The organism is Salinicola rhizosphaerae, assembly GCF_014652715.1.
GTDB classification, from domain to species: Bacteria; Pseudomonadota; Gammaproteobacteria; order Pseudomonadales; family Halomonadaceae; genus Salinicola; species Salinicola rhizosphaerae.
Map to the genome: position 1 here is coordinate 78,760 of NZ_BMZI01000006.1, position 56,832 is coordinate 135,591.

At 63.1% G+C, this 56,832-nt stretch carries 53 protein-coding genes and 1 riboswitch (1 of these 54 only partly in view); of the genes, 33 read left to right on the forward strand and 20 right to left on the reverse strand.

Features of this window, described 5'->3' with window-relative positions; genetic code table 11:
• Both IE125_RS13755 and IE125_RS13760 read right to left on the reverse strand, forming a co-directional pair.
• On the reverse strand, positions 1-958 hold a 958-nt coding region (locus IE125_RS13755; protein WP_189445254.1), incomplete at its 3' end, for an NADPH:quinone reductase.
• A gap of 126 nt (positions 959-1,084) precedes the next feature.
• The gene (locus tag IE125_RS13760) at positions 1,085-1,654 is read right to left on the reverse strand and encodes a hypothetical protein (protein ID WP_189445255.1); all 570 of its coding nucleotides are present in this window, start codon (positions 1,652-1,654) and stop codon (positions 1,085-1,087) included.
• A gap of 364 nt (positions 1,655-2,018) precedes the next feature.
• Between IE125_RS13760 and IE125_RS13765 the strand changes: the two genes are divergently transcribed.
• From IE125_RS13765 to IE125_RS13805, 8 genes are all read left to right on the forward strand, one after another.
• Positions 2,019-2,861: a glycerophosphoryl diester phosphodiesterase gene (locus tag IE125_RS13765; RefSeq protein WP_189445256.1), complete on the forward strand. Its 843-nt coding sequence runs from the start codon at positions 2,019-2,021 to the stop codon at positions 2,859-2,861.
• Positions 2,862-3,035: 174 nt separating this feature from the next.
• Positions 3,036-3,854, forward strand: a complete 819-nt coding sequence (locus IE125_RS13770) for a motility protein A (protein ID WP_189445257.1) — start codon at positions 3,036-3,038, stop codon at positions 3,852-3,854.
• A 5-nt stretch (positions 3,855-3,859) separates the two neighbouring features.
• Complete coding sequence (locus IE125_RS13780; protein ID WP_229809141.1) at positions 3,860-4,729, forward strand: OmpA family protein; 870 nt, start codon at positions 3,860-3,862, stop codon at positions 4,727-4,729.
• A 180-nt stretch (positions 4,730-4,909) separates the two neighbouring features.
• A riboswitch (cobalamin riboswitch) is annotated at positions 4,910-5,185 on the forward strand.
• A gap of 188 nt (positions 5,186-5,373) precedes the next feature.
• Positions 5,374-7,263: a TonB-dependent receptor domain-containing protein gene (locus IE125_RS13785; protein WP_189445258.1), complete on the forward strand. Its 1,890-nt coding sequence runs from the start codon at positions 5,374-5,376 to the stop codon at positions 7,261-7,263.
• 267 nt (positions 7,264-7,530) lie between these two features.
• On the forward strand, positions 7,531-8,610 hold the full coding sequence (locus tag IE125_RS13790; RefSeq protein WP_189445259.1) for a PA0069 family radical SAM protein: 1,080 nt from the start codon (positions 7,531-7,533) through the stop codon (positions 8,608-8,610).
• Between the two features lie 277 nt (positions 8,611-8,887).
• Positions 8,888-9,652 (forward strand): glycosyltransferase family 2 protein, encoded by a 765-nt coding sequence (locus IE125_RS13795; protein WP_189445260.1) that lies wholly within the window; start codon positions 8,888-8,890, stop codon positions 9,650-9,652.
• Entirely contained in the window at positions 9,649-9,945 is a 297-nt protein-coding gene (locus tag IE125_RS13800; RefSeq protein WP_189445261.1) for a lipid-A-disaccharide synthase N-terminal domain-containing protein, read from the forward strand. Before IE125_RS13795 ends, IE125_RS13800 begins: the two co-directional genes overlap by 4 nt.
• Before the next feature lie 7 nt (positions 9,946-9,952).
• Positions 9,953-11,686: an ArnT family glycosyltransferase gene (locus IE125_RS13805; protein WP_189445262.1), complete on the forward strand. Its 1,734-nt coding sequence runs from the start codon at positions 9,953-9,955 to the stop codon at positions 11,684-11,686.
• 611 nt (positions 11,687-12,297) lie between these two features.
• Here the strand turns inward: IE125_RS13805 and IE125_RS13810 are convergent.
• Together IE125_RS13810 and IE125_RS13815 are read right to left on the reverse strand one after the other, a co-directional pair.
• Positions 12,298-13,725 carry an ATP-binding protein gene (locus IE125_RS13810; RefSeq protein WP_189445263.1) on the reverse strand — a complete coding sequence of 476 codons (1,428 nt, stop codon included), beginning with the start codon at positions 13,723-13,725 and terminating at the stop codon, positions 12,298-12,300.
• Positions 13,722-14,384, reverse strand: a complete 663-nt coding sequence (locus IE125_RS13815; protein WP_189445264.1) for a response regulator — start codon at positions 14,382-14,384, stop codon at positions 13,722-13,724. The genes IE125_RS13810 and IE125_RS13815 overlap by 4 nt, the downstream gene beginning before the upstream one ends.
• Before the next feature lie 201 nt (positions 14,385-14,585).
• Between IE125_RS13815 and IE125_RS13820 the strand changes: the two genes are divergently transcribed.
• The 4 genes from IE125_RS13820 to cobO all read left to right on the forward strand — a co-directional run bounded on the left by IE125_RS13820 (position 14,586) and on the right by cobO (position 18,269).
• A complete protein-coding gene (locus tag IE125_RS13820) occupies positions 14,586-16,202 on the forward strand; it encodes an ArnT family glycosyltransferase (RefSeq protein ID WP_189445265.1) in 1,617 nt (538 codons plus the stop codon).
• A gap of 22 nt (positions 16,203-16,224) precedes the next feature.
• Complete coding sequence (locus tag IE125_RS13825; RefSeq protein WP_189445266.1) at positions 16,225-17,208, forward strand: NAD-dependent epimerase/dehydratase family protein; 984 nt, start codon at positions 16,225-16,227, stop codon at positions 17,206-17,208.
• Between the two features lie 100 nt (positions 17,209-17,308).
• Positions 17,309-17,611, forward strand: a complete 303-nt coding sequence (locus IE125_RS13830) for a winged helix-turn-helix domain-containing protein (RefSeq protein ID WP_189445267.1) — start codon at positions 17,309-17,311, stop codon at positions 17,609-17,611.
• Positions 17,612-17,669: 58 nt separating this feature from the next.
• Positions 17,670-18,269: a cob(I)yrinic acid a,c-diamide adenosyltransferase gene (cobO, locus tag IE125_RS13835; protein ID WP_189445268.1), complete on the forward strand. Its 600-nt coding sequence runs from the start codon at positions 17,670-17,672 to the stop codon at positions 18,267-18,269.
• 126 nt (positions 18,270-18,395) lie between these two features.
• Here cobO and IE125_RS13840 read toward each other — a convergent pair whose 3' ends face one another.
• A complete protein-coding gene (locus IE125_RS13840; RefSeq protein WP_189445269.1) occupies positions 18,396-19,223 on the reverse strand; it encodes a cobalamin-binding protein in 828 nt (275 codons plus the stop codon).
• Positions 19,224-19,450: 227 nt separating this feature from the next.
• On the opposite strand from IE125_RS13840, the gene IE125_RS13845 reads away from it, so the two are divergent.
• From IE125_RS13845 to IE125_RS13855, 3 genes are all read left to right on the forward strand, one after another.
• Positions 19,451-20,266: an SIMPL domain-containing protein gene (locus IE125_RS13845; RefSeq protein ID WP_189445270.1), complete on the forward strand. Its 816-nt coding sequence runs from the start codon at positions 19,451-19,453 to the stop codon at positions 20,264-20,266.
• A 146-nt stretch (positions 20,267-20,412) separates the two neighbouring features.
• Positions 20,413-21,069, forward strand: coding sequence for a potassium channel family protein (locus IE125_RS13850; protein ID WP_189445271.1), 657 nt, complete (start codon positions 20,413-20,415; stop codon positions 21,067-21,069).
• Positions 21,070-21,124: 55 nt separating this feature from the next.
• Positions 21,125-22,492: a TrkH family potassium uptake protein gene (locus tag IE125_RS13855; protein WP_189445272.1), complete on the forward strand. Its 1,368-nt coding sequence runs from the start codon at positions 21,125-21,127 to the stop codon at positions 22,490-22,492.
• A gap of 104 nt (positions 22,493-22,596) precedes the next feature.
• On the opposite strand, the gene IE125_RS13860 is transcribed toward IE125_RS13855, so the two are convergent.
• The gene (locus tag IE125_RS13860; RefSeq protein WP_189445273.1) at positions 22,597-23,199 is read right to left on the reverse strand and encodes a LysE/ArgO family amino acid transporter; all 603 of its coding nucleotides are present in this window, start codon (positions 23,197-23,199) and stop codon (positions 22,597-22,599) included.
• A 120-nt stretch (positions 23,200-23,319) separates the two neighbouring features.
• Here IE125_RS13860 and IE125_RS13865 point away from each other — a divergent pair, with 120 nt between their 5' ends.
• Entirely contained in the window at positions 23,320-24,210 is an 891-nt protein-coding gene (locus IE125_RS13865; protein WP_189445274.1) for a LysR family transcriptional regulator ArgP, read from the forward strand.
• A gap of 200 nt (positions 24,211-24,410) precedes the next feature.
• The gene (locus IE125_RS13870; RefSeq protein WP_189445275.1) at positions 24,411-24,791 is read left to right on the forward strand and encodes a hypothetical protein; all 381 of its coding nucleotides are present in this window, start codon (positions 24,411-24,413) and stop codon (positions 24,789-24,791) included.
• Between the two features lie 18 nt (positions 24,792-24,809).
• Here the strand turns inward: IE125_RS13870 and IE125_RS13875 are convergent, their stop codons facing one another.
• Complete coding sequence (locus IE125_RS13875; RefSeq protein ID WP_189445276.1) at positions 24,810-25,112, reverse strand: MTH1187 family thiamine-binding protein; 303 nt, start codon at positions 25,110-25,112, stop codon at positions 24,810-24,812.
• 513 nt (positions 25,113-25,625) lie between these two features.
• On the opposite strand from IE125_RS13875, the gene cfa reads away from it, so the two are divergent.
• Positions 25,626-26,777, forward strand: coding sequence for a cyclopropane fatty acyl phospholipid synthase (gene cfa, locus IE125_RS13880; protein WP_189445277.1), 1,152 nt, complete (start codon positions 25,626-25,628; stop codon positions 26,775-26,777).
• A 150-nt stretch (positions 26,778-26,927) separates the two neighbouring features.
• Here cfa and IE125_RS13885 read toward each other — a convergent pair whose 3' ends face one another.
• The 3 genes from IE125_RS13885 to IE125_RS13895 all read right to left on the reverse strand — a co-directional run bounded on the left by IE125_RS13885 (position 26,928) and on the right by IE125_RS13895 (position 27,946).
• Positions 26,928-27,119, reverse strand: a complete 192-nt coding sequence (locus IE125_RS13885) for a tautomerase family protein (RefSeq protein WP_189445278.1) — start codon at positions 27,117-27,119, stop codon at positions 26,928-26,930.
• Between the two features lie 178 nt (positions 27,120-27,297).
• Complete coding sequence (locus tag IE125_RS13890) at positions 27,298-27,702, reverse strand: hypothetical protein (RefSeq protein WP_189445279.1); 405 nt, start codon at positions 27,700-27,702, stop codon at positions 27,298-27,300.
• A complete protein-coding gene (locus tag IE125_RS13895; protein WP_189445280.1) occupies positions 27,662-27,946 on the reverse strand; it encodes an FAD assembly factor SdhE in 285 nt (94 codons plus the stop codon). The genes IE125_RS13890 and IE125_RS13895 overlap by 41 nt, the downstream gene beginning before the upstream one ends.
• A gap of 137 nt (positions 27,947-28,083) precedes the next feature.
• On the opposite strand from IE125_RS13895, the gene ihfB reads away from it, so the two are divergent.
• The 3 genes from ihfB (at position 28,084) to lapB (ending at position 30,050) form a co-directional block, all read left to right on the forward strand.
• On the forward strand, positions 28,084-28,437 hold the full coding sequence (gene ihfB / locus IE125_RS13900) for an integration host factor subunit beta (protein WP_268249115.1): 354 nt from the start codon (positions 28,084-28,086) through the stop codon (positions 28,435-28,437).
• Between the two features lie 119 nt (positions 28,438-28,556).
• The gene (locus IE125_RS13905) at positions 28,557-28,862 is read left to right on the forward strand and encodes a LapA family protein (RefSeq protein ID WP_189445282.1); all 306 of its coding nucleotides are present in this window, start codon (positions 28,557-28,559) and stop codon (positions 28,860-28,862) included.
• A complete protein-coding gene (lapB, locus tag IE125_RS13910) occupies positions 28,863-30,050 on the forward strand; it encodes a lipopolysaccharide assembly protein LapB (RefSeq protein ID WP_189445283.1) in 1,188 nt (395 codons plus the stop codon).
• Here the strand turns inward: lapB and pyrF are convergent, their stop codons facing one another.
• Positions 30,051-30,758 (reverse strand): orotidine-5'-phosphate decarboxylase, encoded by a 708-nt coding sequence (gene pyrF / locus IE125_RS13915; protein ID WP_189445284.1) that lies wholly within the window; start codon positions 30,756-30,758, stop codon positions 30,051-30,053.
• A 256-nt stretch (positions 30,759-31,014) separates the two neighbouring features.
• On the opposite strand from pyrF, the gene IE125_RS13920 reads away from it, so the two are divergent.
• From IE125_RS13920 to IE125_RS13945, 6 genes are all read left to right on the forward strand, one after another.
• Positions 31,015-31,281 carry a ComEA family DNA-binding protein gene (locus tag IE125_RS13920; RefSeq protein ID WP_189445285.1) on the forward strand — a complete coding sequence of 89 codons (267 nt, stop codon included), beginning with the start codon at positions 31,015-31,017 and terminating at the stop codon, positions 31,279-31,281.
• 192 nt (positions 31,282-31,473) lie between these two features.
• Positions 31,474-31,980, forward strand: a complete 507-nt coding sequence (locus tag IE125_RS13925; RefSeq protein ID WP_189445286.1) for an FxsA family protein — start codon at positions 31,474-31,476, stop codon at positions 31,978-31,980.
• Between the two features lie 324 nt (positions 31,981-32,304).
• Positions 32,305-32,598 (forward strand): co-chaperone GroES, encoded by a 294-nt coding sequence (locus tag IE125_RS13930; protein ID WP_189445287.1) that lies wholly within the window; start codon positions 32,305-32,307, stop codon positions 32,596-32,598.
• Positions 32,599-32,658: 60 nt separating this feature from the next.
• Positions 32,659-34,302, forward strand: coding sequence for a chaperonin GroEL (gene groL, locus IE125_RS13935; protein ID WP_189445288.1), 1,644 nt, complete (start codon positions 32,659-32,661; stop codon positions 34,300-34,302).
• Between the two features lie 232 nt (positions 34,303-34,534).
• Positions 34,535-35,266, forward strand: coding sequence for an RNA methyltransferase (locus IE125_RS13940; RefSeq protein WP_189445289.1), 732 nt, complete (start codon positions 34,535-34,537; stop codon positions 35,264-35,266).
• A 186-nt stretch (positions 35,267-35,452) separates the two neighbouring features.
• Positions 35,453-35,842: a hypothetical protein gene (locus IE125_RS13945; RefSeq protein WP_189445290.1), complete on the forward strand. Its 390-nt coding sequence runs from the start codon at positions 35,453-35,455 to the stop codon at positions 35,840-35,842.
• Positions 35,843-36,048: 206 nt separating this feature from the next.
• Here IE125_RS13945 and rpsA read toward each other — a convergent pair whose 3' ends face one another.
• From rpsA to IE125_RS13980, 7 genes are all read right to left on the reverse strand, one after another.
• Positions 36,049-37,725 (reverse strand): 30S ribosomal protein S1, encoded by a 1,677-nt coding sequence (rpsA, locus tag IE125_RS13950; RefSeq protein WP_189445291.1) that lies wholly within the window; start codon positions 37,723-37,725, stop codon positions 36,049-36,051.
• Positions 37,726-37,945: 220 nt separating this feature from the next.
• Positions 37,946-38,632, reverse strand: coding sequence for a (d)CMP kinase (cmk, locus tag IE125_RS13955; RefSeq protein WP_189445292.1), 687 nt, complete (start codon positions 38,630-38,632; stop codon positions 37,946-37,948).
• Between the two features lie 155 nt (positions 38,633-38,787).
• Positions 38,788-41,019 (reverse strand): bifunctional prephenate dehydrogenase/3-phosphoshikimate 1-carboxyvinyltransferase, encoded by a 2,232-nt coding sequence (locus tag IE125_RS13960; protein ID WP_189445293.1) that lies wholly within the window; start codon positions 41,017-41,019, stop codon positions 38,788-38,790.
• 2 nt (positions 41,020-41,021) lie between these two features.
• On the reverse strand, positions 41,022-42,122 hold the full coding sequence (gene pheA / locus IE125_RS13965) for a prephenate dehydratase (RefSeq protein WP_189445294.1): 1,101 nt from the start codon (positions 42,120-42,122) through the stop codon (positions 41,022-41,024).
• Positions 42,123-42,298: 176 nt separating this feature from the next.
• Positions 42,299-43,381, reverse strand: coding sequence for a 3-phosphoserine/phosphohydroxythreonine transaminase (gene serC, locus IE125_RS13970; RefSeq protein WP_189445295.1), 1,083 nt, complete (start codon positions 43,379-43,381; stop codon positions 42,299-42,301).
• Positions 43,382-43,597: 216 nt separating this feature from the next.
• A complete protein-coding gene (gyrA, locus tag IE125_RS13975) occupies positions 43,598-46,321 on the reverse strand; it encodes a DNA gyrase subunit A (protein WP_189445296.1) in 2,724 nt (907 codons plus the stop codon).
• A 175-nt stretch (positions 46,322-46,496) separates the two neighbouring features.
• Entirely contained in the window at positions 46,497-46,916 is a 420-nt protein-coding gene (locus tag IE125_RS13980; RefSeq protein ID WP_189445297.1) for an acyl-CoA thioesterase, read from the reverse strand.
• Positions 46,917-47,126: 210 nt separating this feature from the next.
• On the opposite strand from IE125_RS13980, the gene IE125_RS13985 reads away from it, so the two are divergent.
• The 3 genes from IE125_RS13985 (at position 47,127) to IE125_RS13995 (ending at position 50,295) form a co-directional block, all read left to right on the forward strand.
• Positions 47,127-48,053 (forward strand): recombination-associated protein RdgC, encoded by a 927-nt coding sequence (locus tag IE125_RS13985; protein WP_189445298.1) that lies wholly within the window; start codon positions 47,127-47,129, stop codon positions 48,051-48,053.
• On the forward strand, positions 48,050-49,255 hold the full coding sequence (locus tag IE125_RS13990; RefSeq protein ID WP_189445299.1) for a 1-acyl-sn-glycerol-3-phosphate acyltransferase: 1,206 nt from the start codon (positions 48,050-48,052) through the stop codon (positions 49,253-49,255). Before IE125_RS13985 ends, IE125_RS13990 begins: the two co-directional genes overlap by 4 nt.
• 329 nt (positions 49,256-49,584) lie before the next feature.
• Entirely contained in the window at positions 49,585-50,295 is a 711-nt protein-coding gene (locus tag IE125_RS13995; RefSeq protein ID WP_189445300.1) for an RIO1 family regulatory kinase/ATPase domain-containing protein, read from the forward strand.
• Between the two features lie 541 nt (positions 50,296-50,836).
• Here IE125_RS13995 and IE125_RS14000 read toward each other — a convergent pair.
• A complete protein-coding gene (locus IE125_RS14000; RefSeq protein WP_229809121.1) occupies positions 50,837-52,288 on the reverse strand; it encodes a TrkH family potassium uptake protein in 1,452 nt (483 codons plus the stop codon).
• A 417-nt stretch (positions 52,289-52,705) separates the two neighbouring features.
• Between IE125_RS14000 and IE125_RS14005 the strand changes: the two genes are divergently transcribed.
• Complete coding sequence (locus IE125_RS14005) at positions 52,706-52,990, forward strand: hypothetical protein (RefSeq protein WP_189445301.1); 285 nt, start codon at positions 52,706-52,708, stop codon at positions 52,988-52,990.
• 81 nt (positions 52,991-53,071) lie between these two features.
• Here the strand turns inward: IE125_RS14005 and IE125_RS14010 are convergent, their stop codons facing one another.
• Complete coding sequence (locus IE125_RS14010) at positions 53,072-53,572, reverse strand: pilin (RefSeq protein ID WP_189445302.1); 501 nt, start codon at positions 53,570-53,572, stop codon at positions 53,072-53,074.
• A 378-nt stretch (positions 53,573-53,950) separates the two neighbouring features.
• On the opposite strand from IE125_RS14010, the gene pilB reads away from it, so the two are divergent.
• Both pilB and IE125_RS14020 read left to right on the forward strand, forming a co-directional pair.
• Positions 53,951-55,678, forward strand: a complete 1,728-nt coding sequence (gene pilB / locus IE125_RS14015; protein WP_229809122.1) for a type IV-A pilus assembly ATPase PilB — start codon at positions 53,951-53,953, stop codon at positions 55,676-55,678.
• 70 nt (positions 55,679-55,748) lie between these two features.
• A protein-coding gene (locus IE125_RS14020; protein WP_189445303.1) for a type II secretion system F family protein crosses the window boundary here: on the forward strand, positions 55,749-56,832 show its 5' portion. 143 nt of this gene lie beyond the right edge of the window; only the first 1,084 of its 1,227 coding nucleotides appear in the window; it begins with the start codon at positions 55,749-55,751; its stop codon lies off the right edge, out of view.

The following is a 56,832-nucleotide window of genomic DNA, read 5'->3' on the forward strand; positions in this document are numbered from 1 at the left end:
AGCCGGTCGTCTGGCGCGAGGCCAGCGATTCCTGCGCCTTGCCGGCCTCCTCGAGCTTGAAGCGCTGCGCGATATCGATCTTTACCTTGCCGCTTTCGAGCATGTCGAACAGGTCCAGACACATCTCCTCGAGACGTTCACGGGTATCGGCATAGCCGTTGAGGCTCGGGCGAGTCAGGTAGAGCGAGCCCTTCTGGTTGAGGATACCCACGTTCACACCCTCGACCGCGCCCGACGCGTTACCGAAACTGACCATCAATCCGCGTGGCGCCAGACAGTCGAGCGACGTCGCCCAGGTGTCCTTGCCGACCGAATCGTAGACCACCGGCACCATCGCGCCATCGGTCAACTCGCGGACACGCTCCGCCACGTTCTCCTCGCGATAGTTGATCGTCTCCCACACGCCGTTGCGCTTGGCGAGCTGCGCTTTCTCCGCCGAGCCAACCGTGCCGATCACTCTGACGTCGAGCGCCTTGGCCCACTGGCTGGCAATGGAGCCGACGCCGCCCGCCGCGGCATGGAAGAGAATCGTCTCGCCGCCCTCGAGCGGGAACGTCTGGCGCAGCAGATACTGTACCGTCAGCCCCTTGAGCATACCGGCCGCTGCTGTCTCGAACGGAATATCGTCGGGCAGCGCGACGACCTTCTCCGCCGGCAGCACATGAAGCTCCGAGTACGCGCCGAGCGGCCCCTGAGCGTAGGCGACGCGGTCGCCCTCCTTCAGGTAAGAGACGCCCTCGCCGACCGCCTCGACGACACCCGCACCTTCGGTACCCAGGCCCGTGGGCATCGACGGCGCCGGGTATAGTCCGGTGCGGAAGTAGATATCGATGAAGTTGAGGCCGATGGCGTGGTTCTTGACCCGAACCTCGCCCGCCTTGGGGGCAGGCGGCTCGAAGTCGACGGTCTCGAGCACTTCCGGGCCGCCCGTGCGACTCAGTTGAATGCGTTTGGCCATGTCTGAATCCTTATGTCGCTAATCGATGCGATGGTGAACTCATCCAAGCCGCAAACGCGCATCGGGTCAAGGAGTTCGACGACCCGATACCGATACGCCCAAGATACGTTGTCGACGAGCGCGCGATCAGACGACCGCGTCAGGGAAACGTGCAAGCGCTTCGATGAAGCGAGTCTTGTAGGCCTCGAAAGTCTCCGGCTCCTGCTTGAAGGTGCGCACGATGCCCTCGCCGTTGAAGCGCACCGCGCTCGGCAGTCGCCCCGCCTTCGGTGTCGGGTGCAGCGGGCCAAGGCCGATACGGACATCCGCTTCGCCTTCGACCCAGCGCTCGATGCCACAGCTGCGGAAGAACGCTTCTCCTTCGGCGTCATTGGCCATCACGCGCAGCGGCGCTTTGCCCGCGAGCGTGCGGATCAATTCGCGGCTATGACGGGTATCACCATCGATCGTCGAGACCAGGCCGACCTCCATGGTCGCCCCATCGACGTCACTCGTGATCAGCGCCAGGCACTGGACGTGACGTTCGTCATCGGTCAGTGCGAACAGTCGGGCGGCCTCCTGCTCGAACAGCACGCCCAGCGTGCCGGCAAAGGTCACGAGCGGCGCGAGCCCCGCGTCTTGCCCATAGACATTGGCACAGAGCTTGGCGAGGCACGCTTCGCGCGTTTCGGGGTTCTTGACGTGGACGACTTTCATCGGCTCTCCGGCGCGGTCGAAAAAACGTGCAGAGCGTACCATAAACGCCCTCTGACATTTCGGCACGATCAATCATCCCCCGCCATCGCGACCAATGGCCCCCTCGCAGTGGCGTCATCGTTTCGACACCGCTTGCCGGTACGCTGGTCCCGAACTTCACCATTTGCCGAACGGACCCCGTTGTCGCCGGGCCAGGCACGAGGCAAGGTCCATTCGATGAAATGGCTTACAAGAAATGACGCCGCAAGCGCTGGCGTCTTGCCGATGGTCAACGCAAACTACGTTGATTCACCGCAAGGGCGAAACCCGCGTCGCAGCCGAACCGGCACTGGCGCTGCGCCTGCCATCTGGAGATCTTCGACGCATGACGCAAGGCCCGACCTCGCAGCCCGAGACCAGCGACAACGCCGCACCTCGCCGTGACAACAGCGCCGACCCTCGCTGTGACAGTAGCGCCCCCCCTCGCTATATCGCGCATCGCGGCCTCTCGGCCCGTGCTCCGGAAAACACCCTCGCGGCGGTGCAGGCGGCTCACGATGCCGGCTGCGAATGGGTGGAACTCGATGTGCAGCTACTGGGCGATGGCACGCCAGTCATCTGGCACGATGCCGGGATCAAACGCTGCTCCGACGGTCGCGGCAAGCTCTTCAAGCTAGACGCCGCCAGCGCCGCGACGCTTGATGTCGGCAGCTGGTTCGGCGACCAGTACCGGGGGGAGCGTATGGCGACACTGGAGGCGATGCTCACCTTGATCCAGCGACTCGGCATGGGGCTGAATCTCGAGCTCAAGGTGAGCCGTGGCCGCAATGCGATCGAGCTGGTAAAGGCGGCCCTGCCGCCAACGCTGGAAGCCCTGCCCCCCGAGCGACTGATCGTCTCCTCCTTCGATCGCCACGCGCTGACGGCGGCGCGGGCGCTCGAATCCGACCCCGAACGACTGCGTCTGGGCGTCCTCGACGACAAGGCGCCCAAGCGCTGGTGGCAAGAGACCGAGCGCCTCTCCGCCTACAGCCTGCATCTCGACTGGCGCAAGCTGAAGATCAAGCGGGCGCGCGAGATCGCCGATGAGTCGATCAAACTGTTCTGCTATACCGCGAACGACCCGGTCACGTTCGAGAAGCTGTGGGACTGGGGCGTGGACGGCGTGATCAGTGACGATCCGACGCGCTTCGTGATGCACGCCGCGGAACAGCGCTCGCGCGCGTGAGGTGTAAGACGTAAGGCGTGGAAAAGGAGACAGCGCCATCCAGCGGCGGCCTGAGCCGGCTGGTAACCAGGCCGGCTGACAAATAGCGCCCATTAGCCGCGTTATTTACTGCCTTTGGCCGGCGCGCCTCGCGCGTAACATGGCGCCACGCCTTCTTTCGGTTGCGAGCCGCCAATGAATCCCTCCACTCTCATCGGCATCGTTGCCAGCGCACTGCTGCTGGCGACCGTCGTGCTGTTCACCGCGCAGGCTCCCAGCAGTTTCTTCAACCTGCCGGGGCTCGCCATCGTGGTGACCGGCACGCTCGCCGCCAGTTTCATCAGCTACCCGCTGCGCGAGATGAAACGTCTCTGCGGCCAGATTGCCGTGGTCTTCCGCCGCGAAGCGCATGAGCGCGAACTGGATAACGACCTGCAGCAGCTGATCGACATGTCGCGCCACTGGAGCCGGGGCAACATCCGCGCCATCGAGGACGCACTGCAGAACGTGACCAACCCGTTCCTGCGCACCGGCATGCAGATGGTGATCGCCAATACCCGCGAAGAGGAAATCCGCGAGATGCTGCGCTGGCGCATGGTGCGCGTGAAGGCGCGCGAGCGGATCGAAGCGCAGATTCTGCGCACCATGGCAGTCTATGCACCGGCGTTCGGCATGCTCGGCACGCTGGTCGGCCTGATCAATATGCTCGAGGTGATCCAGGCGGGCGATCTCGCCGTGATCGGCCCGCGCCTGGCGGTCGCCTTGATGTCGACTTTCTACGGCATTCTGCTGGCCAATCTGGTATTCAAGCCGATCGCGGTGAAACTGGAGCGTCGCACCGAAGCGCGATTGATGGCGATGGCACTCATCCTCGAGGGCGTGACGATGGTCAGCAAGCGTCGCCTCCCCGCATTCATCGAAGAAGCACTCAACACCTATCGCATCGAACATCGCGACGAGATGCGCGACGCAGCGCCATCCACCTCGAATCAGACGGCGACGGAACTCCAGTGAGCGCGATGGCCGCCGGTGGCGAGGGTCCCTTTGCCGATCTTTTGTTCGACGAGGGGCCTTTCGATACGACGCGCGACGGCGAGAGCGATTCGTGGCTGATGAGTTATCTCGACATGCTCATGCTGCTGATCACTTTCTTCGTGCTGATGCTGGCGCTGTATGGTGGTCAGTTGATGGATCGCAGCGATCCGGCAGCGGCCTCGACCACCGCCCTGCCCGTCATCACCTCGGCCATCGTCGCCCCGAAGCCGACGACACCCGCGATAGAGACGTTCGGCGAGTTCTACCGTCCTCCGCGTCAGCTCCGACCGGCGCCGCCGGCCCTCAGTGTCGGCTTCTACGACCCGCAGCACGCCAGGCAATCAGCGACCGAGCCGGTCACACCAGCGCCTCGCCTGCCAGCGCTGGCTTTCAACGTGCCGCTGTTCGCGCTGCCCAAGCCAGCACCGGCAGCTCCGCCTCCCCCGCAGATCGATGGCGTCGAGGTGACGGCCATCCCGCATGGCTACAACCTGCGTATCCAGGATCATCTGCTGTTCGATTCCAGCGCCGTGGCGCTGACCGATCGGGGCCGCGCCCTGATTTCGCGCCTGATCCCGACGCTGGAAGGCTTCGACGGTACGATCTCGGTCGAGGGCCATACCGACAGCGTGCCGATCTCGACCGCCCGATTTGCCTCCAACTGGGAGCTTTCCGCGGCGCGAGCGTCTGCCGTGGTGCGCGTGCTGCGACTGGCGGGAATCGACGGTGACCGGCTACGGGCCATTGGCTATGCCTCCACCCACCCGCTCGCCGATAACGACACGCCCGCCGGTCGCGCCAGCAACCGACGCGTCGAACTGGTGCTGCAGGAGTCCGGCACCGGCGAGCGCTGACACGCCCGCCGCCGGCGTTCCCTTAGGCAATCGAAACTGCGACAATCCCGCGCGTCGAGAGACGTGTGTCCGGAGAATGCTGAATAAATCGTCGAGCGGTAAAAAGCGCAAGGCGCACGCAGCGCAGAAGCCGGAGCCTATGGGGTATAGGTGAGGACTGCGAGCAGCGCGCAACACAGCGATTTGACCGCGCAGACATTTAGACAGCGTTTTCCTCGGGAATCGGGTGAAAACCCCGAACTGCCCCCGCAACGGTAATCGCCTCAGGAAGTTGGCATTTCCTTCGATACCACCCGGATGCGCCATCAGGCCATCCAGCCACTGTGATCCACCGGACATCGATTCGAGAGAATCTGCGTCAAGGGAACGTTCGGCATCATGGGAAGGCGTGCGTATCGGATGACGCCCCAGTCATCATGCGAGAGTCCGGAGACCGGCACGTCTCTCCGTCAGGCGTCTTTGGCGCCACCACTGGGTGATGCGGAGGGCTCATCCAGCGATGCGTGCCTGTCGGCGACGTTCCTTCCGGGACGCGTTCGCGGGGGCGCGTCGCCGCTGTCCTCCCCATTGCGTTACGGCTTTCGCCGAGCGTCGCCAGCCTGATAAGCCGGCAGGCGACGTGCTGACACGCACAGGGATCAAACATGAACTATCAGAAACGCGCCATCGCCGCCGGCGTCGCGATGGCCGCGGCCGTCGTCGCACTACCCGCTCAGGCACAGTCGGCATTCCAGCCGGCACCGTCTGCTCGCGGGCTGGATGATATCCAGGTCACCGCCAATCGCCTGCCGCAGTCTCAGACCGACGTGCTTGCCAGCACCACCATCATCGACCGCGACGAGATCGAGCGCAGCCAGGCTGACAGCGTGATCGATCTGCTGCAGAATCGCGCCGGCATCGAGCTCACCCAGAGCGGCTCGCCCGGTACGACCTCTAGTCTCTTCCTGCGCGGCTCGGAATCCGACCATACGCTCGTGCTGGTCGACGGCGTGCGCATCAACTCGGCCACCAGTGGCGGTGCCAGCCTCGAGTTCCTCCCGGTCGAGGCGATCGAGCGCATCGAGATCGTGCGCGGCCCTCGCGCTGCCGCCTACGGCGCCGACGCCATCGGCGGCGTGATTCAGATATTCACCCGCCGCGGTGGGCAAGGCACCCACGCCGCGCTCGACCTGCGTGTCGGCGAAGACAGCACGACCAAACAGAATCTGTTCGTCACCACGGGCGATACCGACACGCGCCTCAATGCCAGCCTGTTTCATCGCGACGGCGACGGCTTCAATGCCACCACCGCCGATAACAGCGGCGAGCGGGACGGCTTCGAGCGCAGCGGCGGTCAGATCGGACTGTCGCACCGCTTCACGGACCGCGTCAGCGGCGACTTCCAGGCGCTGCGCCAAAATATCGATACCGAATACGACAACTGTTACCCGGTCAATGCCCTGACGCCCGTCAACGACTGTCGCACCAAGGGCTACCTGCAGACCTTCGGTGGCAAAGTGGATGTCGCGCTGGACAGCGATTGGCAGATGGCCATCACGGCCGGTCACTTCGACGAGCAGCGCGAGGAGCGTTACGCCGGCGATCGCTACAGCACCACCGAATCGCACCGCAACGAGCTCGGCATCCAGCACAATTTCACCCGGGACAACGGCGTGGATACGCTGGGCGTGGACTACCGCCAGGAGAGCCTCGACTTCGACTCCGCCAGCCCCTATGCCGGCGATTATGCCAAGGACAGCCGCGAGAACTACGGAATCTACGGCATGATGCAGCGCCAGTACGGCGCGCATGAATTGACGGGCGCACTGCGCTACGACGACGACTCCCGATTCGGCGACGAAACCACGGGCAGCGTCGGTTACGCCTACCATCTGACGACCTATCAACGGTTGGGCGCGAGTTTTGGTACGGCCTTCAAGGCACCCAACCTCATCGACCTCTACGGTCCCTACGGCAACAACCCGGACCTCGATGCCGAGACGTCGAAGAACGTCGAGCTGTTCTGGTCATTCGATCGCGACGCCTGGAGCGCTCGCGTGTCGGCGTTCGAGAACCGAATCGATGACCTGATCGCCTACGACAGCGTGACCTATCTGCCCTACAACGTCGACGAAGCCAGAATTCGGGGGGTGGAGTTAAGCGGTGGCTGGCAGGGCGAGCGCCTCAGCACGCGGCTCGCCATCACCTTCCAGGACCCGGAAGTTCGCCAGTGGTCGGACGATTACGCTGGCGTCGAGAAAGGTGACCGACTGCTGCAGCGTGCCAACCGCTTCGCGCGCTGGGATGTCGACTACCGCATCCTGCCGGTCTGGAGCGTCGGCACGACGCTGAGCGCCAGCGGCGATCGCACCGCCTATGGCGGCGACACGACCGCCGGTTACGGTGTCGTCGATCTGAGAACCGCCTGGCAGGTCACCTCGGAAGTCGAACTGTCCGCGAAGCTGGAGAATGCCTTCGACAAGGACTACGCACTGGTCGACGGCTACAACACGCAGGACCGCTACGTCGAAGCTGGCGTCAAACTCAGCTTCTGATTCACCTCGCGATATTCACCGATGGGCTCCCAGCCCGGTGGCAGCGGCGCCGACCCGGCGCCGCTTTACTGATGCCGTCTCTCCTCGCCACTTTCTGCTCCCCCCTCTCCTTTCACCACTCTTGGCTCTTGGCTCTTGGCTCTTGGCTCTTGGCTCTTGGCTCTTGGCTCTTGGCTCTTGGCTCATAGCTCGTAGCTCATAGCTCGTAGCTCGTAGCTCGTAGCTCTGATACTGTACATACAAACAGTATCCACAGGAGTCGCGGATATGACGCCTCCCCATCGCTCTTCCGCCCCCATGAAAGGCCGCGGCGCGACCTACAATCCCGATAACCGCTTCCAGCCGACATACAGCACCGTGGAAGACGATGGCTGGTGGCAAGAGGCAACACCACCCTCTCGTGTCGCCACCCAGGTGCAGATCGAAACGCCGCGCACGGCGCTTTCCTGGAACCAGTCGCCGGATCTCGGATTCGACCGCTCGTTGAACCCCTATCGTGGCTGCGAACATGGCTGCATATACTGCTACGCCCGTCCCAGCCACGCCTACTGGGATCTCTCTCCCGGCATCGATTTCGAGACACGGCTGATCGCCAAGAGCGGCATGGCGGATCGACTGCGCGAGGAATTCTGCAAGCCTGGCTACGTCTGCCGACCGATCAACCTGTCCGGTAATACCGACTGCTATCAGCCGATCGAGGCGCAGTATGGCAAGACACGTGAGCTGCTCGGGACGCTGCTCGACTGCCGCCATCCGGTCACGCTGGTGACCAAGAGCGCCTTGATCCTGCGTGATCGCGAGCTGCTGGCGGCCATGGCCAAAGAGCGCCTGGTGCGTGTCTTCGTCAGCGTGACCACCCTCGATAACGAGTTGAAACGCACGCTCGAACCGCGAACGGCCTCGCCGAGTGCCCGGCTCAATGTCATTCGCGAACTGAGCGCCGCCGGCGTTCCCGTCGGCGTGCTGGTGGCGCCGGTCATCCCCGCGATCAACGACCATGAGATCGAAGGGATTCTCACGCGCGCGGCCGAGGCCGGCGCCGCCAGCGCCACCTGGACACTGCTGCGACTGCCCCGAGAGGTGGCACCGCTGTTCGAAGCCTGGCTGGAGGCTCACTACCCCGAGCGCGCCGGTAAGGTGATGAGCCTGATCCGGCAATCTCGCGACGGCCGAGCGAACGACAGCAGATTCGGCCACCGCATGCGCGGCGAAGGCCTGTTCGTCGAGATGATCGGCCAACGCTTTCGCAACGCCGCTCGGCGTTATGGGCTGGAGCGTCGCCCGGAGGCCGGGCTCGATGTCACGCGGTTTCAGCCGCCGCACCGCCAGCAGGACCTGTTCTTCTAGCAAGCCATCATCGACTACGCCTTCTGGGCGAGCGGCGATGACCCGGCGGTAAAATCACCTTCCTTAATGTTTTTTTAAGGCTGGTCGCGGATGATCATCTCCGCGCGCGGCCCCACGATCTCCTCACCAGAACGGGACTTGGCAGCAGCTCTCGCTGCACCGCATGTCGTACCGCGATTTGATTTTTCTGTTTCACGCTTAGATAAAGGGCCGAGTCGCGGCGCTTGAAGATCGTCCCGCTGCGCCCGTCAGTCTCATCGCCAGGAACTCGCCACTGATGCATTCACCTCTGCTTTCGGTTTTGATACCCGCCAAGGACGAAGCCGGCAACCTGCCCAGCCTGCTCGACGAAATCAGCCTCGCGCTTGCCGATATCGACCATGAAGTCATCGTCGTCGATGACGCCTCCACCGATGGAACCTGGGAGTTTCTGACCCGGCGCGCCGCGGAAGATGACCGGCTACGCCCGCTGCGTCATGCTGCCAGCGCCGGGCAGAGCACCTCGGTCTGGCAGGCAGCGTGGGCAGCCAGAGGCGAGTGGCTGGCAACGCTCGACGGCGATGGACAGAACGACCCTGCCGACCTGCCTCAGGCCTTCGAGCGCGCCCGACGAGGCGACGTCACGCTGGTTGCAGGGCATCGCACCAACCGCCGCGACGACTGGCTCAAACGGGTGTCGTCCAAAGTCGCCAACCGGGTGCGCGCCGCGCTGCTCAAGGATGCCACACCGGACACCGGCTGCGGGCTGAAAGTGATCCGGCGCTCGGCGTTTCTGTCACTGCCCTACTTCGACCATATGCATCGCTTTCTGCCGGCGCTGATTCGTGCCCAGGGTGGCGTGTGCGTATCGGTACCGGTCAACCATCGTCCGCGTGGCGCTGGACGTTCGCACTATGGTCTCAACAACCGCCTCTGGGTCGGGCTGGTCGACATGGTTGGTGTCATGTGGCTACGTCGGCGTAGCCGCCTGCCGGCGGCGATCAACGTGCAAACGCCTACGACCGCCGAGCCCGCTTCCGCTGGAGAGGAGTCCCTGCCATGAGCGCGGAGTGGATCTGGCTCGCCATCGGCTTCATCGGACAGGCCTTGTTCTCGGCGCGCTTCATCATTCAGTGGCTCGCCAGTGAGCGCGCCCGCCGCAGCATCGTACCGGTCGCCTTCTGGTTCTTCAGCCTCGGCGGCGGCGCCACGCTGCTGGCCTACGCCATCTATCGGCGAGACCCGGTCTTCATCGCGGGTCAGGGTGCAGGGCTGATCATCTATGTCCGCAACCTGATGCTGATTCGACGCGAGCGGCAACAGATTCAGTCATCGACGCCCTCTTCCAACGGTTGACATCCTTATGCGCCCTCTCCGCATCGGGCCATCGCAGGTGGCCTATCGCCGCGCATGGCTTTTGCTGGCCCTATTCGCGCTGGTATTGATCGGCATTGGCATCGGTCTCAGGGACCCGTGGCCGGCCGATGAACCCCGATTCGCGCTCAACGCCCTCGAGATGCTGCGCACCGGCCAGTTCTGGTTTCCCCACCGAGGTGGAGAGCTCTACCCCGACAAACCCCCGGTCTTCATGTGGGCCTCCGCGTTGACGATTTGGCTGACCGGTTCGGTTCGCCTCGGCTTTCTGATTCCGACTGCGCTCAGCGGTTTCGGCACTTTGCTCCTGGTCGTTGATCTCTGCCGTCGTCTTCACGGTCGACGCATCGCCATTCTCGCCGGTATCGCGCTCATGGCGGCGCTGCAGTTCATGCTGCAGGCAAAGACCGCTCAGATCGACATGATGCTCACCTTCTTTACCACGCTCGGTAGCTATGGGCTGCTTCGCCACGCGCTGCTCGGTCCCTCGAAGCGCTGGTGGCTGATCGGCTGGGCGGCGATGGGCGTCGGCATCATCACCAAAGGCGTCGGCATTCTGCCGCTGACGCTGCTGCCGGCGTGGCTGTGGTTTGCCTGGCGAGGGCGTGTCTCTCGCGTGCGCGTGATCGATCTCCTGCAGGGGTTCGGCGTGCTGGCCTTGTGCATCGCCGCCTGGGGCGTGCCGATGATCCTGATGGCGACGTTCGGCGACGACCCGAGCCTCGCCGCCTACCGCGATAACATCCTGTTCAAGCAGACCGGTCAGCGCTACACCGACTCTTGGGCCCACCTGGAGCCCTGGTGGTATTACGTGGTCAACGTGCTGCCGTGGGCCTGGATGCCGCTCATATTGGCCTTTCCGTGGGCGGTACCGGCCTGGTGGCACCGGCTCAAGCGTGGTGACGCCGACGTTCTGATCCCGCTCAGTGCGGTGATATTGATCGTGCTGTTTTTCTCGCTGTCGCCGGGCAAGCGTGGCGTCTACATGCTGCCGACGCTTCCGCTGCTGGTGTTGGCATTCGCGCCGCTGGTGCCGGGACTAATGAAGCGCAAGCGACTGCATTGGCTGGGATTCGGCCTACTGGCACTGCTCGGGGGGATTCTGCTGCTGGCCGGCGTGCTTGGCCTAATTGGCGTACCCGCACTGGAGAAGATCGCGCAGCGCCACGCTGTCTATCCCTGGGGCTGGTGGATCACCATCGGGGTGATCGCCATGGTGCTGCTGATCTGGCGGCGTCCGCGCCATGGGTTGGAGGCGCTGGGCATCTGGCTGGTGGTGTTTTGGGTCAGCTGGTCGACCTGGGGTTATGCCCTGCAGGATCACGCCCGCTCGCCGCGGGACATGATGACCGAGGTGGCGTCCATCACAGGCGATCAGGCCTGGCTGGCGATGCCCGATTTCGACGAGGAATTCCTGCTGCAGTCCCGTCAGCCGAGTGTCCAGTTCGGCGACCGAACGCCGGTGTCGAAGCAGTTTCCGCGCGCTTTCGCCTGGCTCCAGGCCGACGACAGCCGCTGGATGTTCGCGCTGGGTCGCCAGGCAGAGGACTACGCCTGCATCGATCGCTCTCAGGTCCAGGATCTCGGCGTCCAGAACGGCGACGACTGGTGGCTGATTCCGGCGGCAGCAGTTGCCGACTGCCAGGGCGATCCCAATGCCGGGCCGCTTTTCATCGCACCGACAACGCTCCCCGACCCCAGCGGCAAGGCCCCACACTTGTGAGCCTCTCCCCGGCCCGAGTGCCGGGGAGAGCACCAAAAGAACCCACGAAGGCAGCAGCCACTGAGATAACCCACTACGTCGTTAATTCTCCACCCGTTGGAGCGAGCTTACACGCGAATGACGCCGCGGGCTCGGCCTCGTTAATCTTCGTGAGCAGAGCTCACTCCTACGGCAGATAAATCCAACCAGAGTGAAGAAAGGCGCGGGAAAATCAGTATCCACATCCAATTCGAATAACTCACACGTTGGAGCGAGCTTGCTCGCGAATGACGCCGCGGGCTCGGCAACGTTGATCTTCGTGAGCAGAGCTCACTCCTACGGCAGACAAACCCAACAGGAGTGGAGAAAGGCGCGGAAGACCATTAGTGCCGGCGCCCAATTCGAATAACTCACCTGTTGGAGCGAGCTGCTCGCGAATGACGCCGCGGGCTCGGCGACGTTGATCTTCGTGAGCAGCGCTCATTCCTACAGCAGATAAATCCAACAAGAGTGGAAAAAGAAGGCAGGAAATCAGTACCCAAATCCAATTCGAATAACTCACACGTTGGAGCGAGCTTGCTCGCGAATGACGCCGCAGGCTCGGCAACGTTGATCTTCGTGAGCAGAACCCATCAGACCGCGTCCAGCGCTGGGGTAGCGCTCACCGAGCGGGTCCACACCAGCCGCACTTCCAGGCCGCCTTCGAGCCGGTTGGACAGCGTCAACGTCAAACCCTGGCGTTCGGCTATCTCCGCTGCGATGGCCAGCCCCAACCCGCTGCCGCTGATTCGCTGATCGGATGCGCGCTGGAAACGCTGTGTCACCGCATCCAGCAGGGCATCGGGAATACCGGGGCCTGAATCGCTGATTGCGAGCCACGCGCGACCACGGCCGTCATAACCTTTCTCGACGCTCACACCGCCACCTTCCGGTGTATAGCGAAGAGCATTATCCATGAGGTTGCGAATCAGAATGCCCAGCTCGGTCGGGTTGCCCTCGACGCTGACATCGCCGCTGTCGGCGATCTCGAGCGACTGGTGCTGCGCCTCGGCCAGCGGCCAAAGATCGGCAGCCAGATCGAGAATCAGCGGTTCCAGCTTGAAGGATTCGGGCTCCGCCGGCTGCTGGTGTATGTCCAGACGCGCCAACAGCAACAGTTGCTCCACCACGCGCTGAAGTCGTTCGATGCCGTTATAGGCCTTGTCGAGCGCAGCGGGCTCGCCGAAACGGGCGTTATCGAGGTGAATTTTCATCGCCGCCAGCGGCGTGCGAAGTTCGTGCGCCGCATCGGCGGTGAAACGCCGCTCTCGTTCCAGGGTCTGCTCCAATCGCTCGATGAAGCCATTCAACGCACCCCGCAGCGGCTGAAGCTCTCTCGGCACCGCGACGCGAATGGCGCTCAGATCCTTTTCATCTCGGGTTTCGACCTGACGAGAGAGTTGCCCGATCGGCTTGAGACCACGCCGTATCAGCCTGGCGATCAGCCAGATCAGCAACGGCAGCGCCAGCAGTAATGGCACGAAATTGCCCAGCGCCACCTTATTGGAGAGTTCTGACTGGAACGAGTCGCGTAAACCCACGCTGACCCAGCGGCCGCCGGCGATCGCCATGCTGAAAACGCGCCAGCGGTGGCCGGCGTAGTCGACCCAGCGGTGCCCGGTGGCACTCGGTGCCGGAAATGCGTTCTCGCCTTCGTTCCAGCGCGCTCCCATCAATACTGGCTGCTTCTGGGCGTTCCAGAACCCTAGAGATAGCACGCGCTCTTCGTGGTCGTAGAGCTTGGGTTTCGCGTCATGGGTCGACCGTCCCGCGATTTCGCCATACCAACGCGCAAAATGATCGGGCTGGGAAAGCTGCTCGGCAATCGCCGCGTATTCTTCCGGCGTCGTCTGAACGTCGACCAGCGCGGAGACAACACGCGCCTGCAGGCTCAGCTGCGCGTCGAAGATCTCTTCCATTTCGTGGCGAGTGATGAGATAGGCGGCTGTCACCGCCAACGCCATGACGGCAATCAGCACGCCCGCCAGGGTCAGATTCAGATAGCGCCGAATCGATGTCATGCGGCCGTGCTGTCCAGCCGATAGCCGATGCCTCTCACGGTAGTGATCAGTTGCTTATCGAGCTTGCGCCGCAAATGGTGGATATGGACCTCCAGCGCGTTGGAGCCCACTTCTTCGCCCCAGCCGTACAGCAGGCTTTCCAACTTGGTACGCGACATCACCTTGTCGCGATGGCGGGCAAGCTCCAGCAGCAGTGCAAACTCGCGCCTGCCGAGCCCAACCGGGCTGCCTGCCCACACGACTTCGTGCTGCGCTTCGTCGATCGTCAGTCGACCGATGCAAAGCTCCTGGGTCGAACGACCGGCGGCGCGGCGTGTGATGACGCGCATGCGTGCCAGAAGCTCCTGCAGATCGAATGGCTTCAGCACGTAGTCGTCGGCGCCGGCATCGAGCCCGGCGATCCGCTCTTCCACCGCATCACGGGCGGTGAGAATGAGCACAGGCAGGGACTGACGCTGGCGCAACTCGCGCAACACGACCAGTCCTTCCATGTCCGGCAGGCCAAGATCCAGCACGACCAGAGAGAAGGATTCGACGCGCGCGGCTTCGAGCGCGTCCTTCCCTCGGGTCATCCAGTCGACGGCATAGCCTTCTCGGATCAGCGCCGTACGGACACCATCACCGAGCAGAGGATCGTCTTCTACCAGCAGTACACGCATCGTCGAGCGGTTCTCTCTTCAGATCGATCGGATAACTGGCGCATTGAGACACACTCACCTTAACGCTTTCTTACTTGGCGCGATGACGCCGTCAGGCCCGCCATCGTGCGGGTCAAGTCGGCGAAGCCGGATGAACGGCGTAATGTTCTCTTAAGCCTGGCAACGCCATTGTGGCCTCCGGTTTCACCGTGGGCCGATGTCATGATCGCCAACCATACCGTTTTTCACCGCCTTCGCGCTCATGCCTGGGATGAGCGCCATCGCGACCTGCTGGTCGTTTTGCTGCTCTGGTCGATGATGATGACCGGGGCGCTGATTCGCCCGCTGCTGCCCATCGACGAAACCCGCTATGTGTCCGTCGCCTGGGAGATGTGGCAGGCCCATCACGCCTTCCTACCGTCGATGAACGGCTCGCCCTACGCCGACAAGCCACCGCTGCTTTTCTGGCTGATTCACGCCGGCTGGGTGCTGTTCGGCGTGAATGACTGGTGGCCTAAACTCATCTCTCCTCTCGCCTCGCTGGTCGCCGTGGCACATCTCTATCGTATCGCCAGACGTCTCGGCTATGCCGGTAGCCGGGCACGCGTGGCGCCGATGGTCTTGATGTCGATGCTGCTGTGGAGTCTCTACAGCGGGGCTCTCATGTTCGACGTGCTGCTGACCGCTTGCCTGCTGGGCGCCATCGCGACGTTGATCAAGGGGGCGTTCACCCGCGCTCGCGCGCTTCATTTCGGTATCTGGCTGGGGCTCGCCTTGCTCGCCAAGGGCCCCGTCGCACTGGTGACATTGACACCGATCGTGCTGACGACACCCTGGTGGCGTGAAACACCGCTGACGATGCCCGAATGGCGGCGCCTGGCGGCCGCGTTAGGTCTGTCGCTGTCTCTGCTGCTGGGCTGGGCCTTGACGGCTGCCTATCTGGGGGGCGCCGAGTTCGCACGAGACCTGCTGTGGGGACAGAGCATCGACCGCCTGCACGATTCGATGGCACATGCACGGCCGCTGTGGTGGTACCTGCCCTGGCTGCCGCTGTTGCTGTTTCCCTGGTCACTGTGGGTCACGGCAAAGCCGACGCTGCCGCGGCATCGCTATCAGCGGCTCGCCTGGGCGTGGACCCTGCTACCGCTGCTCATCTTCTCGCTGATCAGCGGCAAGCAGATCCATTACCTGATGCCGCTGCTACCCGGCGCCGCGCTGATCGTTACCGACAGACTGGGACAATTGGCGCTCCGCGTATCCGCTCGTCCGCGACTGGTTCCCCTGGCGATCGCCATGTTGGGGCTCGCGGGCCTGGGGCTGGTGTTGATGGGCATCGGGGCTATCGATCGCACCACGCTTTCCCCCTTCGGTGCGCTCGTGCTGATCGGCTGCGCCGTGGTGCTATGGCGACAGCCCGCGCGTTGCGCGATCGACACGGCTCGCACCGTCGCTATCGGCAGCGGCATCGCGCTGATGATCACCACGCAGCTCATGCTGGCGCCTTTCTGGCAACACGATGATATCGCGCGGCCGGCACGCCTGATCGCCGCGCTGCAGCAGGAAGGGACACCGGTCGCCTTCGATGGCGCCAACTATCAGGCCACCTTCCAGTTCGCGGGACGCCTGACGAAGCCGCTGATACCACTGGCCGACGATACCGCACTGTGTCGCTTTCGACGACAGATGCCGGAGGGATGGATCGTAGGCCGCGCGCGCCATCTGAACGCGTGGATCACCTCTCGTGGTCATGTTCACACTTTCGATTACCGAGGCGGTAAGCTGGAGATCATGCCGGTGAGCGAACTCTCGCTCGCGGGTGTGCGCCCTTCATGCCGCTGATACTGGGAAGACAGGAAACTGCATGAATATTCTCGTAACCGGAGCCGCCGGCTTCATCGGCTTCCATCTCGCCGACCGGCTGGCACGCGACGGGCATCGCGTCGTTGCGCTGGATAACCTCAATGACTATTACGCGGTATCGCTGAAGCGCGCCCGCCTCGACCAGCTCTCCGGACCCGTGATCGAGACGACCGATATCGCCGATCTGCCGGCACTGGAGGCGCTGTTCCGCCGTGAGCGATTTACCCATGTCGTCAATCTCGCCGCGCAGGCCGGCGTAAGGCATTCGGTGGAGCACCCGCACGAATACGGCCGCAGCAACCTGATCGGGTTCCTCAACCTGCTGGACGTCTGCAAGCGGTTCGAGATCGAGCACCTGCTCTACGCCTCATCGAGTTCCGTCTACGGCCGCCAGGAGACGCTGCCGTTCAAGGAGACCGATCCCGTCGACCGTCCCGCCTCACTCTACGCGGCGACCAAGCGCGCCGACGAGATGATGGCTTACAGCTACGCCGATCTGCACCGGTTGCCGTCGACCGGAATGCGCTTCTTCACCGTCTATGGTCCCTGGGGGCGACCGGACATGGCGCCGTGTCTCTTTGCCGGTGCGCTGCTCAACGGCAACCCCATCGACATTTTCAACCATGGCCGCATGGCACGGGACTTCACCTATATCGATGATGTCGTCGAGAGCATCGTGCGCCTGTTACCGCTCGCGCCTGGCGAGGACGCCGGCGCGCCGCACGAAATCTACAACGTCGGGCGCGGCGAGCCGGTCGCGCTGCTGGATTTCGTCGAGCTGCTCGAGCGTACGCTGGGTATCCAGGCCACCAAGCGCTTCCGAGACATGCAGCCCGGCGACATCGAACGAACCTGGGCCGATACCCACAAACTGCAGTCGATGATCGATTTCAAACCTCAGGTCTCTCTCGAGGTCGGCATCGAACGTTTCGTCGCCTGGCTGAAAGACTACGAAGGGTTGCTACTGGAAAGCCTGGCGGCCTGACCCCCGCCGGAATGAGTCCCCCTTTTCCGCGCGCTTCGCGTACCCTGATCGGTCATGCTTCATGCCAGCCATTGACCCACGACCGGAGCGCATACCACCGATGACCCTCAGCAAGACCAGGACGAGTTTCTACCGCCGACTCTACCTCGCCTATCTGATCGACAGCGGACGTGCCACGAGCATCCCTGCGATCGTCGATGCCACGGGAATGCCGAGACGCACGGCGCAGGACACGCTATCGGCGCTAGCCGAGCTCGATATCGTGTGCGAATTCGTGCAGTCCGCCGGCGAGCGCCACCAGATCGGGCACTACGTCATTCGCGACTGGGGCCCGATCTCATCGCGCTGGCTTGCCGATCACGCCGACCAGATTGCCAGAACCCTGGGCTATCCTGCCCCCTGACTCGTCCTTGTGACCCCGCTCTGTGCCCCATCCCATGACCCGCTACTGAGGAGACCCCATGAGCGACCGCGAACAGCGCCATCGTCAGGCGATGCAGAAACTCAAATCCCACGTCGATGAACGCGTCGCCGCCGCCAGCGAGCAGCGCGGCCAGGTTCTGGTCTTCACCGGTAACGGCAAGGGCAAGACCACCGCGGCCTGGGGCACGGTGACGCGCGCGCTCGGCTACGGCTACCGTGTCGGTGTCATCCAGTTCATCAAGGGGCTATGGGAGTGCGGCGAGCGAGAGCGTCTGCAAGCGGACGACAATCTCGAAGTCGCGATCATGGCGACCGGGTTCACCTGGGAGACGCAGAATCGCGAGAGCGATACCGCCGCTTGCCGGGAAGTCTGGCAGCAGGCCGAGCGTATGCTCGCCGACCCGCAGATCTACCTCGTCGTGCTGGACGAAATCACCTACATGCTCAAGTTCGGCTATCTGGATATCGAGACGGTGCAGCAGGCGATCGCCAACCGCCCCGTCGAGCAGAGTGTGATCGTCACCGGCCGCAATGCCCATCGCACGCTGATCGAAATGGCGGACACGGTTACCGAGATGAACGATACCAAGCATGCGTTCAATGCGGGACTCGAGGCTCGCCGCGGTATCGACTTTTAAGCGGCGAGCGGCGAGCGGCGAGCGGCGAGCGGCGAGCGGCGAGCGGCGAGCGGCGAGCGGCGAGCGGCGAGCGGCGAGCGGCGAGTCAATGATGCCCCGGATACCTGAATAAAAGTGCAAGCGCGATCACTTCGCGGCGTCCATTAATGCGTGACAGACCTCGCGCACGCCCTCGATCATGCGCGGGCCGGGACGGCTGATGGCATCGGGATCGAGAGTGTAGAGCGCGCCGTCACGTACCGCGGGCAGTTCATCGTGCGAGCGCCAGAAGCCCTTCCAGTCATCATCGTCGCCGGCGGCAAGGATGACCTGCGGCTGGCTCTCGACGAGCGACTCCCACCCGATCTGCGGCACCAGCACCGGCGCATCGGCGAATAGCGGCTCACCGCCGCAGCGCCGAATGATCTGCGTCACGATCTGCCCACCCGCCAGCGTGGTCAGCGGTGACTGGCCAAGCTGATAGAAAACGCGGGGCGGCGGCGTCAAGCTCTGGCGACTGTCGACGAGCGCCTGCCGAAACGCTTGCGCAGCCTCCTGCCCCGCGGATTCATGGCCGCTGAGGCGGCCGATGTCGCGAAGATCGTCGGCGATCTGCGCAAGATGGCGTGGTTCGCTGCGGTAAACCGGAATCTTCAATGCCGTCAGGCGCTGGATCACTTCCGTCGGCGTGCCGCTCCCCCAGACCAGCACCAGATCCGGCCGCTTGGCGATGATCGCTTCGAGGGAGATGCCGCGATAGCTGCCGACCCGATCGAGCTGCGTCGCTACCGGCGGAAAATCGCTGCCATCGATGACGCCTACCAACTGTGAGCCGGCGCCGACGGCGTAGGCCATCTCGACGAGATGCGGCGCCAGCGCCACGATGCGCTCAGCCGGCCGCACGAGAGCGACGTGCCGGCCGCTGTCATCCACCACGTCGATCGCGGCGGCGGCAGACACTGAACCAGACAGCACAAGTCCCGTCATCAAGACCATGCCAAGTGCGATCGAGCGGTATCTGGCGGGCGATGGCCGGTATCGGAACCAGCGGAGAAGCAGCATGGGTGGCCCGGTAATTGGGAAAAATCGTGCAGCGAGCTTAGCATGAGGAACGCTTGCCGCCGACAAGGCTCGAAGGTCACGAGTCGCACCCCAGCGGCGCCCGCATTGAAGACACGAAAACAGCCACGCAAGGAAACGCCATGTCTCTCGCCACCTCTCGCGCTATCGCCACTTCTCGATCTCTTGCCGCTAGCGGCCGCGCTGCCAGCCGCCTGCTCGGGCTGGGTCTGGCCGGATGCCTGACCGGTGCGCTACTCGCCACGCCCGCCCTGGCCGATGACACGCCACGCCAGATCCACGTTCAGGCCGAGTCGACCCTCGATGTCGCCCCTGACATGGCAACGCTCAACGCAAGCCTCTGGGAACGGACGCCGGCGCAGCCGCGGGGGCAAGAAACCAGCGGAGACAGCGACGCGATCAAGCAGGCTCGCGACCGCCTGGAGTCTCGCACCGGCGATCTGATTCGGACGCTGGAGAATGCCGGCGTGGACACCAGGAACATTCGCGCCGGCTCACTGAGTGTCAGTCCGGAGATCATGCAGTCCGGCAACGGCGACGATGCCACCCAGCAGGTGCGCACGCGCGTCGAGCGCAGCGTGTCGCTGAAATTGACCGACCTCGACCGTCTGCCGACCGTGCTGGATGCGCTCACCACGGCCGGCGTCGATTCGCTGGATGGCGTGAGCTACGGCCTGCAGGACAGCGACAGCGTCGACGACCGCGCCCTCAAGCAGGCGCTGGAGCGCGCCCGTCAGAAGGCGGAGATGATGGCCGATACGCTCGATGTCGATCTCGGCGACGTGATCAGCATCGAGGAGACGACCTCTCCCCGCTATCAACCGAAGGCGATGATGATGCGCGCCACCGCGGCCGATAGCGGTGGCAGCGCCAGCGAGTATCGCAGCGGCGACATCAGCGTCGACGCCGGCGTAAGCGTGATCTGGGAGCTCGACTGACAGTGCGACCGACGGGCGCGAATCGGCGCCGGCTCTAGCGGCGTCGATTCCGTCGCGCGACGATTCGCACGCGAACCTCGCCTGTGCGAAGCTTGCCACGGTCAAGGCGCGGCCACGCGCACCGACATCCGACAAGGAGTCAAACGATGTCCCGGCAATTCGCCATACTCGGACTGGGCTATTTCGGCAGCACCGTCGCCCGCGAACTCAAGCGTCACCAGAATCAGGTGCTCGGCGTCGACCGCGACGAGACCCGAGTCGATGCGCTATCCGACATGCTCGATCACGCGGTGATTGCGGATCTGACCGACGAAAATGCACTCAAGGAGCTGTCGCTCGAGGCCTACGATGCCGTGGTCATCGATGTCGACGACGACCTGGAGACCAGCGTGATCTGCACGCTGCACGTCAAGGAACTGGGCGCGAAGGAGATCTGGGCCAAGGCGCATTCCGATGCGCACTACAAGCTGCTGAAACGACTCGGTGCCGACCGCGTGATCTATCCGGAGTACGATGTCGGCGTGCGCGTAGCGGAGAGTCTCAACTACCACGCGATGGTCGATTTCATTCGTCTCGGCGAGCGCCAGTTCATCGTCGAGCTGGTGACCACGCAGCGCCTGGTCGACAACTGCGCCAGCGTCGCCAACCTGTCGATCGATCGTGACGCGCTGTTTCTGGTCGCGATCAAGCGCGGCCAGGAAGTCATCCGTAATCCCGCCGACGACACCCCGCTCCAGCCCGATGACAGCCTGATCCTGATGGGCGACCTGCAGGCGCTGCGCGAGATCGGCAGGCAGATATGACGCCGCGAGCCGTCAAGACTCGACACCTGCCTCTTTCGACACCGGACCCTTCCCGATGAGGCCATGGCAACGGCTCAGGCGCCCGTTTCGTCGCGCCCCGCATGGCGGCGTGCTGCGTCTTTCACCGCCGGAAGTTCTGCTGATCGGGTTTGCGCTGCTGTGTACGCTCGGCGCCCTGCTGCTCTGGCTACCCGGGAGTGCCACGCGCCCGCTCGCCTGGCACGAGGCGCTGTTCACGGCGACCTCGGCCGTCACGGTCACCGGGCTCAGCGTCATCGACGTGAGCCAGGATCTCACCTTCGTCGGCCAGCTGGTGCTGCTGGTGCTGATTCAGATCGGCGGCCTGGGCTTCATGACCTTTGCGGCACTGACCGTGCTGCTGCTCGGCGCGCGGCTGCCGCTGCAGCAGCAGAATCTGGTCCGCGAAGCACTGGGCGAGATCGCGTTCAGCGACGTGCGCCATCTGGTCAAGCTGGTGATCTGGTTCGCACTGTGCATCGAGGGAATCGGGACCCTGCTGCTGGCGATTCACTGGGTTCCCGAATATGGACTGAAGGCCGGTCTCTGGGACGGCTTGTTTCACGCCGTCTCGGCCTTCAACAATGCGGGGTTCTCGACGTGGAAGAACAGCCTGAGCCGCGATGTCGACGATCCGCTGGTGACCGTCGTCATCACGGTGCTGTTCATCGTCGGCGGCCTGGGATTCGTGGTGGTCAGCGATATCTACCGTCAGCGGCGCTGGTCGCGGCTGGCGATGCAGACCAAGGTCGTGCTCCTGGCCACGCTCTGGCTCAACGTCATCGCCACGCTGATCCTGCTCGCCCTGGAGTGGTCCAACCCGGGCACGCTGGGCGCGCTCGGCAGCGATTTCGCACGACTCCAGGCAGCCTGGTTTCAGGCCGTGACGCCACGCACCGCCGGCTTCAACACGCTCGACACCGGCTCGCTGCGCGATGCCTCGACGCTGCTGGTCATGCTGCTGATGTTCATCGGCGGGGGCGCGAGCTCCACCGCCAGCGGCATCAAGATCACCACCTTCGTGGTGCTGCTGCTCACCGCCCGCGCCTTTTACCGCAATACCGAGCATCCGACCGCCTTCGGACGCTCGATACCGCAGGAGACGGTGATCAAGGCGATCACCGTGGCCCTGGCCGGCGTACTGCTGGTCTTTCTGACGCTGTTCGGCCTGACGATCACCGATAGCCGGCAGCACTTCATCGATCTCGCCTTCGAGACGGTGTCGGCATTCGGTACCGTCGGCCTCTCGCGTGGTATCACCAGCGATCTGTCGCTACCAGGGCAACTGCTGCTGGGTATCACCATGCTGCTCGGCCGCGTCGGCCCTCTCTCGGTCGGTTATTTCCTCGCCACCCGTCAGTCGCGCGGCGTTCGCTACGCCAAGGGCGACATTCAGATCGGCTGAAGCCCGTGCCGTTGCCAGAGACAGCGCGGTCATCGAACCGGCCTGTCTCGACCGCTTTGTCACCGCTTCTTTAGCGCTTCACGATGCTGTCGCGAGGACGGCAGCTAGATTGGCCCCGTCGCCAGCCGGAGTGCCATCCACAGCATCACCGCCGCCACCACGGCATCGATTGCCTGCCACCAGCGTGGGTGCTCGAGCCGCGGCGCCAGCCAGTGTCCGACACCCACCAGGGCGAAGAACCAGCCGATGGACGCCAGCGCGGCGCCGAGGACAAACGCTACCGGCGAGGCCTGCTGGCTGCCGAGAATACCAAGCATCACCACCGTATCGAGATAGACGTGTGGATTGAGCAGCGTTACCGCCAGCGTCGCAGCCACGACTCGGCCCCGTCCCGAGACAACGCCGCCTGCCGCCATCAACCCGGCCGGACGCCTTATGCGACGCAGCGCGGCCAACGCCTGCCAGATCAACCAGGCAGCGCCAGCCCAACGCGCCGTTGCCAGCAGCGCATCACTGGTCGTCAGCAGCGGACCGAGACCGGCGACGCCGGCGGCGATCAAAAGCAGGTCGCAGACGGCGCAGATCCCTGCCACCAGCCAGCCATGCTGGCGACGCAGCCCCTGGCGCAGCACGAAGGCGTTCTGGGCACCGATCGCGACGATCAATGCCAATCCGACCAGTAACCCGTGGACCCCCGAAGCACTCATGCTGATTCCCCGCTTATCGACTCGCCTTCAACGGCGCTCGCAGCATGTGGCACTATTGGCTATTAATAGAAATGAATTACCCTAATATCTTATTAGGGATGCTGATCAACCGAGGTATCGATGCTCGACTACAAACTGCTGGAAGCGCTGGCGGCTATCGTCGATCAGGGCGGGTTCGAGCGCGGCGCCCAACAGCTCAACCTGACGCAGTCCGCCGTCTCTCAGCGCATCAAGCTGCTCGAGGCGCGACTCGGGCAGCCGGTCGTGGTACGCACGCCGCGACTGCTGCCGACGCCAATGGGTCAACGTCTTCTCAATCACGCGCAGCAGGTGCGCCTCCTCGAGCATGATCTGCTCGACCAGATTCCCGCGCTGGGTGAAGGCACCCAGCGGCTGAGACTGGCGATCAACGCCGACAGCCTGGCGACCTGGTGGGCGCCGACCATCGGCGACTTCTGTCATCGTCGTGGCGTGCTGCTCGATCTTGTCGTCGACGATCAGGAAGTCGCGCTGCGCCGTATGCGCGATGGCGAGGTCGCCGGCTGCATCTGTGCCACGGCCCGCCCCGTTCAAGGCGCCCGTGCGCAGGCGCTTGGGATCATGCGCTATCAGGTGGTGGCGAGCCCCCTGTTTGCCGAGCGCTACTTTCCGGACGGGCTCACCGGACAGGCGCTGAGCGGGGCACCAGCCATTCTCTACGGCCCGGATGATCGCCTGCAGCAGCGCTATCTCGACGCCCATGGCTTCAAGGACCCGTTCCCGCACCACCTCTGCCCCTCTTCGGAGGGCGTACTGCATATGGCGCTCTCGGGCATCGGCTACGCCCTGATTCCCGCCTGCCAGGCGCAACAGGCACTCGAACGCAGCGAGCTGGTCGACCTCGAATCGGGCTATACGCTCGACGTTCCCCTTTACTGGCACTACTGGCGTCATGGCGGCGAGCTGCTCGATGCCCTGACCGCCCATCTGCTGTCGGCCAGCGACGAGTGGCTCCTGCCCCTCCGCGCCTAGACTGACACGGCAAAGGAAATCTGTCGTTATATCGCGACATTATCCTTTAATACCAGACACTTGCAGATTCGAACGCGCGTTCTAGACTCAAGATCAGCCGCCCGACGAAGCGGCTGGACTTGCCGCCGAACACCATTTGACGCCCCTGGACTCGGCGCTTCTGGACGCGGCGCCCTTGGAACAGACACATGGAGTGTGAAATGCCCCTGACTCAGCGAATCATCCCGGCCGCCATCCTTACCGCGGGCCTGCTCGCCCTTGGCACGCTGGCAGGATGCGCCAGCGACAGCAGTTCGATGGAGAAAGACACCAGCGACTACGTCGTGACCGGTCTCGGCGATGATCAGGACGAGGCGCTGGAAAATGCCAAAGCGCAGGCACTGGAACAGTGCGAGGCGCAGGATCGTGAATCGTTCGTGATCGTCGAGCAGCAGATGATGGGCCCCGACGACAGCGCCCAGAAGCAGGCCAGCGCCAACGATCAACTCGAGGGCGCCACCGTCACCGAGGATACCGAACTCAAGGCGGCAACGCAGGAAGGCGACGGCTACAAGGCGACCTGGACAATTCGCTGTCGTTGAGCGTCCCCGATGCGGGCGTCAGACGTTGCGCAGCGACTGCACGCTATTCACCTTGTCCCGCATCGATTGCTCGCGATCGGTGCGGGTGCCCATCTTGAGCGTGGTCGTGATCCGCGGCGCCCCCATGGCATGCACGCTTTCATGGCACGCCTTGACCACGGCCATCACATCGTCCCACGGGCCCTCGATATTGGTGCCGTAGGCATGCATCTCGTGGGTCAGCCCGGACGCCTCGATGACGCGTTGGCATTCGGCCACGTAACGCGACACCGACACCCCCACACCCAGCGGTACGACGCAAAGATCGACGATGACCTGCATGAACCTTCCTCCTCATTGGCGATGAAGGGAGTCTAGGGCAGGCACGGCGCGGCGTCTTGTCGTCTCTGCCTGACAGAGTTCCCGCCCTTGGCTGGCCGACGCAACCGGGTTGCCACCGATAGCGTCGCTGCCCACCGGATGCGCCCTGGTCACGCGGCCTTCCGATCACGTATCGCCGCCAGTTCTCCGGCAATGTCGAACTCCGCTTTCCAGAGCAGCGCCGATGTCGTCGGGCAAAAATCGTTCGTCTGACTAGACTATTGGGACAATAGCGCTAGGATGATTGACGGCAAAGCCGTTAGCACGCAATGTAATAAACACGGCTTACAACGTAGGGAACAGGGACCGTGGGGTGCCAGACCAAGCAAACCAGGCCGATCATTCTCGACTCTGACGACTATCCATCGCCGCTTCGTCCTCCGGCGTTGGACAGGCGATCACCGCAGCTTGCCGCGCCGTCCGTCTCGAGAACGTCATTGCGAGGTTCTGGCACGCCCTTCGCCAGGAAAAACCATGACTAGCAATACACCAATCGCCCCCGTCGAATTACCCGACACTCGCGCCCGCCAGACCATCGAGCACCTGCTGGAGGGGTCAGGCGTTACCTTGAACGGCGATCAGCCCTGGGATATCCGCGTTCGCCATCCCGATCTCTTTTCTCGGGTTGCGCGCCAAGGGTCCATCGGCTTCGGCGAAGCCTACATGGATGGCTGGTGGGACTGCGATCGCATCGACGAGATGATCCACCGGTTGCTGCGTCACGGCATCGGCGGTGCAGCGCATACCACGTCCGAGCGGGTGCTCTACAAACTGCAGTCGAGCTTCATGAACCTGCAGAGCAAGGCGCGTGCCTATATCGTCGGTAAAGAACACTACGATTTCGGCAATGACCTTTTCACCCGCATGCTCGACCAGACGATGTGCTACTCCTGTGCTTATTGGAAAGAGGCTACATCGCTGCACGAAGCGCAAAAGGCGAAACTCGATCTCGCTTGCCGCAAGCTGGGCCTGGAGCCCGGCATGAAAGTGCTGGATATCGGCTGTGGCTGGGGCAGCTTTGCCGAGCACGCTGCCCGACACTACGGTGTGGAAGTCACCGGCATCACGATCTCCGAAGAGCAGGCCAAATTGGGCCGGGAGCGCTGCGAGGGCCTACCGGTCGAGATCGTGCTGAAGGACTACCGTGACCTTACCGGCCAATACGACCGCATCGTCTCCATCGGCATGTTCGAGCACGTCGGTCAGCGCAACTACGCCGTCTACTTCGATACGGTCAAACGTCTGCTAAAGCCCGGCGGCCTGTTCGTCCTGCACACCATCGGCTCGAATACCAACGACATCAGTATCGATCCTTGGATCAACAAGTACATCTTCCCCAACGGCATCCTGCCTTCGGTTCAGCAGATCGCCGATGCCAGCGAGGACAAGCTGGTGATGGAAGACTGGCAGAATTTCGGGCCGGACTACGACAGGACGCTGATGGCGTGGCAGGAAAATCTGCTGGCACACTGGGACGAGATCGCCGATCACTACGACGAGCGCGTCAAACGCATGTTTCTGTACTATCTGGGTTCCTGTGCCGGCGCCTTCCGCGCGCGAGATATTCAGCTCTGGCAGGTGGTCTACTCGAACCAGCGTCCGGGCCGCTACGACTCCCCCCGCTGATCCTCGGGGTCGATCGCGTCGCAATCGACGGCCTGCGGTATCGCTCGTCTCACGAGTCGATACGCCCGAAAGGCGAAGATTTCGCCACGCTCCCGCCGTCACCATTCTCCCGCCGCGGTACCCGCGGCGGGAACGCACTTTCCCCGCCGATCACGTTGCCTGCTTGTCGTCTCCCAGCTTGCCACCTTTGGCCCAGTCGTGTTTTTCGGTCTCCTGAAAGAATATCTGCACCGACTCCGGTGACGACCCGTAAGCATCGACGAAGGCCTGCGTGACGCGTGCGGCGAGCTCGCGCTTCTGCTCGGTATCCCGCGGGAACTGCTGAATCGTGACAATGGGCATGGTAGTGACTCCTGAAGGGTAACGTTCGATTCTCGAGTGACGAAGCGCTGGAGCCGGCAGTAACGCAAGGTTCAGCTGGCTTGATGACTCGGACAGATCCACCGTGGCCAGTCGCAAGCCGTATGGACAGCTCGGCGGGGCGATGCGTGGCATCGGTATCGTCAAGATGCGCGTCGCGTCAGGCGCGGTCGGCGTGATGCGCCAACGCTTCGCGGAAGTGACGCAGGGTGTTCGAATCGGCGCTATCCGGCCATATCCAGAGGGTGGCCCCGTCCAGCTCGACCGCACTGACAACCGGCCCGAGCCGGACGAGACGACACGGCGTCGCCCGCCATTGCTGACCTTCGTCCGAGCGCTCCCACCAGGTGCGATCGGCGTCGAAACGGCAACGAAGATGAACCTCCCCCCTGTCACGACGAGCGAGCCAAGCGTGCACCATCACCGCGACGGCCAGCGCGGATACGCCCGCCGCGACGCCATGCCAGAGCAAGGCGTAGGCGATGACGACGGCGCTGAAACCGAACCCGAGCGCCCGAGCCAGCCTAGAGCGTCTGACGACGATCGCGATCGGTGGTTTCGGCATGCTCGACGATCATCATCACGATGCGGCGAAGATCAGGGTCCTGTGGCCACTCTCGGCGCATCAGCCAGGTGAAGAGGTCCTGGTCCTCGCTGGCCAGGAGCTCCCGATAACGCACCTGGTCGGCCGCCGGCAAGGCGTCATAGCGCGCCTCGAGAAACGGCACCAGTAGCAGATCCAGCTCCCACATGCCGCGGCGCGAGTGCCAGTAAAGTCGCTTGCGGTCGATGTCTTGCTCATCGGACATGAATGCCCCCTCGGGCTGAAAAGCGTCGCGGCAGTATAAACCAAGCCGGTGAGTCGCCACACTCCGCAAACCCGCCTACCTTGTAATGCGTTGTTTTCTCGAAAGTTGAGAAGTATGCTGAAGTGACAATAATAGATATCGGACATTGCTGCGCCGTCCGCCACTGCCAGGCAGAGTCCTCACGGAGAATGTCGATGACCAAGTCTGAATTGATCGAGCAGATTGCCACTCGTCGCCCGGAACTGTCGGCCAAGGAGGTCGAGTCCGCGGTTCGCGTCATTCTCGATGACATCACCAATGCGCTGGCCGATGGAGGGCGTGTCGAAATCCGCGGCTTTGGCAGTTTTTCGCTGCACTTCCGGGAACCACGCACCGGACGCAACCCCAAAACGGGCGACCCCGTCGATCTCGACGGCAAGTTCGTACCGCATTTCAAGCCGGGCAAGGAGTTGCGCGAACAGGTCAATGCGAGCCGCGCGCTCGGCTACTGACCGCTTCAGTCACCGTGGCCGCTGTCCTCGCCGAGTCCGTCTCGCGAACCCTCAGCGGTTACCACCGCACCGAACGCTGAATCCAAGCGCCGTTCGGCGGTAAGTCATCAGGAATCGCTATGCGCTGGCTCAAAGGCGTCATTCTCGCCATCATCCTCATCGTCGTGCTGCTGCTCGGCATCCTGTTTGCCGTCAATAACCAGCAGCCGCTGCCGCTGGACCTGATCTGGGTACAGCTGCCCCCGGCGTCACTCTCTCTATGGCTGCTGGTGGCACTCGCCTGCGGCGTGATTCTGGGCATGCTGGCGATGATGGGCATCTATCTACGCTTGCGCACGTTATTGACTCGAGCGCAGCGCCATAACCAGCAACAGCGCAAGGAACTCGATCGTCTACGGACGCAGGAGTTCAAGGAAAGCACCTGAATGAGCGATGTTCTGCTACTGGCGTTGCTGGTGGCAGCCATCGCCATTGGCTGGTGGCTGGGGCGCAGAGATGGCGGCCGAAGCCGCTCTCGTGCCCGAGGCGCCGGCGGTGCGCTACCCAAAGATTATTTCGTCGGTCTCAATTATCTGCTCAACGAGCAGCCCGACCGCGCCATCGAGACGTTTACCCAGGCGCTCGAGGTCAACAGCGACACGGTCGAGACCCATATCGCACTCGGCAACCTCTACCGCTCGCGCGGGGAGGCAGACCGTGCGGTGCGCATCCATCAGAACCTGCTGGCCCGCCCGGCGCTGACCGCCTCCCAGAGCGGCCAGGTCCAGCTCGAGCTCTCGCGTGATTTTCTCAATCTCGGGCTACTGGATCGGGCCGAACGGCTGCTTCTCTCGCTGCAGAAAAACGCCACGGAAGAAGATCAGAAGATCGCGGCACGCCGACTGCTCGTGGACCTGTTCGAACGAGAGAAAGAGTGGCCTCAGGCACTCGAAGTGGCCCAACCCCAGCTGGTGCGACAGGACCCGGATATCCGACGCGCTGCCGCTCACTGGCATTGCGAGATCGCTCAGCAACAGCGCGCTGCCAGTAGCCCGTCACTGGCACGCAAGTCACTTCGCCAGGCCCTCAATGTCGATGGTCGCTGCGTAAGGGCCAACTGGATGCTCGGGCAGCTCGAATGGGACATCGGCCAGTACCGAGACGCCGCGCGCTATTGGCAACGAATTCCGGAGCAGGACCCCGGTTTCACCGCCATCGTCCTCGAACCCCTGCGTGACGCCTACCGGCTGCTCGACGACGACAAGAGCTGGTGGCAGTTCCTCGAGCAGCTGCTGCAGAAGCACCCTCAGACCACGGTCGTGATCATGGCGGCCGATACGCTTCGCCGCCGCCAAGGTGCACAGATGGCTTGCGCTTTCGTCAGCGAACAACTGCGCGAGCACCCGAGCCTGCGCGGCATCGATTACCTGATGGATCTCTATCTCGATGACAGCGACCCGGACGAACGCGACCGACTGGAGCTTCTGAAACAGCACACGCATCAGCTATTGAGCGTGCGTCCTCGACACCGCTGCCAGCGCTGCGGTTTTGGCGCCGAACAGCTCCATTGGCAGTGCCCCCGCTGCCGCTACTGGGGCACCAGCAAGCCGGTCACCGGACTCGAGGGCGAGTGATCAGCCGGCCAGCCCCAGCGAGCGCTCGATCTCTGCCAGGGCCACCATGGGATCTGGCGCCTGGGTCACCGCGCGCCCGATGACCAGATGAGTGCTGCCGGCGGCCATGGCGGCCTCCGGCGTCATCACGCGCCGTTGATCGCCGGCGGCAGCGCTTGCCGGACGAATCCCGGGCGTGACCTTCAGGAAATCCTCACCGCAGCACTCTCGCAGCCTGGCGCTCTCCCTCGCGGAGCAGACCACGCCATCGAGACCGCTATCTCGCGTCAGCAGCGCCAGCCGTTCCACCTGACTCAAGGCATCGCCGACAACGCCGATATCCTGCAGCTCGTCGTCGGTCATGCTCGTGAGCACGGTCACCGCGATCAACCGGGTTTCCAGGCCACGCTGGCGCAGCCGCTCCGCACTCGCTTCCATCATTCGCCGGCCGCCGGCGGCATGCACGTTGACCATCCACACGCCCCGATCCGCGGCGGCTTCCACTGCGCCGGCCACGGTGTTCGGGATATCGTGAAACTTGAGGTCGAGAAAGACCTCGAAGCCGCGCTCGTGCATGGCGTCGATGGTTCGCGGCCCTTCCCGCGTGAAGAGTTCCTTGCCGATCTTGACCCGGCAGCGCCGGGGATCAAGCGCATCCACCAGCGTCAGCGCCGGGGCCAGCGCCGGATAATCCAGCGCAATGATCAGAGGGGAGTTCGTCGAGGGCATGGATAGCGGTTCCGGCCGGTGAGTGAAGCAGCGCATTCAGATGACAGATCGACGCGGGATTGTACATGATTCAGCGGGTTTTCGATCCGCGCCGCCCGCCTTCGCTAAGCCGGCCCAGTAAGCGATGTAGGAGATCGCCGACAAGATGCAGCGGCAATGACGACCTCCAGATGCCCTCTCGGTTGCCGATAGCCGTCATGAAGGCCGGCACCGAGGTGATACCGGCCAAATTCCACAGCCGACCAAGGAACACACAATGACAAAGCTAAAGCTCCTGGGCATCGCCCTGTTCACGCTCATGACACTTCTCACCACCCCGGTCTTCGCGCAAGAGCCGATTCACATCAACGATGCCACGGCAGAATCACTGGCGACGTTGCCGGGCATTGGTGAAGTGAAGGCGCAGGCCATCGTCGATGACCGCAAGGCCAACGGTGACTTCAAGAGCGTGGAAGATCTCTCCCGTGTCAAAGGTATCGGTGACGCCACCGTCGCCAAGCTGGCCGATAGCGCAACGCTGTAGGCAGTTCATGCAGGACCCCGGGCGGGCCTTCGCGGCCCGCCTTCATCACGTCGCCGTTCGCGAGCGCCTCTTCGTTGACCCTCACGCCCTGACGGCGCGCGCCTCCTCCGAGCCGTCCCCACCTCGCCCGCTTGCATTCAAGCCATTCGCCTCCACTTAAGGGAATCGAGCAGAAAGAACCCTGGAGACGATATGCCCCTGCTGCTTCTGCTGACCCTATTGGCGGTTGCCGATTTCGTTGTGCTGTTCACGGTCGGCGCCAAGATCGGCCTGCTGGCCACCCTGCTGTGGATTGTGTTGAGCGCCGCCTTCGGTATTCATCTGATTCGCCGCGAGAGCTTCCTGACCCTGCAGCGGGCCAGGGAGCGCCTGAACCGAGGCGAACTGCCTTCCGACGAGCTCCTCGCCGGCGCGTCGTTCGTGCTCTCCGGACTTCTTCTCGTCGCCCCAGGCTTCCTATCCGACGTGGCGGGGCTACTTTGTCTGCTGCCGGGTAGCGGCGAGCTGCTGAGGCGCTGGTTCCGTCGCCCGGCACCCGCTGGCACCTACTCGAGTTCGAGGCACTCAGGCTCAGCAGACGCCGGATGGGATCACGCGGCACCCGGCCGCTCGAGCGCAGACCACCAGGAAGCGTCACGCCATGCTTCCCATCGAGAGACGGACGCGCCTATCGAAGGCGACTATCTCGGAAAGGATTGACGGTCTGAGAAAGAATTGACGGTCCGGAAAACGATCCGAGCAACCAAGAACATCACCGTTGAGCGATTGCAGCGCCGCCACTGGAAAAAACCGACATTCCCGTGCAGCATCGCTCGCATCCCATCGATGCGGAAAGAGCGGTTCGGGAGCGAAAAAAATGTCTGCCAACCCCTTGAATCCGATCAGCACGACCCAATTCAAGGCAGCAGCGATAGCTTTAGGCCATGAGGCCCATAAACCGGAAGGCGAAAGCCTTCGCCCCTTGAGCTTCGCTCTAGCGGGAACGTGCATTTGCAACATGCAACCATCAGGAGAACGTGAGCAATGAAAATCCGTCCCTTGCACGATCGCGTCATCGTACGTCGCAAAGAAGAAGAGCAGAAAACTGCTGGCGGCATCGTGCTTCCGGGCAGCGCCCAGGAAAAGCCGACTCGTGGTGAAATCCTGGCCGTCGGTAACGGCCGTATCCTCGAGAACGGCGAAGTCCGGGCTCTGGACGTGAAAGTCGGCGACACCGTCATCTTCAAGGAAGGCTTCGGCGTCGAGAAGCAGAAAGTCGACGGCGAAGAAGTGCTGATCATGAGCGAAGGCGACATCCTGGCCGTCGTCGAAGGCTAATCGCCGCCGCGCTCCAGGACATCATCACCATTTCACGTTTCATATTAGGAAGATCGGACAATGGCAGCTAAACAAGTCAAGTTCTCCAGCGACGCTCGCACTCGCATGGCCAAGGGTGTCGACACCCTCGCCAACGCCGTCAAGGCAACGCTCGGCCCGAAAGGCCGCAATGTCGTGCTGGAAAAATCCTTTGGCGCACCGACCGTCACCAAAGATGGTGTTTCCGTCGCCAAGGAAATCGAGCTGAAAGACAAGTTCGAGAACATGGGCGCGCAGATGGTCAAGGAAGTCGCCTCCAAGACTTCCGACGTTGCCGGTGACGGCACCACCACCGCCACCGTGCTGGCTCAGTCCATCGTCAACGAGGGTCTCAAGGGCGTCATCGCCGGCATGAACCCGATGGATCTGAAGCGCGGCATCGACAAGGCCGTTGCGGCTGCCGTCAAGGAGATCGAAGCGCTGGCCGTGCCCTGCACCGATTCCAACGCCATCGCGCAGGTCGGCACCATCTCCGCCAACGGCGACAGCAACATCGGCAAGATCATCGCCGAAGCGATGGAAAAAGTCGGTAAGGAAGGCGTCATCACGGTCGATGAAGGTCGCGGCTTCGAAGACGAGCTGGAAGTGGTCGAGGGCATGCAGTTCGACCGCGGCTACCTCTCGCCGTATTTCGTCACCAATCAGGAAACCATGGCGGTCGAGCTCGAAGACCCGTACATCCTGCTGGTCGACAAGAAGATCTCGAACATCCGCGAACTGCTGCCGACACTCGAAGCCGTCGCCAAGGCCGGCAAGCCGCTGGTGATGATCGCCGAGGACATCGAAGGTGAAGCGCTGGCGACACTGGTCGTCAACAACATGCGCGGTATCGTCAAGGTCGCAGCTGCCAAGGCACCGGGCTTCGGTGACCGTCGTAAGGCCATGCTGCAGGACATCGCCATCCTCACCGGTGGCACGGTGATCTCCGAAGAAGTCGGCCTCGACCTCGAGCAGGCGACCCTGGATCACCTCGGTAATGCCAAGCGCATCACCATGTCCAAGGAAAACACCACCATCATCGATGGTGCCGGTCAGGACTCCGACATCGAAGCGCGCGTCAATCAGATCCGCGCCCAGATCGAAGAAACGTCCTCGGACTACGACCGTGAGAAGCTGCAGGAGCGCGTTGCCAAGCTGGCAGGCGGTGTTGCGGTCATCCGCGTCGGTGCGGCCACCGAAGTCGAGATGAAAGAGAAGAAGGCTCGCGTCGAAGACGCGCTGCACTCGACTCGTGCCGCCGTCGAAGAAGGCGTGGTGCCTGGTGGCGGTACCGCACTGGTCCGCGTCCTGACCAAGGTCGCCGGCCTCAAGGGTGACAACGAAGACCAGACGCACGGCATCGCGATCGCCGTTCGTGCCATGGAAGCGCCGCTGCGCCAGATCGTCACCAACGCCGGCCAGGAAGCTTCGGTCATCCTGAACCGCGTCAAGGACGGTGAAGGCAACTTCGGTTACAACGCCCAGACCGGTGAGTTCGGCGACCTGTTCGACATGGGTGTCCTCGATCCGGCCAAGGTCACGCGTACTGCCCTGCAGTCTGCTGGCTCCGTCGCCGGTCTGATGATCACCACCGAATGCATGATCGCCGACGATCCGGAAGACGCGCCTGCCGGCGGCGGCGCCCCGGACATGGGCGGCATGGGTGGCATGGGCGGCATGATGTAAGCATCCTGTCCCCACTCGATCTATCAGATTCGAGAGATCGGGTATCATGGAAAGGCTCCGCTACGGCGGGGCCTTTTTTGTGCCCGGCCATTTCCTGTGCCCGGCACTCTCTATGCCCGGCCCTTTCCGGCGTCGCAGCGGAGCCGTTGACGCCAGCGATCGCCTCGAGCGTATTGAGGCCTATCGGGCACGCCACATTGATCCACTGACCACTAGCAGGAGCCCAAGACGCATGCTGGACCGTATTCGCATCGTCCTCGTCCAGACATTCCACCCCGGCAATATTGGTGCCAGTGCCAGAGCCATGAAGACCATGGGCCTGAGCGACCTCGTGCTGGTCAATCCGCGGCAGTTTCCCGATGAAGAAGCGACTCGGCTCGCGGCTGGCGCTACCGATGTGATCGATGGCTGCCGGGTCGTCGAGTCACTCTCGGATGCGATTGCCGACTGCGTGCAGGTCATCGGGGCAAGCGCCCGCCTACGCAGTCTGCCACTGCCCTGCTATCACGGCGTCGAACCGATGATCGAGGCCAGCTGGCCCCGCTTGGCCGATGGCCCCGTGGCGATGGTGTTCGGCCGTGAACGCTATGGGCTCACCAATGAAGAAATTGGTCACTGTACCCATCAGCTCAACATCCCCGCCAACCCCGACTACGGCATCCTGAACCTGTCCCAGGCGGTCCAGATCGTCGCTTACGAAGCATTCAAGCGTCACACCCGCGAGGCCAGCGACGCTGCGAGTCGAACGTCCCGCGCCGGAGAGGCGTATCCGAACATCGAGCAGCTCGCCCATTTTCATGACCACCTTCACCGGGCGTTGACGAGCGCCGGCTTCCTCAATCAACCGCACGCCAAGACCGAAGCTCACCTGAAAGCGCTGTTCGCGCGCGCCGAACCGAGCCGCAAGGAACTCTCGATATTGCGCGGCGTGCTCAACGCGCTCGAGCGATCGGATCCAACCTGAACGGAAATACGTCGGCGTCGGAAGTGTCGAGATGTCGACGCAGCCCGCCACAGCCCCGCAGCCCTGTAGCTCCATAGTCCCGAGGCCATTCACCGCCTTGGCGCGGTCTACAACACCGGGCGGCTTTGACAACGGACAATTTGCCATAGAGAATGGGAATCACTCTCACTAAATGGCAGAACGACCATGCCCACGGAACGTTCTCAACTCTATTACACCTGCGTCTTCCTGCACGTCTCGTTTCAGGCCGTGCAAGCATCCATTGCCCCCTCGACGCTGACCACGCCTTGCTGGCTGGATTCGCAGATGCTCAAGATGCTGCTTCGCGAACTGAAGCGATCGCGCGAGGCCTCGGCCCCTTTTGCCGATGTCCACGCGTCGCTGGATACCGCGACCTATCACTGCGGGCTGCTGATGGCGCAGTGCCCGGCTGCGCTGGACCGGCAGCTTTGCCGTTACCACCTGGAAGCGATCATCGTCCCGCTTCGTCAGGCCGTGACTCGATTGTCCGGCAACGATGTCGCCAGCCACGGTACTGGCAAAGGCCGGCGCATTCGCGACTGGCTGAAGCGCTGAACTCGATCTCGCCAGTCATGATCACGTTGAGCCGAGTCTGGCTCAGCGCTGGCCCGGATTCTGGCGACTAGACGAACCGACGTCTTCAGGGCCAATCCTTCCGGCCATTAAAACCTCAGCTATAAAACCTCAGACATAAAATCTCAGACATAAAAAAACAGCGCCCGGAGGCGCTGTTTTTCGTAGGCAGTGACGACTCCGAAGAATCAGTCCTGGCCCATCTGCTGCTTGATCAGATCACCGATGGTGGTCGGACCATTGGTCTCGACTTCCTGATCACGCAGTTTGCTCATGTTGCGACGCGTGTCGACCTGATCCTTCGCTTTGATGGACAGGTTGATAGCGCGGCTCTTGCGATCAACGTTGACGATCTTGGCTTCGACGCTGTCACCTTCGTTCAGCACGTTGCGCGCATCTTCCACGCGGTCGGCGCTGATTTCGGAGGCCTTCAGTACGCCGATGACATCGGTCGCCAGTTCGACGTGAGCTTCCTTGGCATCGACTTCGATGATACGGCCGGTAACCACGGCGCCCTTGTCGTTGACGGCGAGGAACTCGGAAACCGGATCGGTCTCGAGCTGCTTGATGCCCAGCGAGATGCGCTCACGCTCCGGATCGATCGAGAGGATGACGGCTTCCGCTTCGTCGCCCTTCTTGAACTGACGGACCGCTTCTTCGCCAGTCTCGCTCCAGGAGATGTCGGACAGGTGTACCAGACCGTCGATACCGCCTTCCAGACCGATGAAGATACCGAAATCGGTGATCGACTTGATCGTACCGGCAACGCGGTCGCCCTTGTTGTAGCGCGCGCTGAAGTCTTCCCACGGGTTGGTGGTGCACTGCTTGATACCCAGGGAGATGCGGCGACGCTCTTCGTCGATATCCAGCACCATGACCTGAACTTCGTCACCGACCTGAACGACCTTGGACGGATGGATGTTCTTGTTGGTCCAGTCCATTTCGGAGACGTGAACCAGACCCTCGACACCCTCTTCCAGCTCGGCGAAGCAGCCGTAGTCGGTCAGATTGGTGACGCGAGCGTTGACTTTGGTGCCTTCCGGATAACGGTCGACGATGTTGACCCACGGATCTTCGCCCAGCTGCTTCAGACCCAGCGACACGCGGTTGCGCTCGCGGTCGAACTTCAGCACCTTGACGTTGATCTCGTCGCCGACGGCCACGATCTCGCTCGGGTGCTTGATGCGCTTCCAGGCCATATCGGTGATGTGAAGCAGACCGTCGACGCCACCGAGATCGACGAATGCGCCGTAGTCGGTGAGGTTCTTGACGATACCGTTGATCTGCTGGCCTTCCTGCAGGGTAGCGAGCAGCGCTTCACGCTCGGCACTGTTCTCGGCTTCGAGAACGGCACGGCGGGAGACAACGACGTTGTTGCGCTTCGGATCGAGCTTGATGACCTTGAAGTCCAGCTCTTTATGCTCCAGGTGCGCGGTATCGCGAACCGGACGCACGTCGACCAGGGAGCCCGGCAGGAACGCGCGGATGGAAGCCACGTCGACGGTGAAGCCGCCCTTGACCTTGCCGTTGATCACGCCCTTGACGATCTCGTCCTTCTCGAAGGCGGCTTCCAGCTCTTTCCAGGCTTCGGCGCGCTTGGCCTTCTCGCGGGACAGGCGGGTTTCGCCGAAACCGTCTTCCACGGCTTCCAGCGCGACCTTGACTTCATCGCCGACAGCGATGGTCATTTCGCCGTTGTCATCGCGGAACTGAGCCGCAGGGATCTGACCCTCGGACTTCAGACCGGCGTTGACGGTAATCCAGTCACCTTCGATGTCCACCACGGTCGCCATGACGATGGCACCGGGTTCCATGTTGATGTCCTGGAGAGACTGTTCGAATAACTCAGCAAAGCTTTCGCTCATGTGATTCCTACGTGATCAACGTTGATGGCGGTCGGGCCGCCTTCCTCCGCACCACCAGCGAGTGCGGGCCTTATCGACATATCCCTGGGGATGTTGGCGCTGGTTCGACCTGCAACGACTAATCAGTCGGGTCGCTGCACGTCATGACATCTTGCCAGGGGCCCCGGGAGCGGAAGTGTGTCGTCGGCTAATGCCTCGAACCCGCGATCAGCGACAGCAGTCAATGATCGGCGAGGTTACGCTCGGCGAGCAGCGTCTCGATACGCTCCACGACTTCCGGTATATCCAGCTGCGTCGTGTCCAGCTCGATGGCATCGTCTGCCGGTTTGAGCGGGGCAACGGCTCGCTGCATATCACGCGCGTCGCGCGCTTGGATTTCTTCCAAAAGGGTCGAGAGTCTAGCATCTTCCCCCGCCTGCTGCAATTGCAGCTGCCGGCGGCGCGCCCGCTCCTCGGCCGACGCGGTAAGGTAGATTTTGAGCGGCGCTTCGGGAAAGACCACGGTCCCCATGTCACGGCCGTCGGCCACCAGGCCAGGTGCCTTGCAGAAATCGCGCTGGCGCTGCAGCAGCGCATCACGGACCGGGGGCAGCGCCGCCACCTGAGATGCCGCGCCGCCCACACCCTCGCTGCGAATGGCGATCGTGACATCGTCGCCCTCGAGCAGAATGCTCGTCCGCCCCGCCTCCACCGCGAACACCACGTCGAGCGAGCGCGCCTGGTCAGCCAGCGCCGTGGCATCGTCGACGGCCACGCCCTTGCGCAGCGCCGCCAGCGCCGTCAGCCGATAGAGCGCGCCGGAGTCGAGCAGGTGCCAACCAAGATGCTCCGCGATCATGCGGCTGATGGTGCCTTTTCCGGCTCCGCCGGGGCCGTCGATGGTCAGAATCGGCGCGGTCTGGCTCATGTCATGTCCCTTTGTCTGTTGGATCGCGCTTCGCGCTCTTGGTTCTGTTGGATCTCGCTTCGCGCTGCTAAATCCTGCTTCGCGCTGTCGGATCTCGTCTCGTCACTTCCCGACACGGCGTCTTCACTCGCGTGCCGGGTGATACGTTGCCGAACTCAGCGCGTGGTTTGCACAAGCGTCAGCCCGACCCGATTCGCCAGATCGACGAAACCGGGGAACGACGTTGCCACGTTGGCACAGTCATCGATGACGATCGGTGCGCTGGCGCGCAGCGCGGCGACGGTGAACGCCATCGCGATACGATGATCGCCCAGACTGTCTACCTGACCGCCACCATAGTTCGGCTGGTCTCCGCCCTTGCCGACGACATCGATACCGTCCGGGTAGACGGTCGTCTCGACACCGAGGATCTCGAGCCCATCGGCCATCGCCTTGATACGATCGGACTCCTTGACGCGAAGCTCTTCGGCGCCTCGCAGGCGCGTCGTTCCCTCGGCGTTGGCCGCCGCGACGAACAGCGCCGGAAACTCGTCGATCGCGAGCGGCACCTGGTCGACCGGAATGTCGATACCCTTGAGCGGTGCATGGCGAATGTGCAGATCGGCGACCGGCTCGCCGCCGACCTCTCGCGGATTCTCCAGCCGCAGATCCGCCCCCATCTGCTTGAGAATATTGATCACGCCGATGCGAGTCGGATTGACGCCGACATGCTCGAGCACCAGATCCGAGCCCGGGGTGATCGCCGCCGCGACCAGAAAAAAGGTCGCCGACGAAATGTCCGACGGTACATCGATCGGTGCACTGGTCAGCGCCCCGCCGCCCTGCAGCTTCGCCAGGTCACCCTCGCGCGCCACCGGGTAGCCGAAGCCATTGAGCATGCGCTCGGTGTGATCGCGCGTTGGCGCGGGCTCGCGAACGCGGGTTTCGCCCTTGGCGTAGAGGCCGGCCAGCAGCAGACAGGATTTGACCTGTGCGCTCGCCATCGGCATGTCGTAATCGATGCCCTTGAGCGGCTGACCACCATGAATCTTCAACGGCGGCCGGCCGCCCTCGGCGGTATCGATCCGAGCGCCCATCAGGCGCAGCGGATCCGCCACCCGCGCCATCGGGCGCTTGGTCAGCGAGGCATCGCCGGTCAGCTCGGTGTCGAACTCCTGCCCCGCGAGCAGGCCAGCGAACAGGCGCATCGCCGTTCCCGAGTTGCCGACATAGATCGGGCCGGCGGGCTTCGTCAGGCCATGCAGGCCAACCCCGTGAATCGTCACTCGCCCCTGATAGGGTCCTTCGATAGCGACTCCCATATCGCGAAACGCCTGCAGCGTCGCCAGGCTATCCTCACCTTCGAGAAAGCCCTTGACCTCGGTCACGCCGTTGGCAAGTGCGCCGAGCATGATCGAACGGTGGGAGATGGACTTGTCGCCAGGCACGCGAATGCGTCCGTTGACCGCTCCCCCGGGAGAGACTTCGTACTGAACCTGCCGTGCTTCCATGGTCTGATAACTCGTCTGATTCAACAGCGTTTCGAAATGGTGTCGCGCATGGCTGGCGCGATCGAACGTTCCCAGCATGGCGTCGCTGTCGCCCTGCTCCACCGCACGCCGCAGCCGCGAAAGGCCCGCCTCGAACTCGTCCAGGGCGCCCAGCAATGCCTCCCGATTGGCGCAGAAGATGTCACGCCACATGACAGGATCGCTGCCCGCGATGCGGGTGAAATCGCGAAACCCGCCCGCGGCGTAGCGGAATATCTCCAGCCGCTCGTCCTGACGCGCCAGCGTGTCGACCAGAGAAAATGCCAGCATGTGCGGCAGATGACTGGTACGCGCCAGCACCTGATCGTGGCGCGCGACCGACATCTCGAGCACCTCGGCACCGCAGCCCTGCCACAGCGCGCGCACCTGATCCACGGCATCGCGATCGGCCTCGGGCTGCGGCGTCAGGATCACCTTATGACGCCGGTAGAGCGCAGGGTTGGCGGCAGCGACGCCGCTCTTCTCGGAACCGGCAATCGGATGGCCGGGCACGAAGCGCGTCGGTAGCGCGCCGAACGCCTGCGCCGCCGCCTCGCAGACGACACCCTTGGTGCTGCCGACATCGGTCAGTATGCGCTCGCCCAGACAGCCCGCCAGTCGCTCGAACACGCTCGCCATCGCCAGCACCGGCACCGCCAGCACGACGATGTCGCTCTGCGCGACCCAGGTTTCCAGCTCTGGCCCGCCAGCATCGATCACGCCCATCTCGAGCCCCTTGGCGATCTCCTCCGGGTCTCGATCACAGGCCAGGACGCGCCCCTGATACGCGCTTGCCTTCAACGCCGCGGCAAGCGAGCCGCCGATCATGCCGAGACCGACGATCAGCACGGCCGCCGAACTTGTCGTCGTTGACCGCATCCTCAGAGCACACCGACCGGGTAGGAACCCAGCACCTTCATGTCGGAAGCCCGCTGCTTGACCTCTTCGAGCGCGCTGGCGATCTCGGGTTGCTCCATGTGTCCCTTGAAGTCGATGAAGAAGACATAGTTCCAGGCACCGGTCCGCGAGGGCCGTGTCTCGAGCCGGGTGAGGTCGACATGATGACGATGAAACGGCTCGAGCAGTTCGTGCAGCACGCCAGGCTCGTTACGCATGGCGACCACCAGCGACGTCTTGTCATTGCCCGAGGGCGGCACGGACTCGTTACCGATGATGAGGAAGCGGGTCGAGTTGTCGGGGCGGTCTTCGATCTTCTCGGCGACGTGATCGAGTCCGTAGAGCTGCGCCGCCATATCCCCGGCGATCGCCGCACTATGCCACTCGGTCTTGACCATGCGCGCCGCTTCGGCGTTGGAGGAGACCGCGATACGCTCGGCGTGCGGGTAGTGCGCATCGAGCCACTTGCGACACTGCGCGAACGACTGCGGGTGCGAGTAGATTCGCGAGATCTTGTCCTGGCGCGTGATGCTCGAGATCAGCAGATGGTGATGAATGCGCAACACCACCTCGCCGCTGATATGCAGCCCCGAGTCCATGAACGAGTCGAGCGTATTGTTGACCACACCCTCGGTCGAGTTTTCCACCGGCACGACGCCGTAATTGACCGCTCCAGCCTCGACTTCGCGAAAGACTTCATCGATAGCGGCCATCGGCCGGCTGATGGCGCTGTGGCCAAAGTGCTTCAGCGCCGCCTGTTGCGTGAAGGTGCCTTCCGGCCCCAGAAACGCGACCTTGATCGGCTTCTCGAGCGCCAGACACGCCGACATGATCTCGCGGAAAAGGCGTGCCATCTCTTCCCCGTGCAGCGGTCCGGGATTGTTCTCCATGACCCGGCGCAGCACCTGTGCCTCCCGCTCGGGGCGGTAGAAGACGGCATCGGGATCGTCGGCCGTTTTCACGTGCGCCACTTCCTGCGCGCAGGCCGCCCGTTCGCTGATCAGGCGCAGCAGCTCGCTGTCGATGGTATCGATACGCTGGCGCAGATCGGCCAGATCCGGCCCCGGAGTGGGCTTGTCACTCATAGTCATTTCCCGGCAACACGATGACTGGATCAAAGCGAGGGCGCCTGAAGAGGCGCCCTCGACCAGTCTGTCTTTAAAATCTTACACGGCGCCCGTCGAAAAGCGCGTAACGAAACGTCAGCACCTGTGGTGCCTCACGACCGCCAGACGACAGCGCAGCTCAACCGCAGCGTCGCTCAACCGCAACGCCGCTCGAAATCCTGCATGAAGGCGACCAGCGCCCGCACGTCCGCCTCGGTCACGGCATTGTAGAAACTGGCACGCATGCCGCCGACACTGCGGTGGCCTTTCAGATTGAGCAGCCCTGCGGCTTCGGCCTCTTCGAGGAAGCGACCATTGAGCGCATCGTCGGCCAGCGTGAATGGCACGTTCATGATCGAACGGTTCGCCGGCTCGATCGGATTGGCATAGAAATCGCTACCGTCGATCGCGGCGTAGAGAGCCTCGCACTTGCGGCGGTTGATCGCCTCCATCTCGGCCACGCCGCCGACATCGTTCTTGAGCCAATCGAAGACCAGGCCGGCCAGATACCAGGCATACGTGGGCGGCGTGTTGATCATCGAGTCGTTGTCGGCGTAGACCTTCCAGCCCAGCAGAGACGGCGCGGTGGGTATCGCGCGCTCGAGCAGATCGTCGCGCACGATGACGACGGTGATCCCCGCCGGGCCGATGTTCTTCTGCGCGCCGGCGTAGATGACGCCATACCGGCTGACGTCGATCGGCGTGGACAGAATCGAGGAGGACATGTCGCAAACCAGCGGCACATCGACCTCCGGCACATAATCGAACGCCAACCCACCGATGGTCTCGTTATGACAGTAATGCAGGTAGGCGGCATCGCTCGACAGCGCAATGTCGTCCGGGCGCGGCACATGCACATAGCCATTGCCCTGCGTCGAACCCGCGATGTGCGCACCGGCAAGATGCTTCGCTTCCTTGATTGCCTTGGCCGACCAGATGCCGGTATCCAGATAGTTCGGCGTCCCGCCCGACCCGAGCAGATTCAACGGCACGCAGGCGAACTGCAGGGTGGCGCCGCCCTGCATGAACAGAACGCGGTAGTTGTCGGGAATCGCCAGCAGCTCGCGCAGATCGCGCTCCGCTCGCGCGGCGATGCCTTCGAAAACCGGGCTGCGGTGACTCATCTCCATCACCGACAGGCCCAGCCCCTGATAGTCGAGCATTTCGTCGCGAGCGCGTTCCAGAACAGCCGTCGGCATCGCCGCGGGACCAGCACAGAAGTTGTGCAGACGTGTCATTGCCAGGGATTCCTGATTCGTTGAAACCGAGAAAGACGCCCGGCGACGGCATCGGATCCGCCACGGGACGTCGTCCCCACTACTGATTGTTTCCGACTACCGATCGTTTTCCACTACCGATGCTTTTCGACTACCGATCGCTGCCCGCTACCGGCTCGTTCTCGTCGCGGGTTCGCACCCAAGACGTGATACCGCCGAACCGGCTTGACGACGCCCTCAGGCGTCGTCTTTCGGCTCGTTGCCGGCGTCCGTATCGCCGGACGCCGCGCTCTCGTCACCCGCAACCGCCCCGGCGTCATCGATAGCCACTTCGTCTTCAGCCAGCTCGTCTTCCTGGGGCTCGTCGACCCGCACCGTCTTGACCAGGCTTTCGCCTTCACCGGTTCGAATCAGCGTGACGCCCTGCGTATTGCGCGAGCTGATGGAGACCTCGGCCACTCGCGTGCGCACCAGCGTGCCACGGTCGGTGATCAGCATCATCTCGTCGCTCGAGCGCACCTGCATGGCCGCCACCAGCGCGCCGTTGCGCGCCGTGGTCTGCATGGCGATCACGCCCTGGCCACCGCGGCCGCGAATCGGGAACTCCTCGAGCCGCGTGCGCTTGCCGTAGCCATTCTGTGACGCGGTCAGGATGTAGATCTGCTCGTCGCCAACCTGGTTGCCGTCATCCGCTGCGGCATCGCTTTCGTTGTCGGCATCGGCATCGATGGTCTGGCTCTGCGGAATGATCAGGCTGATCACTTCGGCGCCATCAGCGAGGCGCATGCCACGCACGCCGCGCGCCGTGCGGCCCATCGAGCGCACGTTACCCTCTTCGAAGCGAATCGCCTTGCCGTTGGAAGAGAGCAGCATCACGTGATCCGAGCCGGAAGTGATCGCGGCGCCGACCAGGCGATCGCCCTCGTCGAGATCGATCGCGATCAGACCGACGCTGCGCGGCCGCGAGAACTGGTCGAGCGTCGTGCGCTTGACCGTGCCGCTCGCCGTGGCGAAGAAGATGTAGCTGTCCGGGTTGTATTCACGCACCGGCAGAATCGCATTGATCGCCTCGTCGGCGTCGAGCGGCAGCAGATTGACCAGCGGCTTGCCGCGCGAGCCCCGGCTGGCATTCGGCATCTCGTAGGTCTTGAGCCAGTACACCTTGCCGCGATTGGAGAACAGCAGCATGGTGTCGTGCGTCGAAGCCACCACCAGGTGCTCGATGACGTCTTCATCCTTCATGCTGGTCGCCGACTTGCCGCGCCCGCCGCGCTTCTGCGCCTGATAGTCGGAGATCGGCTGCGTCTTGGCATAGCCGCCGCGGGAGAGCGTGACCACCATGTCCTCCTCGGCGATCAGGTCCTCCATTCTCAGGTCGAGACGGCTGGTATGAATTTCGGTGCGGCGCTCGTCGCCATACTGGTCGCGAATGGCCTCGAGCTCTTCGCGGATGACCTCGAGCAGGCGCTCGGGCGAGGCCAGGATGTGGTTCAGCTCGGCGATCTTCTCGAGAATGCTCAGATACTCGTCGAGCAGCTTCTCGGTTTCCAGACCGGTCAGGCGATGCAGGCGCAGCTCGAGAATGGCCTGCGCCTGGGCCGGAGACAGGCGATACTGGGAACGGTCATCGTTGAGGCCGTAGCCCTCTTCCAGATCCTCGGGCTTGCAGGAAGTCGCCCCGGCGCGATCCAGCATGCCGGTCACCTGCCCCGGCTGCCACTCGCGCGCCAGCAGCTTCTCTTTCGCTTCGGCCGCGTTCGGCGAGGCCTTGATCAGCTCTATCACCTCGTCGATGTTGGAGATCGCGACCGTGAGACCTTCGAGGATGTGACCGCGCTCGCGCGCCTTCTTCAGTTCGTAGAGCGTGCGCCGGGTCACCACCTCGCGGCGGTGGCGCACGAAAGCTTCCAGCAGCTCCTTGAGATTCAACGTCTTGGGCTGGCCATCGTCGAGCGCGACGATATTGATGCCGAAAACGGTCTCGAGCTGAGTGTGGGCAAACAGGTTGTTGACCACCACATCACCGGACTCGCCGCGCTTGATCTCGATCACCACGCGCAGGCCGTCCTTGTCGGACTCATCGCGAAGTTCGGCAATGCCCTCGACGCGTTTGTCCTTGACCAGCTCGGCGATCTTCTCGATCAGGCGCGCCTTATTGACCTGATACGGCAGCTCGGTGATGACGATCTGGTCGCGTCCGCTCTTCTTGTCGAACTCGACCGTATGCTTGGCGCGCACATAGATGCGCCCGCGACCGGTACGGTACGCTTCGAGAATACCGGCGCGACCATTGATGATGCCGGCGGTAGGAAAATCGGGGCCGGGGATGTACTCCATCAGGTCATCGACCGAGAGCGTGTAATCCTCGATCAGCGCCAGACAGCCGTTGATCACCTCCACCATGTTGTGCGGCGGGATGTTGGTCGCCATGCCGACGGCGATGCCGGAGGCCCCGTTGATCAGCAGATTGGGGACCTTGGTCGGCAATACCTCGGGAATGCGCTCGGTACCGTCGTAGTTGTCGACCCAGTCGACGGTATCCTTCTCGAGATCGGCCAGCAGCTCGTGCGAGAGCCGCGCCATGCGCACCTCGGTGTAACGCATTGCCGCCGCGTTGTCGCCGTCGATGGAACCGAAATTGCCCTGACCGTCGACCAGTACGTGGCGCATCGAAAAGTGCTGCGCCATGCGTACGATGGTGTCGTAGACCGCGCTGTCACCGTGGGGGTGATACTTACCGATCACGTCGCCGACCACACGCGCCGACTTCTTGTATGGTTTGTTCCAGTCGTTGCTCAGCTCGTGCATCGCGTAGAGAACGCGCCGATGCACCGGCTTCAAGCCATCGCGGACGTCGGGCAGCGCGCGCCCGATGATGACGCTCATCGCGTAGTCCAGATAGGACTGCTTGAGCTCATCCTCGATGTTGACTGGCAGAATCTCTCTGGCGATATCACCCATGGGTCGTCAAATCCTTTGCGCCGCTGCCACGATCGTCAAGCGACCGTGGCAGCGTTAATGAAGCCCCGACAACACGACTGCCTGACGCAGCCGCGCAATCTCGGGATCATACCATTTCAGGGCTTCCAAAGGCAGGCTTGCAGAGGACGCATCGCCGCGCCCCCAGTCGGCGTTGTCAACGTTCGATGACCAGCGGCGCCAGACGCTCGCGCCACTCGCCGTCGAACGCGATGACATTGCCAGAGCGCTGATCGAGCAGCACGAACGTCAGCATTGCCTCGACCAAGACATCGCCGCTCTGTCGGTGGAGGATCCGATGGCCGACGCCGCCGCTGCGTCCACCGAGACGAGATAGCCAGGTCTCGACGACGAGATCATCGTTCATCACCGCCGCCCGGCGGTAATCGATGTTGAGATTGACCGCAACCAGCGCCACGCCCTCGGCCAGCGCCGCGGCGAACTCGGCATGATCGTCGACGAACGCCCAGCGGCCCTCCTCGAGAAACTCCAGATAGCGCGCGTGATTGACATGGCCGTAGCCATCGAGATGAAACCCGCGCACCCGCAACTCTGTCACCGTGATTCGAGAATCCATGCCGCTCTCCATGACACCCTCCGTGTTCCTGTCCGCTGTCGTCCGACCAACACCGTCTTAGCTCGCAGCTCGCAGCTCGAAGCTCGAAGCTCGAAGCTCACGAAAACATACGCTCGTTTGAAACACGGCCGCAAATGTCGATGGTCTAGCTCGGTGGTAACACCAGGGTCGTTTCGCCATAATGTGCCTCCTTTCAAACGGAACGGACGTATGTGGTTCAAGCACTGTCATCTTTATCGCTGCCATGACGTCGAGATCCTCCCGCTGGAGGATCTGGAAACCGCGCTGGCAGAATTTGCGTTTCGCCCGGTCTCTCCGCGCGAAGCACGTCGCGTCGGCTGGAGCGCGCCCGCCGGCAACCGCAGCGAGCAGCGCGCGCATGAGATTCAGGGCCATCGGCTACTGGCCATGCTGCGCCAGGAGCGTCTGCTGCCCGCCGCCGTGATCAACGAAGAGGTCAACGAGCGGCGCGAGGCGCGCGAGCAGGCCGAGGGCCAGCCGCTGACCCGGCGCGAGCGCCAGCTGCTCAAGGAGCAGGTGATGGAAGAGTTGCTGCCGCAGGCCTTCACTCGCACTCAGCGCGTGGAACTGTGGTGGGATACTCGCCGCCATCTCATCGGCATCAACGCTTCGAGTCGCAAGCGCGCCGAGGAGGTTCTCGACCTGCTGCGCCAGACGCTGGGGTCGCTCAAGGTCACGCCGCTGACGACGAAGACGCCGCCGGCCAAGGGAATGACCCAATGGCTCAGCGACGCCAGCAGCCGCCCCGCCAGCCTGCTGCTCGGCGACCAGGTGGAACTTCGCGCGGCAGAGGACGATGGCGTACTGCGTGCCCGCCAGGTCGATCTCGACAGTGAAGAGATACAATCACTGCTCGAGAACGGCCGTCAGGCCAGCCGTCTCAGCCTGGGCAGCGAAGGACAGCTGCGCACCGTGCTGCATGACGATCTGGCACTCAAGTCACTCGCCTTCGACGACGCCCTGCTGGATGAAGCCAGCCAGAGCGAAGACGGAGACGACCCCGCCGTGCGCCTGGAAACGGACTTTGCGCTCATGTCACAGACGCTCGCCACCTTCGTCGAGCAGCTGCTCGAATGGCTTGGCGGCGAGGCCGATCCTGCCACACCGACACCATGACGCAGAATTCGCACACCGATAATCCGAACAGCGCCGAGGCGGCGATCGATCTCGATCGCTTCGCCGACATTCGCCCCTATCACGACGACGAGGTGAAAGCGGTGCTCGCTCGCCTCGCTCACGATAGCGAGCTGCTCGATGCGATCACGCGCTATCGTCTGCCGCGCCTGGCCCGATTCGCCGGGCCGGTGGCGCGGGCCATCGTCAGCTTTCGCCTGCAGCGCGAGATGCGCGGCGTCTCCAGCATTCGTGACTTCCAGCTGCGCATCGCCGACTACATGGCGCGCATGATCAGCCAGACCACGCGCGGCTTCAGCGTCGAGGGGCTGGACAGGCTGTCGAAAGACCAGGCCTATCTATTCATTGGCAACCACCGGGATATCGCCCTCGACCCGGCCTTCGTCAACTATGCGCTGCACGTCGAGGGGCACGATACGGTGCGCATCGCGATCGGCGACAATCTGCTGCAGAAGCCTTTCGTCACCGATCTGATGCGGCTCAACAAGAGCTTCATCGTGCCGCGCTCGGCCAAGGGCAAACGCGCCATGCTCGCGGCCTATCAATCGCTCTCCGGCTATATTCGCCACTCGATCACCGACGACAACCATTCGGTGTGGCTTGCGCAGCGCGAAGGGCGCGCCAAGGATGGGATCGACCGCACCGACAGCGCGATCGTCAAGATGCTGTGCATGGCACGACGCCAGGAAGAGGCCGACAGCGATATCGGCCGCGCCGTGCGGGAGCTCAAGATCGTGCCGGTGTCGATCAGCTACGAGTTCGATCCGTGCGATCTCAACAAGGCGCGAGAACTCCACGCCAAGGAGACGGATGGCCGCTATCAGAAGGTCGAGTTCGAGGATATCTTCTCGATCGTCGCCGGCATCGTCGGTGACAAGGGGCGCGTCAAACTCGCCTTCGGCACACCGCTCGACGCCGACTTCGAGACACCTGACGCCGTTGCCGAAGAGATCGACCGCCAAGTGCTCGAGCACTATCCACTCTTCCCCAGTCACCAGCTGGCGCTGGCAGCGACAGGGCTGGCCCCGGACCTGGTCGATCTGTCCGCGGTAACCCCTGAGGACCGCGAGCGATTCGAGAGCCGGCTCGCCAAGGTACCGGAGGCCCTGCGCCACTGGTGGCTGATGCAGTACGCCAACCCGATCCTCAATCGCGCCGGCCGCGCCGAACGCCGCGACGACTGATCTCGCGGACGAACCCTCGAAGGCGCCAACCGATGGCGCCTTCGCCTCTCCTTACGCCTCCCGCTCCCGTCGGGGCCCGATGCCAGCGTTCTGGCATTCGACACCCGGAGCCGCGCACGAGCGCATCACCAGCTCACGTCTCGCATCTCGTCTTTCGTAGCTCGTCGCTCGTCGCTCACATCTCGTCGCTCATCGCCCGCATCTCGTCGCTCATCGCCCGCATCTCGTCGCTCGTAACGACCGCCGCGACAAACGGTCCTGGCGCCGTGAACGACGTTTTCTTACAATAAACTTAAAGTTAGCAATCTAATTAGCCAGGTTATATTCCCATGGGCTCCCTACCCGATCTCGACAGACTCGTCACGGCGCCAAGTCCTGCCGGCATGGGCTTCACGCAGCCACCGCACTCTCCCATCGTTCTGCAACGCGGTCACGGCCTGCTCAAGGCCGATGTCGTCCTGGTCGCGTATGAAGGCAAGCCGGCGGTCATGAAAGATTATCGACGCCATGCCGGCAGCTGGATGGCGCTTCCGGCTCGGCTGCTGATCCGCCATGAGACGCACATGCTCGAACGGCTGCGAGCGTGGCCGCACTCGCCACGCGTAGTCGGCCACGTCGGCAAGCTCGCCATGCTGATGGAATACGTGCCCGGCGAGATGCTCAGCGATTCGCTCACCCCGGCCAATCCACTCCATTTCGCCCAGTTGATGACCGTGATGAGCACGCTGCACGCCGCCTCGATCGTCCATAACGATATGCGAGGTTCGAACGTCATCGTCAACGGCGGGCGCCTGGTGCTGATCGATTTCGCCTCCGCCCTGTATTTGCCCGGCGGCAGACTATGGCGAATCCTGCTGAAACCGATGCGGCGCAGTGATATGGCCAACGTGCTCAAGTTCAAGCGAAAGCTGACCGGCGAAGACCCGACCGCCGATGAGCGCCGACTCGGCGCCAAGCCGGCCTGGATTCGACGCACGCAACGGGTGTGGAAGAAACGGCTGCTGCCGAGACTGAAGGCCCGCTTCGCCAGCGGCCAATGAGGCCCAAATTCGCAGCCGAAGCGCTGTTCGTTGGCGAAACGGTGGCAGCATGACGGTGGGAAGGAGTTCTATTGCGAAACTCTTTTCGCGAGCAGAGCTCTCTCCTACCAGAACCCGTACCCGAATCGGCACCAGCGAACATGTCCGGCCCAGGATGGAGAGAGCGAGTTCTACTGCGAAACTCTTTTAGTGAGCAGAGCTCTCTCCTACCAGAACCCGTGCCCCAATCGGCGCCAGCGAACATACCCGGATCAGGATGGCTGGAGCGAGTTCTACTGCGAAACTCTTTTCGTGAGCAGAGCTCTCTCCACCCAAAACCCGTACCCGAATCGGCACCAGCGAACATGTCCGGCCCAGGGTGCTGAGAGCGAGTTCTACTGCGAAACTCTTTTCGTGAGCAGAGCTCTCTCCACCCAAAACCCGTACCCGAATCGGCACCAGCGAACATGTCCGGCCCAGGGTGGTCGGAACGAGCTCAACTCGCGAAGCAGTGAGAACCAACGCCAGGCGCCAGATCGACCTTCCCCGCGCTCGCTTTGCACTACTTGCGCCAGAAGAACGGCATCAGCAGTACCAGCACCGTCAATATCTCCAGACGCCCCATCAGCATGCCCAGGCAAAGCAGCCATTTGGCCGCGGCGGGCAGCGAGGCGAAGTTGCCCGCCGGCCCGATGATATCGCCAAGGCCCGGGCCGACGTTGGTCAGCGCGGTCACCGCGCCGGTAATCGCGGTGACCATATCGAGCCCGAGGGCCGCCAGCGCCAGCGAAAGCACCGCCACCGTCAGAAAGAAAAAGAACGTGAAAGCGATGACCGCCCGCACCACTTCGTCGTTGAGCGGGCGCCCGTTATAACGCTGGGCGAAGATCCCGCTCGGATGCACGAGGTAGCGAAGCTGATTGACCAGCATCAGCACGCCGATCTGGAAGCGGAATATCTTCACGCCGCCGCTGGTCGAACCGCTGCAGCCGCCGACGAAGGTGATGAAGAAGAACGTGGTCACCGCCAGCGGCCCCCACTGGGTGTAGTCCTCGCTGGCATAGCCGGTCGTCGTGACCACCGAGATCACGTTGAACGCCACCTCGGTGAGCGCCTCGAACGGCGACTCGGCGAACACCGCCACGCGGTAGAGCGTCAGCGCACCGATCACGGTCACCAACAGCCACACCAGTCCGCGCACCTGCTGGTCTTGCCACAGGGCACCGCGGCTATCGCGCAGCAGTCGAATGTAGAGCACGAATGGCAGCGCCCCGCCCAGCATGAACAGGCAGCCGAGCCACAGGATCAGCGGCCGATCGTGATAGATACCGAACGAAGCATCGTAGTTGGCAAAGCCGCCTGTCGAGACCGAGCTCATGGCGTGCACGATCGCATCCAGCGTGCCCATGCCCGCCAGGCGATAGCTGACGATGGCCAATAGCGTGAAGCCGAGATAGATCACGGTGGAGGCCTTGGCGATCCCGCCCGCCCGCGGCAGCACCTTGTCCGACCAGTCGGAGGACTCCGTCTGGAACAGCCGCATGCCCCCCACCTTCAGAAACGGCAGAATCGCGATCGCCATCACGATGATGCCGATGCCGCCAAGCCACTGCATCAACCCGCGCCACAGCTTGAGGCCATCGGAAAGATTCTCGATGCCCGAGAGCACGGTCGAGCCGGTCGTGGTAATGGCCGAAATCGACTCGAATACCGCGTTGGTGAAGGAGAGCTGCGGTGCGCCCAGCACCAGCGGCAGGCTGGCGAAGGCGCTGATCGCGACCCAGCTCAAGGTGGTCAGAATGAACATGTGGCGCGTCTTCAGCTCGACCGGCGCTCCCCATGTCCAGGCGAGCAGCGAGCCCGACACCAGCGCCACCAGCCCCATCGACTTGAGAAACGCCCACAGATCCGGATCGTTCTCGAGGCCCAACAGCACGATCGGTGGCAGCATGAACAGCGCCAACACGATCAGCAGCAGTGCCAAAATCTTGAAAATCGGTTTGGCGTCTCGCAAGGCTTCCTCCACGTCCCGCCATTCGCACGAACGCTTCCGCTCGCGCGCAAAATGGAGCGATGATAGGCCAAAGTCGACGCCAGCACACCCCGGCAGCGCCGGTGCCCCGGTCAACCGCGAGCCTCGTTCGCGCCCGCCCGGAAGCCGACAGCCAACGAGGAACGACAAAGCGAGAGTGACAGCGCGCGTGTTAGGCTTTGTCTGAAAAGCCCACGAGCGAAGGCCAGACAAGGCAAAAATTGGCAAAAGAGCGGAGTTTACTGGGTGTAAATGAGCATCTTGAGCCGATTTTTAACGCTGTATGGGCAAGCGCAGTACTTTTCAGATAAGGCCTAAGGTGCGCGTACTGTGCCAAGCGAACCCCACTTCCCCCACCGTCAGACAGCGCCCCGCGCGCCAGGCTTCAAGGAGTCACCCATGAGTTCCGCCTCGGAAATGCAGAAGAACCGGATCATTGTCGAACTGCGCGCCTTCATCAAAAAGCTGCTGCAGGAGCCCGGCATTCTCGAAAACTCGCTCGCCATCGCCAAACGCCATTCGGACGGCAGCAATGACCCCAAGGCGTGGGCCGCCATCGCCAACGAGATTTCCGCCACGACCAGCGTGCACATTCCGGAAGATCCCGCCGAGCACTCGGACGCGGACAAGCTGTTTCTGGCGGTACTGCGGGAAGTGGTGGGGGAGGAGAAGGCGCTTTACTGAAGCGGTAAGCTTTAAGCTGGAAGCTGTAAGAAAAAGAAAGGCCGGCGAATGCCGGCCTAGTTGGGAAGTGCCTGGGAAAACTCACGCGCCCGCCACTGGGCACCCAACCGGAGCGTAGGAATCGTCCCAACCACCACCGGTCACACCACTTCCATCTGTTGCGCAAGTCCAAGTGCCTGTAGCGTCTCGCGTCCATGTCACAGTCGCACCACTCACTGCACTCGCAGCATTATTGCCCAAGGTCGCAGTAATAGTGGTTCCATCGGTGGCCCCAAAATCAACCTCAGGAATACCTAGAGAGGTTGTTTCGTCAACCGTTACTTCCTGCAGCAAGTCCGATCCTGTGAAACCGTCCTCACAATCTGTATTGCTAGTTTGGCCACTAAGGATGCAGGTCTCCACCGCGGTACGACCAGCACCGGACTCAGATACAACCCTGGCTACCTGAGTTCGCGCGACATAATTCTGATACTGCGGGATCGCGATGGCGGCGAGGATGCCGATGATCGCGACGACGATCATGAGTTCGATCAGGGTGAAGCCGCCCTGGCGACGGGCCTTGACCGGTGTTGGGGTTTGCATTGTCTGTTCCTGCATTGAGGTTCCCTGCCTTGCCGAGGTAAACCGGGGGCGACCGCGATAGCGCTGCCCTGCCGGACGTCTTCAACTCTCTTATCTCTCCGGCGCGCCCCCCTGGCGCTCGCCGAGCCCTGCGCGTACACCTGCGCATACCTGGCGCGCCGATAGATACGAAAAGTTACCTTGAGTGACACTTCACGCCGGTTATCGGCCACCTCCAAGAAAACTTAAAGAAAAAAGTCGCACCGCCGATATCCCTGGCATGACCTGATGAAGAGAGGAGCGGATCGACTGCCGCTCGCGTCGTCGATCGCGCGTGGCCGCCCGCCGTCACGCCGTCGAACGGCTTTCATTCCGCCTGACCCTGCCGAGGCCATGCCGATGTCGGAAGTTCTGCCCCAACGCCCACTGACCGGATTGGCCCGGCGCTTCGTCGAGCAGCAGCTGATCGGCGCCGAGGCGTGCGCGCAGGCGGAGCAGGCAGCGCGCGCGCAGGAGCAGACGCTGCTCGAGTATCTGGTTCGCGGCGGCAAGGTCGATGCGCGCGAAGCCGGCGTACTGGCCGCGCGGGAGTATGGTCTGCCCTTCCTCGATCTGGCCAAGGTCGACTGGGAGCGGCTGCCGATCGTCGAACCCGTGGCGGAAAAGGTGATCCGCCGCTTTCACGTGCTGCCGCTGGCGCGGGACGAGCGTCGCCTGACGGTGGCGATCGCCTTCCCGGCCACGCTCGCCCGGCTCGATGAGCTGCAGTTCACCACCGGACTCGCCATCGAGGGCGTGCTGGTCGCCTTCGATCAGCTCGAACAGGCGCTGGCCCGCCGCGACCGCCATCAGCACACCTCGGGCATGCTCGAGGCGCTGGACGAGGCAACCGAGTCGCTGACGCTCGACAGCACGGAGGTCGATCTGGAGCGGGAGGCGGCGGCACTGGATCAGGGCGGCGAGGACGACGAGCCGGTCGTGCGCTTCGTCAACAAGATTCTGCGCGACGCAATTCAGCGTGGCGCCTCGGACATTCACTTCGAACCCTATGAAGTGAGCTATCGCATCCGGTTCCGGGTCGACGGCATGCTGCTGGAGATCGCCCGCCCGCCGCTGAACCTGCGCACGCGCCTCGCGGCGCGGGTCAAGGTGATGGCGCGGCTGGATATCTCCGAACGACGGCTGCCGCAGGATGGCGCCATGAAGGTGCGCCTGGACGCCAAGCGAGCGATCGATTTCCGCGTCAACACGCTGCCGACCGTCTTCGGCGAGAAGATCGTGCTGCGTCTGCTCGATGCCCAGACCGCCAGCTGGGGCGTCGACGCTCTCGGCTTTTCACCGCCTCAGCGGCAGCTGTTCGAGGCGGCGCTGGCGGAGCCACAGGGCATGATTCTGGTCACCGGCCCGACCGGCAGCGGCAAGACGGTCACGCTTTACACCGGCATCAATCTGCTCAACACCGAGGAGCGCAATATCTCCACGGCGGAAGATCCGGTCGAGCTGAAAGTGCCGGGCGTCAATCAGGTCAACGTGCAGCCCCGCATCGGGCTCGATTTCGCCAGCGCCCTGCGCGCCTTTTTGCGCCAGGATCCGGACGTCGTCATGGTCGGCGAGATTCGTGATCTGGAAACGGCCGAGATCGCGGTCAAGGCGGCACAGACCGGTCATCTCGTGCTCTCCACGCTGCACACCAACTCCGCCGCCGAGACGCTGACGCGGCTGCGCAACATGGGCGTGGCGAGCTTCAATATCGCGAGCTCGGTCTCGCTGATCATCGCCCAGCGTCTGGCGCGTCTGCTCTGCCCACGCTGCAAGACGCCGGCGGATATCCCCGCCGATATCCTGTTGAAAGAGGGCGTTTCTCCCGAGCGACTGGCTGACGCCACGCTGTATCAGGCGGTCGGCTGTGATCACTGCACGCTCGGCTACAAGGGGCGGGTCGGCCTCTACGAGGTCGTGCCGGTCAGCGACACCATGAGCCAGATGATCATGGGCGACAGTCACGCGCTGGAACTCGCCGCGCAGGCGCGACAGGAGGGACATCCGGGGTTACGTCAGAGCGGTATCGAAAAGGTACTCCAGGGACTGACCAGCCTGGAGGAGATCAACCGGGTCACGACCGACTGACGCAGCAGTTCCGTGCCGCTTCGAGCGCGACGCGGCCGTTGTCGGCTTCAACAGCCTCAGGATCATTGTCATGGCTACCACGCTCAAGACGCCCAAACGCATCGTCATGCACCGCTGGCAGTGGCGCGGCAAGAATCTGCGCGGTGAATCGGTCTCCGGCGAACTGATCGCGAGTGAACTCGCCGAGGTCCGCCAGGAGCTCGCGCGTCAGAAGATCATCGTCAAGCACATCAAGCGCAAGACCGGCATCTTCGGCCTCGGCCGGATCAAGTCGCGGGATATCACGCTCTTCGCGCGGCAGATGGCGACCATGATCCGCGCCGGGGTACCGCTGCTCCAGGCGTGCAAGGTCGTCGCCGAGACGCTCAAGAACCCGGCCATGCGCAATCTGGTCGAGACACTGGCCAACGATATCAGCGCCGGCTCGAGCTTCTCGGAAGCGATGGCCAAGCATCCTGCCCGATTCGACCGCATGTTCGTCAACATGATCGCCGCCGGCGAGCAGGCCGGCGCGCTGGACAAGATGCTCGAGCGTGTCGCGAGCTACCGCGAGAAGATCGAGACACTCAAGGGGCGTGTGAAAAAGGCGCTCTACTATCCGGTCGCGGTGATCCTGGTCGGCATCGGGGTTACCGCCCTACTGCTGGTCAAGGTCGTGCCGCAGTTCGAGAGTCTCTTCGCCGGATTCGGCGCCGAGCTGCCCGCCTTCACCCGCTTCACCATCCATCTCTCGGAACTGACGCAGGCTTACTGGTGGCAGGCCGTACTGGTCGCGATCGCGATCGTTCTCGGCATCCGCCAGGGCGCGCGACGCTCGGCGACGTTCGCCTACCGTTTGCATCATCTGATGCTCAAGCTGCCGGTACTCGGCAACATCGTCGACAAGAGCTCGATCGCGCGGTTTTCACGCACGCTCGCGACGACGTTCAACGCCGGTATTCCGCTGGTGGAAGCCCTCGAGACGGCTGCCGGCGCCACCGGCAACCGCGTTCACCAAAGGGCCATCGATAGCATTCGGGAAGACGTCGGCAGCGGTCAGCAGCTCAACTTCGCCATGCGTCGAACCAAGGTCTTCCCGGTCATGGCGGTGCAGATGGTCAGCATCGGCGAGGAGTCCGGCGAGCTGGATACCATGCTCGACAAGGTCGCCGAGT

What these genes read in the sequence shown, in the direction of transcription:
- IE125_RS13760 (WP_189445255.1), bottom strand. Translation starts at nt 1,654, where the DNA reads ATGAAAGTCGTCCACGTCAAGAACCCCGAAACGCGCGAAGCGTGCCTC.
- IE125_RS13765 (WP_189445256.1), top strand. Translation starts at nt 2,019, where the DNA reads ATGACGCAAGGCCCGACCTCGCAGCCCGAGACCAGCGACAACGCCGCA.
- IE125_RS13770 (WP_189445257.1), top strand. Translation starts at nt 3,036, where the DNA reads ATGAATCCCTCCACTCTCATCGGCATCGTTGCCAGCGCACTGCTGCTG.
- IE125_RS13780 (WP_229809141.1), top strand. Translation starts at nt 3,860, where the DNA reads ATGGCCGCCGGTGGCGAGGGTCCCTTTGCCGATCTTTTGTTCGACGAG.
- IE125_RS13785 (WP_189445258.1), top strand. Translation starts at nt 5,374, where the DNA reads ATGAACTATCAGAAACGCGCCATCGCCGCCGGCGTCGCGATGGCCGCG.
- IE125_RS13790 (WP_189445259.1), top strand. Translation starts at nt 7,531, where the DNA reads ATGACGCCTCCCCATCGCTCTTCCGCCCCCATGAAAGGCCGCGGCGCG.
- IE125_RS13795 (WP_189445260.1), top strand. Translation starts at nt 8,888, where the DNA reads ATGCATTCACCTCTGCTTTCGGTTTTGATACCCGCCAAGGACGAAGCC.
- IE125_RS13800 (WP_189445261.1), top strand. Translation starts at nt 9,649, where the DNA reads ATGAGCGCGGAGTGGATCTGGCTCGCCATCGGCTTCATCGGACAGGCC.
- IE125_RS13805 (WP_189445262.1), top strand. Translation starts at nt 9,953, where the DNA reads ATGCGCCCTCTCCGCATCGGGCCATCGCAGGTGGCCTATCGCCGCGCA.
- IE125_RS13810 (WP_189445263.1), bottom strand. Translation starts at nt 13,725, where the DNA reads ATGACATCGATTCGGCGCTATCTGAATCTGACCCTGGCGGGCGTGCTG.
- IE125_RS13815 (WP_189445264.1), bottom strand. Translation starts at nt 14,384, where the DNA reads ATGCGTGTACTGCTGGTAGAAGACGATCCTCTGCTCGGTGATGGTGTC.
- IE125_RS13820 (WP_189445265.1), top strand. Translation starts at nt 14,586, where the DNA reads ATGATCGCCAACCATACCGTTTTTCACCGCCTTCGCGCTCATGCCTGG.
- IE125_RS13825 (WP_189445266.1), top strand. Translation starts at nt 16,225, where the DNA reads ATGAATATTCTCGTAACCGGAGCCGCCGGCTTCATCGGCTTCCATCTC.
- IE125_RS13830 (WP_189445267.1), top strand. Translation starts at nt 17,309, where the DNA reads ATGACCCTCAGCAAGACCAGGACGAGTTTCTACCGCCGACTCTACCTC.
- cobO (WP_189445268.1), top strand. Translation starts at nt 17,670, where the DNA reads ATGAGCGACCGCGAACAGCGCCATCGTCAGGCGATGCAGAAACTCAAA.
- IE125_RS13845 (WP_189445270.1), top strand. Translation starts at nt 19,451, where the DNA reads ATGTCTCTCGCCACCTCTCGCGCTATCGCCACTTCTCGATCTCTTGCC.
- IE125_RS13850 (WP_189445271.1), top strand. Translation starts at nt 20,413, where the DNA reads ATGTCCCGGCAATTCGCCATACTCGGACTGGGCTATTTCGGCAGCACC.
- IE125_RS13855 (WP_189445272.1), top strand. Translation starts at nt 21,125, where the DNA reads ATGAGGCCATGGCAACGGCTCAGGCGCCCGTTTCGTCGCGCCCCGCAT.
- IE125_RS13860 (WP_189445273.1), bottom strand. Translation starts at nt 23,199, where the DNA reads ATGAGTGCTTCGGGGGTCCACGGGTTACTGGTCGGATTGGCATTGATC.
- IE125_RS13865 (WP_189445274.1), top strand. Translation starts at nt 23,320, where the DNA reads ATGCTCGACTACAAACTGCTGGAAGCGCTGGCGGCTATCGTCGATCAG.
- IE125_RS13870 (WP_189445275.1), top strand. Translation starts at nt 24,411, where the DNA reads ATGCCCCTGACTCAGCGAATCATCCCGGCCGCCATCCTTACCGCGGGC.
- IE125_RS13875 (WP_189445276.1), bottom strand. Translation starts at nt 25,112, where the DNA reads ATGCAGGTCATCGTCGATCTTTGCGTCGTACCGCTGGGTGTGGGGGTG.
- cfa (WP_189445277.1), top strand. Translation starts at nt 25,626, where the DNA reads ATGACTAGCAATACACCAATCGCCCCCGTCGAATTACCCGACACTCGC.
- IE125_RS13885 (WP_189445278.1), bottom strand. Translation starts at nt 27,119, where the DNA reads ATGCCCATTGTCACGATTCAGCAGTTCCCGCGGGATACCGAGCAGAAG.
- IE125_RS13890 (WP_189445279.1), bottom strand. Translation starts at nt 27,702, where the DNA reads ATGCCGAAACCACCGATCGCGATCGTCGTCAGACGCTCTAGGCTGGCT.
- IE125_RS13895 (WP_189445280.1), bottom strand. Translation starts at nt 27,946, where the DNA reads ATGTCCGATGAGCAAGACATCGACCGCAAGCGACTTTACTGGCACTCG.
- IE125_RS13905 (WP_189445282.1), top strand. Translation starts at nt 28,557, where the DNA reads ATGCGCTGGCTCAAAGGCGTCATTCTCGCCATCATCCTCATCGTCGTG.
- lapB (WP_189445283.1), top strand. Translation starts at nt 28,863, where the DNA reads ATGAGCGATGTTCTGCTACTGGCGTTGCTGGTGGCAGCCATCGCCATT.
- pyrF (WP_189445284.1), bottom strand. Translation starts at nt 30,758, where the DNA reads ATGCCCTCGACGAACTCCCCTCTGATCATTGCGCTGGATTATCCGGCG.
- IE125_RS13920 (WP_189445285.1), top strand. Translation starts at nt 31,015, where the DNA reads ATGACAAAGCTAAAGCTCCTGGGCATCGCCCTGTTCACGCTCATGACA.
- IE125_RS13925 (WP_189445286.1), top strand. Translation starts at nt 31,474, where the DNA reads ATGCCCCTGCTGCTTCTGCTGACCCTATTGGCGGTTGCCGATTTCGTT.
- IE125_RS13930 (WP_189445287.1), top strand. Translation starts at nt 32,305, where the DNA reads ATGAAAATCCGTCCCTTGCACGATCGCGTCATCGTACGTCGCAAAGAA.
- groL (WP_189445288.1), top strand. Translation starts at nt 32,659, where the DNA reads ATGGCAGCTAAACAAGTCAAGTTCTCCAGCGACGCTCGCACTCGCATG.
- IE125_RS13940 (WP_189445289.1), top strand. Translation starts at nt 34,535, where the DNA reads ATGCTGGACCGTATTCGCATCGTCCTCGTCCAGACATTCCACCCCGGC.
- IE125_RS13945 (WP_189445290.1), top strand. Translation starts at nt 35,453, where the DNA reads ATGCCCACGGAACGTTCTCAACTCTATTACACCTGCGTCTTCCTGCAC.
- rpsA (WP_189445291.1), bottom strand. Translation starts at nt 37,725, where the DNA reads ATGAGCGAAAGCTTTGCTGAGTTATTCGAACAGTCTCTCCAGGACATC.
- cmk (WP_189445292.1), bottom strand. Translation starts at nt 38,632, where the DNA reads ATGAGCCAGACCGCGCCGATTCTGACCATCGACGGCCCCGGCGGAGCC.
- IE125_RS13960 (WP_189445293.1), bottom strand. Translation starts at nt 41,019, where the DNA reads ATGCGGTCAACGACGACAAGTTCGGCGGCCGTGCTGATCGTCGGTCTC.
- pheA (WP_189445294.1), bottom strand. Translation starts at nt 42,122, where the DNA reads ATGAGTGACAAGCCCACTCCGGGGCCGGATCTGGCCGATCTGCGCCAG.
- serC (WP_189445295.1), bottom strand. Translation starts at nt 43,381, where the DNA reads ATGACACGTCTGCACAACTTCTGTGCTGGTCCCGCGGCGATGCCGACG.
- gyrA (WP_189445296.1), bottom strand. Translation starts at nt 46,321, where the DNA reads ATGGGTGATATCGCCAGAGAGATTCTGCCAGTCAACATCGAGGATGAG.
- IE125_RS13980 (WP_189445297.1), bottom strand. Translation starts at nt 46,916, where the DNA reads ATGGATTCTCGAATCACGGTGACAGAGTTGCGGGTGCGCGGGTTTCAT.
- IE125_RS13985 (WP_189445298.1), top strand. Translation starts at nt 47,127, where the DNA reads ATGTGGTTCAAGCACTGTCATCTTTATCGCTGCCATGACGTCGAGATC.
- IE125_RS13990 (WP_189445299.1), top strand. Translation starts at nt 48,050, where the DNA reads ATGACGCAGAATTCGCACACCGATAATCCGAACAGCGCCGAGGCGGCG.
- IE125_RS13995 (WP_189445300.1), top strand. Translation starts at nt 49,585, where the DNA reads ATGGGCTCCCTACCCGATCTCGACAGACTCGTCACGGCGCCAAGTCCT.
- IE125_RS14005 (WP_189445301.1), top strand. Translation starts at nt 52,706, where the DNA reads ATGAGTTCCGCCTCGGAAATGCAGAAGAACCGGATCATTGTCGAACTG.
- IE125_RS14010 (WP_189445302.1), bottom strand. Translation starts at nt 53,572, where the DNA reads ATGCAAACCCCAACACCGGTCAAGGCCCGTCGCCAGGGCGGCTTCACC.
- pilB (WP_229809122.1), top strand. Translation starts at nt 53,951, where the DNA reads ATGTCGGAAGTTCTGCCCCAACGCCCACTGACCGGATTGGCCCGGCGC.